The following is a 56,853-nucleotide window of genomic DNA, read 5'->3' as shown; positions in this document are numbered from 1 at the left end:
AACTGCCGAGCGGCGCGTTCGCCGCGCACTTCGTCGACGGCCACACGCTCGCGTGGCGTCGCGGCGACGCAGGCGACACCGACTGGTACGAGGCGATCGAAGTCGCGCCCGATACGTTCTTCGTCGACGTCACGTTCATAAGCCGGCCGGCCGAAGCGCTGACGCTCGTGTTCAATACCGCGACGCGGCGCGTGCTCGGCATCCTGTCGCGGATTCGCAGCCGCGAAGAGGCGGGCGCCGCGCCGCGCGTCGCGCAGGAATTTCTGGTCGGCACGCTCGCGAGCGGCGATGCCGGCGAGGGCGCTTCGGGGGCCGTGCCGGCGGAAACGCGCGACCTGATCGGCACACGCACGCTGAACGTCTACAGCCCGAACCACACGTACGAGCACACATACCTGAGCTCGACGCGCTACTGCTGGCAATGCCTCGTCGGCGAGCAGCGCGGCCACGGCGACGTCGATCTCGCGACGACCTACAAGTTCGCCGACGATCTCTACGTGTTCACGTTCCGCGAATTCCTGATTCCGGTTGCGTCGGTGTTCGTGTTCAACTTCGCGGCCGGCCGCTCGACGGGCAAGTTCCTCGGCGAAACGGGCGACGGCGCGATCGCGAACCGTCCGGCCGGCTCCTTCATCCGCAAACTGTCGCAGGCCGTCTATCCGGCCGATGCGCAACCCGTCTGAGGATCACATGATGCGCACCCCTTATCAAATCGTCGCCGATCACTACGCGGCATCCGACAGGCATGACCCCGCCGCGATGATGGCCGATATCGCGCCCGCGATCGAATGGACCGAGATGGCGGGCTTTCCGTGCGCGGGCACGTACCGCAGCGCGGACGAGATCGTTCGCAACGTGTTCCGGCGTCTCGGCGAAGAGTGGGACGGCTACACGTTCAAGCTCGACGCGCTGCACGACGCGGGCGACACGGTGATCGGCGTCGGCCGCTACTCGGGCACCTACAGGCGAACCGGCAAGTCGTTCGAGTGCCGCGTCGCGCACGTATGGCGCGTCGACGCAGGCAAGATCGTGCACTTCGAGCAGTTCACCGACACGCTGCTCGTCGCGCAGGCGATGCAGCCGTAAGCGCGCTCGCGCGTTCGCTCCACCGTTCCGTTTTCCGTTCCGCACGAGATATTCATGAATCTGGCCGCTCTCTCGACCCAGCATCAACGCCAATCCGGCTTTCTCGCCCGCCGCCAGTTCGGCAACTGGATCGACGGCGCCGCCGCCGAGCCGCGCTCGGGCCGCTATCTGCCCGTCGTCGATCCCGCGACCGAGATGACGATCGCCGAAGTCGCCGCGAGCGACGCGCGCGACGTCGATGCGGCCGTCGCCGCCGCGCGCCGCGCCTTCGATTCGGGCGACTGGCCGCGAATGCGGCCCGCGAGCCGCGAGAAGCTGCTGCATCAGCTCGCCGACCGGATCGAGCGCTACGCGGACGAGCTCGCCGCGCTCGAAACGCTCGAAACCGGCAAGCTCGTCGGGCTCGCGCGCGCGATCGACGTGCTGGGCGGCGCCGAATACGTGCGCTACATGGCCGGCTGGGCGACGAAGCTCGAAGGCTCGACACTCGACACGTCGATCGCCGTGCCCGCCGGCACGGAGTATTTCGCGTACACGCGCCGCGAGGCGGTGGGCGTCGTCGGCGCGATCGTGCCGTGGAATTTTCCGCTCGCGATCGCGTTGTGGAAGGTCGCCACCGCGCTCGCGTGCGGCTGCACGGTCGTGCTGAAGCCGTCGGAGGAAACGCCGCTCACCGCATTGCGCCTCGGCGAACTCGCGCAGGAAGCAGGGCTGCCCGACGGCGTGCTGAACGTGGTGACGGGCACGGGCGCGGATACCGGCGCGGCGCTCGTCGCGCATCCGGGCGTCGACAAGATCACGTTCACGGGCTCGGTCGGCGTGGGCAAGGCCATTGGACATGCGGCCGTCGACCGGATGGCGCGCTTCACGCTCGAGCTCGGCGGCAAATCGCCGCTGATCGTCTTCGACGACGCCGATCCCGACGTCGCCGCGCGCGGCGCGGCGCAAGGCATCTTCTTCAATCAGGGGCAGGTTTGCACGGCAGGCTCGCGCGTGTACGTGCACAAGAGCCTGTTCGAGCGGGTCGTCGCCGGCATCGCGGCGGCCGCCGAATCGATGAAGATCGGCTCGGGTTTCGATCCGAACACGCAGATCGGCCCGCTCGTGTCGAAGCGGCACTTCGAGCGCGTGCTCGGCCACATCGACGCCGCGAAGGAAGAGGGCGCGACGCTCGTCACGGGCGGCACGCGCGCGCTCGACGGCGGCTATTTCGTGAAGCCGACGGTATTCGTCGACGCCGCCCCCTCGATGCGGATCGTGCGCGAAGAGGTGTTCGGCCCGGTCGTCACGGTCACGCCGTTCGACACGGTGGACGACGCGGTGCGGCTCGCGAACGACAGCGACTTCGGGCTCGCGGCGAGCGTGTGGTCGCAGAACCTGTCGCGCGTGCATCGCGTCGTGCCGCGGCTGAAGGCGGGCATCGTCTGGGTCAACACGCACAACATGCTCGACAACAATCTGCCGTTTGGCGGCGTCAAGCAATCGGGCTACGGCCGCGAGCTCGGCCGCGCGGCGCTCGAACAGTTCACCGAGCTCAAGTCCGTCTGCATCGCGCATTGAGCGGCGAGCCGGCGTGCGTCGGCGCGCGCCGCGCGCCGGCCGCGCATCGATGGAACGGCGAAGCGCAGAAATTTCGAAGTACTGAATCACCGGGACGCGCGAGAACCGGCGAACCGCAGCGACACCGAAGCATCCACGCAGCACCCGAGGGCGCGGCCCGCAAGCGCCGCGCCCCACGAAAACACCAGGAGACACGATGAAGCCGCTTTCCCCCAACATGAAGCGCACGCTCGCCGGCGCGTGCATCGGCGCCGCGGGATTTCTCGCACAGCATGCGGCGTTCGCGCAGAGCTGCGGGCTCGCGAACGGCAAGCCCGCGACCGGCGCGCCGATTCCGATCGGCGCGATCGTCGGCAAGACCGGCCCCGACGATTTCAGCTCGTCGACGCGCGCGGCCGCCGCGTACTTCAAATGCGTGAACGCGAACGGCGGCATCAACGGCCGGCCGGTCCAGTATCTCGTCGAAGACGATCAATGGAATCCGGAAACGGCGTCGCAGGTCGCCTCGAAGCTCGTGCGCGACCGCAAGGTGCTCGCGCTCGCGGGCAACGCGAGCTTCGTCGAATGCGGCGCGAACGCGAAGTTCTACGAGCAGGAGAACGTGATCGCGATAGCGGGCGTCGGCGTGCCGCGCGAATGCTATTTCGCGCGCAACTACGTGCCGCTCAACATGGGGCCGCGTCTGTCGATGACGCAAGCCGCGCTGTACGCGAAGCAGCAGTACAAGGCGACGCGAATGGTCTGCATCGCGCCGAACATCCCGAGCCTCGGCGCGTGGTCGTGCGAGGGGCCGGTGCTGTGGGGCAAGCGCAACGGCGTGAGCGTCGATACGATCGTGATGGACCCCGATTCCGCCGATCCGACGTCGGTCGTGCTGCAGGCGGCGTCGAAAAATCCTCAGGCGATCCTGCTCGGGCTGCCGAAGGGGCTGATGGTGCCGATCCTGTCGGCCGCCGAGCAGCAGAACCTCGGCCGGCGGATTCACTTCGTCTCGGCGGCGTCCGGCTACGACCTCGGCGTACCGAAGGCGATCGGCCCGTACTGGAAGGGCAACTTCGACGTGAATCTCGAATTCCAGCCGCTCGACGCGCCGACGCCGGACAACCAGAACTGGCTCGCGGTCATGAACAAATACGGCGAGAAGAAAGACCCCCGCGACACGTTCTCGCAGGCCGGCTATCTCGCCGCGCGGCTCGTGACCGATACGCTGCTGAAACTGCCCGCGAACCAGCTCGACCGCGCGCACGTGACGGCCGCGCTGCGCGAGGTGAAGGACTTCCGCAGCGACATCCTGTGCGGTCCGTTCTACGTCGGCGCGGGCGAGCGGCACAACGCGAACAACGCGGGCCGGATGGCGCAATCGACGGGCGCGGGCTGGAAAACCGTGTCGACGTGCCAGGCGGTCGACGATCCGCAACTCGTCGACATCCGCGCGGCCGAAAAGAAGATGCACTGACGCCATGAACGCGATCGACTTCGTTCCTTACCTGATCTCCGGGCTCGGCGTCGGCGCGGTCTACGCGCTGTCGGGCGTCGGCCTCGTCGTGCTGTATCGCGCGTCCGGCGTGCTGAACTTCGCGTTCGGCGCGACGGGCGCGCTCGGCGCATACGTCGCGGCCGCATGCCTCGACGCCGGCTATCCGCAGGCGCTCGCGTGGGGCGCGGCGATCGCCGCGTCCACCGCGGCGTCGCTCGTCTACGGCCTCGCGCTCGCGCCGCGGCTCGCCGCGCGCGACCGCGTGGTGCGCAGCATCGCGACGCTCGGCTTCGCGCTCGTGCTGCTCGGCTTCTGCGAATGGTACTGGGGCGACACGCCGCGCCGCCTCGTGCTGCCGACCGACAGCGAAGCGCTCGACTTCGGCGACGTGCGCTTCACGTACACGCGAATCGTCGGCCTCGCGCTCGCGTTCGCGATGATGGCGGCGATCGGCGTCGTGCTCGCGCGCACGCGGCTGGGACTGCAAATGCGCGCGCTGTCGAACGACCGGCACTTGAGCGGCCTGCTCGGCATTCGCGTGCTGCGCGTCGACGTCGCCGCATGGGCGATCTCCGGCGTGTTCGCGGGCATCACCGGGCTGCTGCTCGGGAACCTCGTGCGCCTGCAGGCGGCCGTGCTCACGTTCCTCGTGATCCCGGCGTTCGCCGCGGCGATCGTCGGCCGGCTCGCGTCGTTGCCCGCGACGGTCGCGGCCGGCGTCGCGATCGGCCTTGCCGAGGCGCTCGCGATCACCGTGCCCGGCTTCGCGCCGTACCGCAGCGCGACGCCGTTCCTGATCGCGCTCGTCGCGATGCTCTTCATCGGCTCCCAATCGAGCGGCCACGCCGCGAACGAATCATGAAAACGCCTCTCGCCTTCGCCGCGCCGCCGCGCGATGCGGCCGCACGCGCCACGCCGTCCGGCGCGCGCCTGCCACTCGTCGCGACGCTCGGCACGCTCGCCGCGATCGCGCTCGTCGTGCCCGCCGTCGCCGACGCATACTGGATCAAGACGCTGACGTCCGCGCTGACGGTCAGCATCGCCGCCGCCGGCGTCGCGCTGCTATACCGGCAGCTCGGGCTCGTGTGCCTGTCGCAGCACGCGCTGCTCGGCGTCGGCGGCTGGATCGCGCTCAGGCTCGCGCATCTCGGCGCGCCGTTCGAGCTCTGCGTGATCGCGGGCGCGGCGGGCGGTAGCGCGGTCGGGATGATCGCGGGGCTTCCCGCGCTGCGCCTGCGCGGCCTCTATCTCGCGCTCGTCACGCTGATGATGGCGGGCGGGTTTCAGGTCGTCGTGTCCGCGATCGGTTTTCCGGACGGCGGCGGCGGCTTCACCGGCCATCTGTCGTTCGGCGCGCGGCAGATGATGGCGCGGCCGCTCGCCGGCCAGAGCGACGCCGCGTATTTCCGCTATGTCGCCGCGTGGGCCGCGCTCGCGTTCGCGCTGATCGAGCTGCATCGCCGCTCCAAAGCGGGGCGCTCGTGGGCGCTGATCCGGCGCGGCGAGATGCCGGCGCTTGCGGCGGGCGTCAACGTCGTCTTCTACCAGACCTGGGCGTTCGGCCTCGCGGGCTTGCTTGCCGGGCTGTCGGGCGGCCTGCTGGCGGGCTCCGTCGGCCAGCTCGACGGGCGCGCGTTCGCCGCGTCCGAATCGGTGCTGCTGTTCGCGCTGTCGGTCGTCGGCGGCGTCTATCACTGGTTCGGCGCGCTGATCACCGGGCTGCTGCTGCGCGCGGTGCCCGCGCTGCTGACCGACTTCGGCGTGAACGGCTATCTCGCGATGATCTTCTTCGGCGCGGCGCTGCTGCATGCGCTGATCACGGCGCCCGCCGGCATCGCCGGGCAGCTTGCGGCGCTCGCGTCGCGGATCGCGCGCGCGTTTCGCGCCCGCGACGGAGGCGCACGATGATCGAGATCTCGAACCTGACCGTGCAGTTCGGCGGCACGCGCGTGCTCGATGCGCTCGACGCGAAGCTCGCCGCGCCGATATGCGGGCTGATCGGCCCGAACGGCGCGGGCAAGACGACGCTCCTGAACGTGCTGAGCGGCTTTCTGCGGCCGCGCGCGGGCAGCGTCGCGCTCGACGGCCGCGCGCTGCTCGCGCTCTCCGTCGCCGAGCGCGTGCGCGCCGGCGTGCGGCGCACGTTCCAGACCGAACAGATCGTCGAGGATCTGAGCGTTCACGACAACGTGCTCGCGCTTGCCGAGCACGTGATGCCGGCCTTCGCCGCGCGCGAGGACACGCGGCGCGCGCTCGAGCTTGTCGGCCTCGCGGATGTCGCGCACATGCGCGGCGCGGCCCTCAACCTGTATCAGCGCCGGATGCTGGAGCTCGGCAAGGCGCTCGTCGGCGCGCCGCGCCTGCTGCTGCTCGACGAGCCGGGCGCCGGCCTGAACGAGACGGAAGCCGCGCGGCTCGCCGACGTGATCGTTCGCATTCCGGAATGTGTCGGCGCGCAGGTGCTGCTGATCGATCACGACGTCGACCTGATCGACGCCGTGTGCGAGGCGACGCTCGTGCTCGATTTCGGCAAGCGGCTCGCGCTCGGTCCGACACGCGCGGTGCTCGACGATCCGCTCGTGCGCAGCGCGTATCTCGGCCAGGCGTTCGACGAGCATGCGGCCTGACGCACGCGGCGCGGCATGCGCGCCGCATTCCATTCGACAAGGAGTCCGACGATCATGCGGCTCGAAGTGAAAGACCTCGTCGTTCATCGCGCGAACAAGCCCGTGCTGCACGGCGTGTCGCTCGCGGTCGCGCCCGGCCGGGTGACGGCGCTCGTCGGCGCGAACGGCGCCGGCAAATCGACGCTCGTGATGAGCATTGCCGGCACGCTGCCCGCGACGTCGGGCGCCGTGCTGCTCGACGGCGCGCCGCTCGGCGCGCTGCGCCCCGAGGCGGTGCGCCGCCGCGGCATCGCGGTCGTGCCGGAAGGGCATCGCGTGCTCGGCGACCTGTCGGTGCGCGACAACCTGCGCGCCGCGGGCGCGTTCCTGTCGGCGCGGCGGCTCAATGACGCGATCGACCGCGCGCTCGCGATTTTCCCGGAACTCGAGGCGAAGCTCGATGCGCGCGGCAACGATCTGTCGGGCGGGCAGAAGCAGATGGTATGCGTGTCGCAGGCGCTGATCGGCGAGCCGCACACGCTGCTCATCGACGAGCTGTCGCTCGGCCTGGCGCCCGCGGTGACGAAGCGTCTCGCGCAGACCGTCGCGCGGATCGCGAACGACGGCGTCGCGGTGCTGCTGATCGAGCAGTTCACGACGATCGCGCTCGCGCTCGCGACGAACGCGTATGTGCTCGAACGCGGGCGCGTAGCGTTCGCGGGCACCGCGCAGATGCTGCGCGAGCGGCCGGAGATCTTGCACGGCAGTTATCTCGCGTCGAAGGGCGGCGGCGCAAACGCGGCGTGACGCCGGCGAACGACGGGGCGAGCGGCGCGACGCAGGCAAGCCGGCCGCCGCTCGCGCACGCGCGCCGTTCAGGCCAGGCCCCGGAACCCGTCAGGCCCCGGGACTCGCGCCCCGGAACTCAGGCCGAGGTGCGCCGCCGCACGAACTCGCGCGGCGTCATGCCGTAGCGCTGCTTGAAGCTGCGGCAGAAATGCGCGCTGCTGCTGAATCCCCAACTGAACGCGATCTCGGAAATCGCGGGCTTCGCCGCGCGCGCGTTGTCGAGCGCATCCTTGCAGCGCTCGAGCCGGCTCGACCAGATGTAGCGGTCGATCGTCACGCCTTCCTCCTCGAAGATCCGGTGCAGATAGCGCTTCGAGCAGCGCAGCTCGCGCGCGATCCGGTCGATCGACAGGTCGGCGTCGGCGAGATGGCCGCGGATGTATTGCTTCACGCGCATCCGCAGCACGGCGGGCAGCGCGACGTGCGCGCCTTGCGCGTCGCGCTGCGCGGTCAGCGTCGATACGATGAGGCCCAGAATCGTCTCAGACAGCGCGGCGCCCGTCGTGCCGGGCAGCGACGGCAATTGTTCGGATAACGACATGAGAAACGACGACAGCAGCGAGAACAGCCCCTTGAGCTCGAACTCGCGGACGTCGGACGTGTGCAGGTCCGGCACCGCGAAGCCGCCGAGCTGCCTGCGCGGAATCTGGATCGCCAGTTGCTCGACGCGCGTCAGGTTCGCGATGCTGTACGGCACGCGCGGGTCGTACAGGCTCCAGTCGCCGGTGCGCAGCCGGAACACCTTGCCGCGCTGCTCGATCTCGCTCACGCCGCTCAGTTGCAGGATCAGCTTGAAGAAATCGGAGCCGTGATCGTGCAGCGCCGCGACGGGCCGCACGATCCGGTGTGCGGGCGCGGCGATCGTGAACACGCGCATCGGGCCGATCTCGTACTGGCTGAGCTGCGCGTCGAACACGTCGTCGCTGTCGCAGCACGCGTCGAGTCCGCCGAAGTATTGCGTGACGACGCGGCCCCATGCGTGGCCGCGAAACGCGGGCGATTCGCCCGCCGTCGTGAAGAATCTGCCGTTCACCATGCGCTCCTTGCGAGTACACGCCCAGCCGGACCATGCCGAGGCATTCGGCCCGCCGGATATAGTTAGCATATTAAATATTTGGCGCGAACTGAATCCGGTTTACTCCGGAACGCAAAAATGGGTTGCCCGGGCAGCGATTTGGACGCAATCGCATCCGAGTTGCGTGCGCTATCGCACATAAGAGTCCGCGCGGCCCGCGATGCCGGCGTGCGCGGCCATCGCGCGAAGGGCGCGCACGCATGCGGCGGCGCCGTTCGCGCCGGATCGGCCGCATGGACCGGATGGGCCGAATGAACGGCGCGGCGCCCGGCACTCGCGCCGGGCGCCGCGCCGCCGCGCCGACGCGAGACAGCCGCCGGGCGGGGCGGAAGACGATCAGAAGCGGGTCAGCATTCCGATGCGCGCGAGAAACTGCGAGCGCGAGCTAGATTGCGCATCGGGCCCCATCACGCCGTTGATCCAGGCGTGCGCGCCGGCGCTGCCGCCCGCGTACTGATACACGGTCTCGACGTACGCGGACGTGCGCTTGGACAGCGCATACTGCACGGCCGCCGTGACCTGATGCGCGTAGTTCCGATCGAGCTGCGCGTTGCCCTTCATGTACTCGTAATTCGCGCCGATCGTCCATGGCGCGCCGACGTAGCGCGCGCCCGCCTGAATCACGTCGATCGCCGCGCCCGTCAGCGTATTGCGCGTGTTCGTGTACAGCAGGTTCAGGTCGAACGCGGAAAGCGCATAGCGCGCGCCGAGCCCCCAGTTGCGCAGCCCATCGTGCCCGTTGTTCATTTGCGGATACTTGACCTCGACGTATGCGGCGCCGAGCGCGAAGCTGCCCGCCTCGTACTTGAGGCCGGCGCTGACCGTGCTGTTCGCCGAGAGCCCGCCGCCCGCCTGATTGCCGAAGCCGTACATCAGGCCGAACACGAGCCCGTTCAGGTTCGCGCTCGTGTACTTGACCGCGTTCGGCACGCGGCTCGAGCCCGCCATCCGGTCGAAGTCGAACGAACCGGTGGGATTGTCGGGAATCCCGAGCTTCGAGAACGGCCCCTGTCGGAAGTTGTACAGGCCGCCGTAGCGGAACGCGCCGTCGAACGAGCCGAACGTCAGCGAATCGGTCATGAAGTCGTATTGCTGGCCAAGCGTCACGCTGCCGAGCCGCTCGCTCCAGAGGCCGACGAGCGCGGTGCGCGAGAACATCGAGCCTGGCGTCGGCAGCGCGGCGCCGTTGCCGAGCGCGTATTGCGACGTCAGCTCGAAGATCGCCTTCGCGCCGCCGCCGAGATCCTCGGTGCCCCTGAGCCCCCATAGATTCGGCACCGCGATGCCGTCGTCGAAATACACATTGTGCCTGCCGCCTTCGTTCGACACGTACGACACGCCTGCATCGACCAGGCCGAACAGCGTGACGCTGCCGTCGGACGCATGCGCGCCCGTCGCGACGGCGAGGCCCGCCGCCGCTACCGCAAACTTCTTCATCGTCGTCTCCGTTGGGGTTGTCGTTATGCGCGGCGACGCTCGGGGCGCCGCCGTCGATCTCCGGCTCGGAGTGTGGAGCAGCGTGCGTCGCGCATCTTTCCCGACGGCGCACAAACACTAGCTCGACGATGCACTCGGCGATCGTCAGACGTTACGGAGGTCGAAATGAAATGCGCGGGGTTGCGCGATGCAGCGCGCGCGCCGCCGGATTTGCCGAGCGCGGCGAAACGAAGCGGGGAAAGGGCGTGAGACGGAACGCCGTGAGAAGCCGCTGCGCGCCGCTCGCCGGAAACGCATGGCGATGTGGCGACGCAGCGGAACATGCCGAAACGCCGCGCAGCGGCGAAGCGACGAAGCGGCGACGGCGCTCAGGCCGCGTCGCGCGCGTTGGCGGGGGCCGTCGGCAGATCGTCGGCGCAACGCGCGCGCACATAGCGCGCAGGATTGACCGAGGCCGCCTCGAGCGCGCGGAAATGCGCCGCGCCGCACTGAATCCTGCGCCGCTCGTGAGCGTGCAGATCGCTGTCGGCGATGCCGCTCTTCGATTCGACGACGAAATAGAGGCGCGGCCCGTCGCCCTCGGCGATCAGCACCGCCCAGTCGGGGCTGTAGCTGCCGAGCGGCGTCGGGATCTTGAACCAGCCGGGCAGCTTCGCGTACAGCCTGACCGCGTCGTCCCGTTCGAGCGATTCGACGAACACGCGCTCGGCAGGCGTTTCGCACGGCACGTCCTCATGGATCGATTTCGCCGCGCCGCGCCGCATGCTCGACAGATAGCCGGTAAGCGGCTCGTCCTCGAACAGCGACAGCGCATGCACGTGCTCCTTGCCGAGCAACTTGTATTCGATCCCGTCGACGAGCGCGTCGCGCTTGCAGCGCTCGAGCGCCGCAGCGACGAGCGCGATGAAGCGCTGCGGATTGCGCGGGAACTCGTCGAGCCTGCCGCTTTCGATCAGCACGGTCGCGATCGTGCGCCGCGTGAGCTGCGTGCGGTCCTGCAGCTCGGTCAGCAGATCCGGCAGGTCGATTTCGCCTTCGTCGATCGCGATCGCGCCCGCCGCCTCGGTTTCGATCGCCTCGACGCCCGCCGCGTCGATCGCGATTTCGGCCTTGCGCCACTGCAGCCGCGCGCGCGCGACGGCGGGCGCGGCCTTCAGCGCGGCGACGCAGCGCTCGATCAGGCGTGCGTTGTCGAAGTTCACGCGGTAGGTCGTCCGGTACTGGATGCGCTCCCACAGCGCGCGGAATTCGTCGCCCAGGTACACCGCCTTGCCATGCGCGTCGGGCCGCAGCGCGATGTGGCGGCGCTCGTCCGCGTTGCGCACGTCGAGCCGCCCCGCGAGCTTGCGCAGCATGTCGACGATCAGCGCGCGCTGCGAGCCGAATTCATCGGGCACCGGCAGCGCGCGCAGCTTGAGCGCCGCGCGCAGCGTGTCCTGCACGCGGCCGCGCGCATCGAGATAGCCGGCGTCGCGCAGATACGTCCATAGCGCGGTGGACCGTTCGACGCCGAGCGGCTGCACGCTGCCGTCGCCCGCCGGCACGGGCAGCGCGGCGAACTGATGCGTTTCGACGATGCCGAAGCGGATGCCCGTATCGGCTTCGATTTCCTTCTGCAGGTTCTCGGCGAACTGCTCGTAGCTCTCGCCCGCGATCACCGTCAGCGTGTTGACGTCGAAGCCGCGCACGCGCTCGCCGCGCTGGTTGACGGCGAGACGCAGCCCGCGGCCGATCGTCTGGCGCCGCTCGCGCTCGCTGCGGATGTCGCGCAGCGTGCAGATCTGGAACACGTTCGGATTGTCCCAGCCTTCCTTCAGCGCCGAATGCGAGAAGATGAACTTGAGCGGCGTGTCGAACGACAACAGCCGCTCCTTGTCCTTCATGATGAGGCCGTACGCGCGCTCCGCGTTCTCTCGGCTGCCCGCGCTCTTGTCGCTCGTGTCGGTCCAGCCGCCTTTCCTGTCGATCGAGAAATAGCCGTCGTGCACGGCCTCGGCCGCGATCGCGCAATCGACGCCGGCAAACAGCGCGCGATATTCCGGCAGCTTCGCCGCGCGCCGGTATTCTTCTTCGAACAGCCGCGCGTAATCGCCCTTGAACGGCTGGCCGTGGCGGTCGTACTTGCGATACTTGTCGACCGCATCGACGAAGAAGAGCGACAGCACCTTCACGCCGAGCGGCGTGAGCCGCAGTTCCTTGTCGAGATGCTCGCGGATCGTGCGGCGGATCATCTCGCGCTGGATCGCGAGCGTATCGACGTCGCCATATGTGTCGCCGATCGACAGGAACGCATCGCCGCCCGGATAGCGCAGCACCAGATACTCGGCGCCGCGCGCCGCGTGAATCTCGCCGATCCTGAAGTTCGCGTAGACGGCGCGGCGCGCGATGCGCTCGAGATCGTCGCCGTCGGAGACGGAAACCGTCTGCCGCTCGACGTCGCCCGCGGCCGTCGCGACGTCGAGCTCGACGCGCGCGGCGATCGCCCCGCGCCGGCTGCCGATCGACATCACGCGCATGAACGGCTTGTTGTGCGCATCCTCGACCGTCGCCGACGCGATCTCGACCTGCTTGACGAGCTTGCGCTCGTACGCGTCGATCGCGTCGAGCCGGTACAGCATCTGATACTTGTCCGCGTGCGTCGCCGAATAGCGCAGCGTGCAGAGCGGGTGCATCGCGTCGAGCGCTTCCTTGCCGCGCCCGTCGAGCCCGCCGTCCACGCTCTGCGGCTCGTCGACGATCACGATCGGATGCGCCGCGCGAATCAGGTCGATCGGCTTTTCGCCGCCCGTCTGTTCGCTGTCCTTGTAGAGCGTGTTGACGTCCTTCTTGTTGATCGCCGCGACCGTGACGATCATGATCTGCACGGTCGATTTCGACGCGAAGCTGCGCACCTCGCCGAGCTTCGCCGAATCGTAGACGAAATAGTCGAACGGCACGCCCGCGTACAGGCGCCGGAAATGCCGCTCGGTGATCTGCAGCGTCTTGTACACGCCTTCCTTGATCGCGACCGACGGCACGACGATCACGAACTTCGTGAAGTCGAAGCGGCGGTGCAGCTCGAAGATCGTGCGCAGGTATACGTAAGTCTTGCCCGTGCCCGTTTCCATCTCGACGGTGAAATCGTTCGAGCGCGGCGCGCCGGACGGCGGCAGCCCGTTGCGCACCTGCACGCGCGCGAGATTCTCGGCGAACGTGTGCGCGTCGAGCGTCAGGCGATTGCCGACGCCGAGCCCCGATTCGGCCATCCCGAGCGAAATCTGCGGGCTCGCGCGCCGCCGCGCGGCCTGCGCGGTCACGCTGAATTCGGCGCGGCACGCCTCCTGGCCGCGAAACAGACCGCATACCGCCTCGATCGCTTCGAGCTGATAGTCGAGATCCGACTCGAAATGCAACTGCATGCTCAATCTTCCTTGTCTGCGTGTGGCTCGCGTGCGCGCATCAGAGGCTCCGGATGCGCTTCACGCCGTGCTGCTCGAGGATCGCCGACAGGTTCACCTTCGCGACGTCATCCGCGAAGCCGCTGTCGCGAAACACGCAGGTCACGTCGCGCGCGTGGGCCGCGCCCGCCGCGGCCGCTTCGGCGATCAGCTCGACGATGCCCTCGCCGAGCGCATCGGTCGACGCGCGGTCGATGTGCGCGTCGAAGCACGCGACGATCGCGCCGTCGATCACGTAGACGGCCTTGCCGGCGATCGTGCGCGCGTCGATCGGCGCGCACAGATCGAGGCCGAGCTTGAGCATTAGTTCGTACAACAGATCTTCCTCGGAGCGGTTCGGCTTGATGTGCTCGACGGCCGCGAACAGCGATTGCTGGATGTCGTCGCCGCGCGGGTCCCACTCGGAGACGTTCGTCGAGTCGAGCCTGAACACGCGAAAACCGAGGTCGGCGCGCGTGCCCGGATGCTCGGCCGCGACCCGCGCCGCCGCGCGCCGCAGCCGCTCCTTCGTCAGCTCGGCGAGATTGAGCGGCACGCGCTGCGCCGCGCAGAAGTCGGCGGCGGCTTTCTGATCCTTGCTGCCCGCGTCGAGCGGCTCGGGCAACTGCACGAGCACATAGCGGCGATTGCCGCCGTCGGCGGCGTTGAGCGCCATCACCGCATGCCCGGTCGTGCCCGAGCCGCCGAAGAAGTCGACGATCAGATCGTCGCCGTCCGTGCACCAGCCGATGATCGACGCGGCGAATTCCACCGGCTTCGGCTGATCGAACGGAATGCCGAGCGACTTCATCAGCGCGTCGTCCGAGCCGCCGAACGGCAGCACCGACGGCACGTTCTCGTACATGTTCTCGTCGAGGAAGTAGATCCGCTGCGGCTGCGTGGTCTCGTCCGCGCCGAACTCGACGAGCCCCTTGTCGATGAGCGCCTGCATCGTCGCGGGCGGATTGCGCCAGCCGCGCTCGGGCACCGGGCACGGCTTGCCCGTCACCGGATGCACGAGCGGCACGAAGTAATCGTCGGGCGCCTTCTTCTTGTTCGGCCACGCCATCGACACGAGACGGTACACGCGGCCGTCGGCCGAAATCCGGTCGTACATCGCCTCGCCGCCCGACAGCGTCGTCTGCGACTTCACCCAGGCGCGGTACGCGGCGTTCGCGTCCGCGATCGTCGCCGCGCCCGCGATCGCGCCGCGCGCCGCGTCGAGCATGCGTTGGGCGTTGCGTTTCGGGCGCTTGAGCGGCGCGCGCTCGAACAGCAACTGCGCGTCGCGCGCGAACAGCACGATCGATTCGTGCTGGTATGCGATCCCGCGCGCGTCGCCCTTCGGATTGCGCTTGTCCCACACCGCGACGCCGAGCTCGTTGTCCTCGCCGAAGATCTCGCGCATCACGAGCACGAGCGCGTGCTGCTCGTGCTCGTCGATGTGCACGGCGATCACGCCGTCGTCGGCGAGCAGATCGCGCGCGAGCTTCAGGCGCGGATAGATCATGTTCAGCCAGTCCGTGTGGAAGCGGCCGCTCGCGTCCGTGTGGCTGCTGATTCGCTTGCCGTCCGTCGTCTGGCCGGTCAGCTCGAGGTAGTGGCGCAGGCTGTCGGTGAAATTGTCCGAATAGACGAAATCCTTGCCGGTGTTGTACGGCGGATCGATGTAGACGAGCTTCGCGCGCCCCGCGTAGCTCTTTTGCAGCAGCTTCAGCACCTCGAGGTTCTCGCCCTCGATCATCAGATTGCGCGTCGACGCCCAGCCGACGCTCTCGCGCGGGCACGGGCGCAGCGTGCCCGTCGAAGGCGTGAGCGCGAGCCGGCGCGCGCGGCGCTTGCCATGCCAGTTCAGGCCGTATTTCTCATCGGCGTCGGCAACGGCGGCGGCGCTCGCGCCGACCATCGCCGCGAGCGCGTCGAGATTCACCGACGCGCCGTCCGGTCCTTCGGTCACCACGTCCGGAAAGAGCGCCCTCAGGCGCTCGACGTTCGCGGACACGAGATCCGCGGATTGCGCTTCCGGGCTCGCCGCATCGAGTTTTTGCATCATCCTTCCCATCAATTGCATGTCATCGCGCCGGCATGCGGACCCGATTTCCGGGCCGCGCGGCGCGGCAAAGGCGAAACGCTAGCGATCCGTCACGCGCAGGTCAAGGACTTGCGGCGGCCGGCGGGCGCGCCGGCCGGTCCGCAGGCGGCGAAGACGGCATCGGCGCCGGGCATCGGCATGCGTTCGGCGACGCAGATGTTTACCACAGGTTCGGCGGTCGTCCGCCGGCGCGGGCTTTCACGACGCGCGCATGGCCGCCGCGCGGCGATGTTCGATGGCGCCCGGCGAGGTCCGTCGACCAAAGGACGCGGCAGACAAAAGGCCCGGCATGAGCCGGGCCGTGGAATGCCGCAGCGGCGCACGGGAGATCGGGCGGGCGCGGCGCAAAGGCGGGAAAGACGGAAAGACGGGCGGGGCGGGGAGCGCGAGGGGCGGCACGGCACGGCGCGTCGGCCGGCCGCCCCGCGCGGCGGATCAGAACCGCGTGCGGATGCCGGTCGTCAGCTCGAGCTGGTTGGTCGCGCCGTGCGTGGACGCGACCGTGTAGCCGCCGTGCAGGCGCATGTAGTCGCCGGCGAGGTACAGCTCGGTGCGCTTCGACAGGTGGTAGAACACCGAGCCGTACAGCGTTTCCTTGAAGCCGTTGCCGACACCCGACGTGAGGCTGAAGTCGCCGATGTTCGCGTTCGGCACGTTGCCGTCGCTGTTGTACGCGGCGTTGTGCACGCGCATCTGCTGATAGCCGAGCTCGTAGTCGAGCGCGCCCTTCGGGGCGACCTTGAACGACACCGTCCACGCGTTGTCCTGGCGCTGGCCGAGCGCGCCCTGATCGCCCAGGTAGCGGAAGTAGCCGGCGTTCACGCGGAAGATGTCGAACGTGTAGTTGCCGCCGACCGAGAACGACTTGTTCGCGTAGCCCGCGTGGTTCACGTGGCTGAAGAAGCCCGACACGTTGAACGGGCCGCCGTTGTAGCCGAGCGCGACCTGATAGGTCGAGTTCTGCCCGAAGCTCGTCGAATTGCTGAACGCGTAGCCCGCGCTCGCGAAGATGCCGTTGCCGAACAGCTTCTTCCACGCAAGGCCGTTGTTGTAGCGCGTACCCGTCGCGCCCGCCGCGTAGAAGATCATCTGCTTGAAGTTGTTCGCGTTCGTCCAGCCGCCTTCCTCGGTCGTGAGCTTCGCCGAGCCGTACGGGTCGCCGTAGATCGCCCCCGCGTCGCGCGCGATCGTGTTCTGGAAGCCCGCGGTGAGCTTGCCGAACGTGTCGTTTTCGACGCCGACCCACGCATCGCGGTCGAAGATCTGGCCCGGGTCCTCCATGTTGCCATCGGCAACCGTGTATTCGCTTTCGAGCCGGAAGATCACCTTCGTGCCGCCGCCGATGTCCTCCGCGCCCTTCAGCCCCCAGCGGCTGCCGCTGAACCACGGCTCGCCGCCGAGCCCCATGCCGATCACGTGATCGCCCTTCGCGTTCGCGTGCGACTGATAGGTCGGAAAGCTCAGGTCGATGAGCCCGTAGAGCTGGACGCTCGACTGCGCGTGCGCTTGCGGCGCCGCGCAGGCGGCCGTCGCGATGGAAAGTGCCAGGTATTGTCGTTTCAAGATCGTCCCCTCCGATATCGTGTTGATCGCCATTCTTTCGCAGTACGAATCGCATGCCGCGCAGACGCTGCGCGATGCGCGTCGAACGGCCACGCCATCGTAGTGGGCGCAATCCTTCGCGGCGCTTTCGTGCCGGCCACGCAAGTCTCGGGATAAGTCCGGGGTGGTGCTCGTTTTTAGGCTGGATCAGGCGCGCGCGCGGCGCGCCGCAGCACGGCTTCGCGAAACATCAGGACAATTGCAAAGCATGCCGAAATAAACGGATGCGCGCGGGCGACGCTTGCGTCGCATGCGCCGGGGCCGCGTGCGTTGCGCGCGGCTTATTCGGCCGCGTCCTTCGTTCGAAGAATGTAGCCGAGCCCGCGCAGCGTGATGATCTGCGCGAGCGAGCCGGACAGGTGCTTGCGCAGGCGGTGGATGTAGATGTCGATCGCATCGGCGCTCGGCTCGTCGTCGAGGCCGTACACGCTGTCCATGAGGCGCGCCTTCGATACCGTCTTGCCCTGCTGGAGCATCAGCGTTTCGAGAATCGCGTGCTCGCGGCGGCGCAGCGCGAGCGGCACGCTGCCGCACTGGAATTCGCGCGTCGCGAACAGATAGACGAGATCGCCGCATGCGAGCTGCGTCGCGCCGACGCCGCACTGCCGCCGGATCAATGCGCGAATCCGCGCGACGAGCTCGCGCGATTCGAACGGCTTCACGACGTAGTCGTCGGCGCCCGCGCTGAAGCAGTCGACCTTGTCATCGACCGAGCCGTGCGCGGTCAGCATCAGCACGGGCACGTTGTCGCCTCGGCGGCGCAGCCGCGCGAGCAGCTCCTTGCCGCTCATGCCGGGCAGCCGCATGTCGAGCAGCAGCGCGTCGTAGCGCTGCGCCTTCAGCACGGTGTCCGCGCTCTCGCCGTCGGGCGCCGAATCGACGCCGAAGCCTTCCCCGCGCAGCAGATCGACGATCCAGTGCGCGAGTTCCGCGTTGTCTTCCACGAGCAGCAGTTTCATCGGGGCTCTCTCAATTGCGATAGGCGGGCAGCCGCACGGTCATCCTCACGCCCCGGTTGCCGGGGCCTGTCCCGAGCGTGACCGTGCCGCCGTGCGACTGCGCGATCTCCTCGACGATCGCGAGCCCGAGGCCCGTGCCTTCCTCGTCCTTCGCGACGCGATAAAAGCGCTTGAACACGTGCGGCCGCGCTTCGGCCGGAATGCCGGGGCCGTCGTCGACGACGTCGAGCACGACCGCTTCGCCGTCGCGCCGCGCGCTCACCGTCACGCAGCCGCCTTCGTGCGTATAGCGTACCGCGTTGTCGACGAGGTTCATCAGGAGCGCCGAGAGCAGGCTTTCGCTGCCCGCCACCTGCAGATCGTCGTCGAGCTCCGCGCCGAGATCGATGCGCCGCCGCTCGGCAAGCACGATCGCCTCCTCGAGCACGCCCGACACGACGGCCGCGACGTCGACGCGCGCGGCGAGCCGCGCGGGCGACGCCGCTTCCGCATGCGCGAGCAGCAGCAGCTTGTCGGTGACGTCCGCCATCCTGCGGCTGCTGCGCTGCATCGACGCGAGCAGCGCGGCGAGCGCCGCGTCGCCGTCCTCGCGCTGCCGCGCGCACTGGATCTGCGTGTCGATCACCGCGATCGGCGTGCGCAACTGATGCGCGGCGTCGGCGATGAAGCGGCGCTGCGTCGCCGCGTGCAGGTTCAGCCGCGCGATGCACTGGTTGATCGCGTCGACGATCGGCCGCAGCTCGAAATGCAGCCGCTCGGTGCGGATCGGCTCGAGCTCCATCGGCCCGCGGTCCGCGACATCGTCCTTCAGCTTCATCAGCGGCCGCAATTCGAACGTGAGCCCGAGATAGACGAGCGCCATCGCGAGCGCGAGCATCAGCGCGAGCCGCCAGAGCTGAGGATGCCAGATCGCCGCGATCATCATCTGCCGCGAGGTCTGCGTCTTGCCGACGACGACCGTCACCGTTTCGGTGTCGCCCGCGTTGTAGAGCTCGCGCGTGTAAGCGACCGCGCGAATCGCCAGCCCATTGAGCGCCGTGTCGAACAGCACCGGTTGCGCGCCGGGCGCGGCCGGTGCGCCCGGGCCGCCGAGATCGGGGTTGCCGGCCAGCAGCCGGCCGCCGCCCGTGCGAACCATGTAGTACACCTGATCCCGCGCGGGCGATTCGAACAGTTCGAGCGCCGCGGGCGGCACGTTCGCGACGAGCGCGCCGTTTTCCCAGTTGACATCCTCCGCGATCGCGCGCGCGGACGCGACGAGCGCGCCGTCCTGCACGAGGTCGGCCGTCTTGCGCGCGGTGTCGTACGACATCGCGCCCGCGATCGCGACGAACACGGCAAGCGGCAGCAGCAGCCACCAAAGCAATCGGCCGCGCAGGCTGTGCGACATGCCGTTATCCCTCCAAACTCCGGCCCGAAAACGAAACGGCGCACCGAAGATGCGCCGTTTCGTTGATGCATCGTCTTCAGAACGCGGCGGGCCGCCACTTCAGCAGCCGCTTCTCGAGCCGGGTCAGCAGGAAGTCGGCGGCGAGCGCCACGACGGCGAGCACGATCATCGCGGCGAACACGCCGCTCGCGTTGAACGCGCCCTGTGCGGTCGAGATTAGCAGGCCGATGCCCTGCTTGGAACCCAGAAATTCCCCGACGACCGCGCCGACGAGCGCGAAGCCGAAGCTCACGTGCAGGCTCGCGAGAATCCAGCTGAGCGCGGACGGAATCACGACGGAGGTCGTGATCTGCCGGCGCGACGCGCCGAGGATCTGCGCATTCGCGATCAGGTAGCGGTCCGCTTCGCGCACGCCCTGAAACGCGTTGCCGAACACGACGAAGAACACCATCACGACGGCGAGCGCGATCTTCGACGCCATCCCGAGGCCGAGCGCGATCACGAATATCGAGCCGAGCACGACGCGCGGAATCGAGTTCGCGATCTGGATGTAGAGCCCGAACACGTCGGCGAGCAGCTTGTTGCGCCCGAGCACGATCCCGCAGAAGATGCCCGCGACCGAGCCGATCAGAAAGCCCGCGATCGTCTCCTCGAGCGTCACCCACACCTGCAGCAGCAGCGGGCCCTGCGACGTGCCGTTGACGAACCAGTCCTGGATCTGCGCGGCGATCAGCGACGGCATCGAGAAGAAGAACGGGTCGATCCACTTGAAGCGCGCGGCGATCTCCCAGCCGCCCAGCGCGACGACGAGCACCGCGATGCGCAACCCGACGATCAGTTGCCGGCGCCGCCGCAAACGGCTCTGCGCGGCGCGCTCGTCGTCTTCGAGCGAGGGGGTGGTGCCAAGCGGCGTCGGAAGCGTCATGTCAGTCATGCTCCAATCCTTCTTTTCTGTTTATCCGATCTGCACTTCTTCGCGCAGGTCGTGCCAAATGTCCTTCGAGATTTCGATGAAGCGGTGCTCATAGCGCACTTCGGACGTGACGCGCGGGCGCGGCAGGTCGATCTCGTACACGCGCTTGAGCGTCGCCGGGCGCGACGTCAGCACGAACACGCGGTCCGCGAGCGCGATCGCCTCCTCGAGATCGTGCGTGACGAACACGACGGAGCCCTTGTTCGCCGACCAGAGCTGCAGCAGCTCGTCCTGCATCAGCGTGCGCGTCTGCATGTCGAGCGCGGAAAACGGCTCGTCCATCAGCAGGATCTCGGGCTGGTTGATGAACGTCTGCGCGAGCGCGACGCGCTTTCGCATCCCGCCCGACAACTGATGCGGGTAATGCTTCGCGAATTTCGCGAGCCCGACGCGGCGAATCCATTCCTCCGCCTGCGCGTACGCGGACTCCTTCGAGCGGCCGCGAAAGAGCGGCCCCGCCGCGACGTTGTCGATCACCGTGCGCCACGGAAACACCGCGTCGGCCTGGAACACGAAGCCGATCCGCGGATCGATGCCGTCGACGGGCTTGCCCATCACGCGCACCTCGCCCGACACGGGCTTGAGCAGCCCCGTGATCAGATTGAGCGTCGTCGATTTGCCGCAGCCCGTCGGGCCGACGACCGCGACGAACTCGCCGCGCGCAACCGACATCGTGAAGTCGTGCAGCGCGACGGTTGCACGGCCGTCCGGCGAGATGAAGCGGCACGACACGTTGCGAAACTCGATCGCGGGCGCATGGGCCGGAACATGTTGATTCATCGCTAGAAGTCCTGCATCGGAACCGGCGCCGCCCGTGCGGCGCCGGCGGCCCTCGAGAGCCTGGTTCAAAACTGGCCGCGCGGCGTTCGCGGGGCTCAATTCGCGTTCATTTCGCGTTCACGAAATCGTTCGTATAGGTCTTCGACAGATCGATGTGCTTGCCCTTCACCGACGGATTGAACGCGGACAGCACCTTGAGCACCGTCGCCGGGCCGTCGGCGGGCATCTTGCCGTCGGGCGTATACATCGGCAGGGACGCCTTCAGCGCCCTCACGTAGAGCGCCTTGTCCTTCTGGTAATCGGCCGGCATCTTCGCGGCGATCTCTTCCGCGCTGTGCGTGTGGATGAACTGCATCGTGCGGGCGAACGCATGCGCGAGCTTCGTCGCCTGCGCCTTGTGCGTGTCGGCCCATGCGGATTGCACGTACAGGCTCGCCGCCGGATACGTGCCGCCGAGCGCGGCGCGCGTGCCGTCGAGCGTGCGCAGATCGACGAGCGCCTTCGCGTCGCCGTTCTTCTCGAGCACCGACACGGTGGGCTCGGTCGTCATCCCCGCATCGATGCGGCCTTGCTTGACGGCCGCGATGAAGCTCGCATCGGCGCCGACGGGCAGCATCGTGTACTGGCTCGCCGAGATCCCGTGCTGCTGCGCGAGGTACTGCGTGAGGAAGCTCGTCGACGAACCGAGGCCCGTCACGCCGAGCGTCTTGCCCTTCACGTCGGCCATCGACTTGATCGCGCCCGCGGCCTTCGTCGACACCATCTCGACCTCGCCCGGCACCTGGCCGAGCACGGCGATCGCCTTCACGTCCTTGCCCTTGCTCTGCAGGTCGATCGTATGATCATAGAAGCCGACTACGCCCTGCACCGCGCCCGCGAGCAGTTCGTTTTCCGCGTCGACGCCCGCCGGCTGCGATTGCAGCTCGACATCGAGGCCTTCGGCCTTGAAGTAGCCGAGCTCCTGCGTGAGGCGTGCGGGCAGGTAGATGAGCTTCGTGATGCCGCCCACCATGATCGTGATCTTGCCGCCGTCGTCGGCGAAAGCGGGCTGCGCAGCGAAGCCGAAGGACAGGCCGGCCGCGACCGCAGCCAGGCTGAGCGCGCGAAGAGTGGTACGCATCGGGAGTCTCCAATATTGTCTGTATGAAGCGATGCTAGATGCATCGTCGAGACGAGTATAGGGAGACGAAACCTTCCGCAACCTTTCGCGGGCGCGGCATTCTATTAGGGGTTTTCCAGCAACGCGAAAGCCCCGCGGCAGATGCGCCGCTTCGCGCCCGTGCCGATCACGGGCGCTCAGGCGGCAGCCGCGAGCGCGTCAGACGCCGACGGCCTCCTTGCGCGCCGACCACTTCACCGGCGATCGCGCGTTGACGAGCCAGCACGCGGCCGTGAAGCGCACGTCGTCGCCGCGCACGTACGGATCGAACGCGGCGCGCACCGTATCGACGAGCCGCGCGCGGGTCGGCTCGTCGAGGTCCGCGAACATCTGCCCGACCGGGCCGAGCCGGCTGAAATGGCCGATCAGCTCGCGCTCGGGCAGCGTGCATTCGACATCGATCGGCCGCACGTCGACGCCGCACCAGCCGCTCTGGGCGAGGACGGTTTCGATTCGCCGCCTGTCGCCGAAGAAGAATTGCCCGGGTGCGTCCGGCTGCCGGGCGGGCAAATTCGGCAGCAGCGGCGCGGCCGCGCGCTCGGCCGTCGTCATGAACGGGTTTTCCGCCGCGCCGCGCCAGGCGACGAACGCGAGCGACGCATCGGACGTCGCGGCGCGCAGCAGGTTCGCGAACGCGTCGACGGCGTTTTCGAAGAACATCACGCCGAAGCGCGAGATGATGGTATCGAAGCTCGCCGGCACGAACGCGTGCGTCTGCGCATCGGCGCGCACGAAGCGCGCCGGCACGCGTTCGCGCTCGGCGCGGCCGCGCGCGGCGGCGATCAGCGGCCGCGACACATCGACGCCGACGCAGCGGCCGCGCTCGCCCAGCATGCGCGCGGCGGCGAGCGTCGTCGCGCCCGCGCCGCAGCCGACGTCGAGCACGTGCCGCCCGCCGCCCGCGCGGGCCGCCTCCACGAGCCGTTGCGCGAACGGCTCGAACATCCGGTCGAGCACCTGCTGCGCGTCGACCCACGCGCGCCCCGCTCGGCCGTTCCAGTGCGCCGCTTGTCCGCTGTCTGTGTTGTCCACGTCGTCGTTGCGATCCGTGACGTTCATCGCCATTCTCCAGTGCATGCCTTCGAGAGGCCGGAGCTACACTGTGCCAATTCAAGTCCACTTGAGGTCAAGCGCGTGGGAAACCTGGATATTGCCGAGGTCGCGCGGCGCTCCGGCGTGCCCGCGTCGGCGCTGCGGTACTACGAGGAGAAGGGGCTGATCGCGTCGACGGGCAGGCGCGGGCTGCGCCGCACGTTCGATGCGCGCGTGCTCGAGCGGCTCGCGCTGATCGCGCTCGGGCGCGCGGCGGGCTTTTCGCTCGACGAGATCACGTCGATGTTCGACGCGCAAGGGCGGCCAAGCATCGACCGTGCGACGCTCGCCGCGAAGGCGGACGAGCTCGACGGAACGATCCGCAAGCTGATCTCGATGCGCGACGGCTTGCGGCACGCGGCCGCGTGCACCGCGCCGAGCCACATGGAATGCCCGAAGTTCCAGCGGATTTTGCGTGCCGCATCGGACGCGCGCCGGGCGAAGAAGGCCCCGCCGTCGCTACCGCGCGGTTAGGCCGACGGGCATCGCCGGCGGGCCACGGCCGGGTGGCCGCGACCCGCGCCGGACGGCAAACGCCGGCGGGCGTTGCAGCGCGATCGGCCGATACCGGAGCCGGCGCGCATGCCGGCCGCCTGCATGCCGCCGCTCAACGCATGCCGGCCGCAACGCGCCCGACGAAATCGACGCCGGTATCGAACAGCCGCCCGACGAACGGAATCAGGTTCGGCGCCATCAACTGGACGAGCAGCAGGCCGACGAGCATCGTCACCGGAAAGCCGACCTGGAAGATCCCGATCTGCGGCGCCGCGCGGTTCAGGATGCCGAGCGCGAGGTTCGCGATCAGCAGCGCCGCGACGACGGGCAGCGCGAGCAACAGCCCCATCTCGAAAATCGCCGAGCCGAATGCCACGAGCGTCTGCCAGCCGGCCGCGCGCAGCAGGTCGGCCGAGATCGGCACGAGCCTGAACGAGTCGACGAGCACGGCGAACACCTGCAGATGCCCGTCGAACGCGAGAAACGCGAGGATCGCGACCGCATTCAGGAAGCGCCCCATCACGGGCGTCGCGCCGCTCGAATGCGGATCGAAGAAGGTCGCGAAGCCGAGCCCCATCGACAGGCCGATGATGTCGCCCGCCGCCTCGACCGCCGCGAACACGATCTGCATCGTGAAGCCGAGCGCCGCGCCGATCAGGAACTGGTTGACGATGATCCACACGCCCTGCGCGGAGAACACGGTGGCTGCGGGCATCGGCGGCAGCGTCGGCGCGACGACGAGCGCCATGAAGCCCGCGAGCCCGATCTTCACGCGCACGGGCGTCGCGCGGTGGCCTGTCACCGGCGCGAGCGCGACGAGCGCGAGCATCCGCACGAACGGCCACAGGAAGGCCGTGAGCCATCCGTTCAGTTGCGCGTAGGTGACGGAGAACATCGATCGGAGATGGAGACGAGGGCGGGGGCGGAGCAGGCCGACGGATCGGATGGATCGAACGAATCGAGCGGAGCGGGCGAGACGGACGAGCGCGCCGCGCGAAGAAGCGGCGTCAGCCCGCGCCGAGCGTCGCGACGCGCAGCAGGATCTCGCGCAGGTAGTCGAGCATCGTCGACAGCATCCACGGCCCGGCGATCACCATCGTCGCCGCGACCGCGAGCAGCTTCGGGATGAACGACAGCGTCGCCTCGTTGATCTGCGTCGCCGCCTGGAACAGGCTGACGACGAGCCCGACCGCGAGCGCGACGAGCAACAGCGGCGCGGCGAGCAGCAGGCCGATGTACATCGCCTGATGCGCGAGCGTCATGACGTTTTCGGGGGTCATCTCGACTCTCCTCGATCAACCGGGTCTAGGTGAAGCTCTGCGCGAGCGAGCCGATCAGCAGTTGCCAGCCGTCGACGAGCACGAACAGCATCAGCTTGAACGGCAGCGACACCGTCGCGGGCGACACCATCATCATCCCCATCGACATCAGCACGCTCGCGACGACCATGTCGATGATGAGGAACGGGATGAAGATCGTGAAGCCGATCTGGAAGCCCGTCTTCAGCTCGCTCGTGACGAACGCGGGCACGAGCAGCGACAGCGGCACGTCCTCCGGCCCCTGCATCGGCGCGGCCTTCGAGATCTTCGCGAACAGCGCGAGATCGGTCTCGCGCGTCTGCTTGAGCATGAACGTCTTGAAGGGCGCGGTGCCGCGCTGCACCGCCTGGTCCATCTGCAGCGTGCCTTCGGAAAACGGCTTGTACGCGTCGGTGTAAGCCTTATCGAGCACGGGCGACATCACGAACAACGTGAGGAAGAGCGCGAGGCCGACGAGCACCTGGTTCGGCGGCGTCGACGCGGTGCCGATCGCCTGCCGCAGCAGCGACAGCACGATGATGATCCGCGTGAAGCTCGTCATCATCAGCAGCATCGCGGGCAGGAACGACAGCATCGTGAGCAGCAGCATCGTCTGCACGCTCAGCGAGTAGGTCGTGCCGCCGTTCGGGCCCGGCGCGGAGTTGAACGCCGGCAGGCCGGCCGCCTGCGCGCACGCGAGCGCGGGCGCGAGGCCGATCAGGATGGCGGGCAGCCAGCGTGCGGCGCCGCGCAGGAAAGCGGTTTTCATCGAACGGCTGTCGGAGTGGGCGCGTGCGGCGGCATCCGCGCGCGGCGCGACGAAACGAAGGCGCGGCATGTCAGCGATCCTTGCCGCCGTCGCGCTTGAAACGCTTCGCGGCCTCGCCGAGCATCGCGTCGCGAAAGCGCGCCCCGAAGGAAGCGCCCTCGGGGAACGGGCCGGACCTCGCCGTGCCGCCCGGCGCGCCTGGCGCACGAGGCAGGCCGCCGCCCGCGGGCGCGACGCCGGGTGCGACGGGTGCGCCGATCACGCCCGCCGAGCCGGCGGGCAGCGTGTGCAGCAGGCGCACGTTGCCGGGCGCGACGCCGAGCACGAGCCAGGTGTCGCCGATCTCGACGACGGTCGCGCTCTCCTTGCCGCCCACCGCGACGCTCGCGACGACCTTCAGCGCGCCGCCGCGGCGTTGCGGCTGGAAGCCGAAGCGCCGCGCGAGCCACGCGCAGCCGAACACGAGGCCGATCACGACCGCGAGCCCGACGAGCGTCTGCACCACCGCGCCGACGCCGAGCGACGGCGCGGCCGAGCCGACGACGACGCCCGATGCGAGCGACGCCGCGTGATTCACCGCGTCCATGTCGGCGGCCGATGCGGGCAGCGCCGCCGCGCCGATTGCGAGCGCGGCAAGCGAAGCGGGCGCGCGACGCATGCGGCGCGGCGCCGCCGCGAGCGCGCGCGCGGCCGACCGGCGCAATGAAACGGACGGCGAGACGGACGGCGCGATGCGCGGTGTCATCGGTTCAGCTTCCGGATGCGTTCGGACGGCGTGATGATGTCGGTGAGCCGGATGCCGAACTTGTCGTTGACGACGACCACCTCGCCCTGCGCGATCAGGCAGCCGTTGACGAGCACGTCCATCGGCTCGCCGGCGAGCCCGTCGAGCTCGACCACCGAGCCCTGCGCGAGCTGCAGCAGGTTGCGAATCGCGATCTTCGTGCGGCCGAGCTCGACCGTCATCTTGACCGGGATGTCGAGGATCATGTCGATGTCGTTGTGCGTCGAGCTCGCCGCGGCCTTCGACAGCGGCCGGAACACGCCGGCGCCCGTCGCGCCCGTCTCGATCGGCTGCTGGTTCTGCTCGGCGAGCGCGGCCGCCCAGTCGTCCATCGCCATCTCCTCCTGCGGCGCGGCGGGTGCCGCGCCGTCGGCCGCGGCGGCGCTCATCGCGGCGTCCGCAAACGCCTGTTCATCGATGCCGTCGGCCTCGGGGGTCGCGTTCAACTCAGTCATATCCACCTTCCTTCATCGTGTCGCTTGCGCTGATCATTTTCTGCACGCGCAACGCGTACTGGCCATTGAAAATGCCGTAACCGCACTCCATCACCGGCACGCCGTCGACCTTCGCGGTGATCGAATCCGCGATGTCGAGCGGCAGCACGTCGCCCGCGCGCAGGTTGAGAATCTTCTCGAACGTCGTCGGGACCTCGGCGAGATCCGCGACCAGTTCCACTTCCGCCGATTGCACCTGCTGCGACAGCACGCGCACCCAGCGGCGGTCCACCTCGAGCGCCTCGCCCTGGATCGGCGAGGAAAGCACATCGCGGATCGGCTCGATCATCGAGTACGGCATGCAGATGTGCAGCGTGCCGCCCGTCGGCCCGAACTCGATCGAGAACTGCGTGACGATCACGATCTCGTTGGGCGTCGCGACGTTCGCGAACTGCGTGTGCATCTCCGAGCGCACGAACTCGAACTGCAGCGGCCGCACGCTTTTCCATGCAACCGCGTAGTGCTCGAACACGAGATTGAGCAGCTTGCCGATGATCCGCTGCTCGGTCGCCGTGAAGTCGCGGCCCTCGACGCGCGTGTGGAAACGCCCGTCGCCGCCGAACAGGTTGTCGACGACGAAGAACACGAGGTTCGGATCGAACACGAACAGCGACGTGCCGCGCAGCGGCTTCACGTGCACGAGGTTCAGATTGGTCGGAATCGGCAGGTTGCGGGTGAACTCGCTGTACTTCTGCACCTTCACCTGGCTCACGGAGATCTCCGCCGTGCGCCGCATGAAGTTGAAGATGCCGATCCGCAGCAGGCGCGCGAAACGATCGTTGATGATCTCGAGGCCGGGCATCCGGCCGCGGACGATCCGCTCCTGCGTCGCGATGTTGTAGGGGCGGATGCCGGACGACTCGGCCGGTTCGTCGGCAGAGTCGTCTTCGCCCGTGACGCCCTTGAGGAGTGCATCCACCTCCTCCTGGGACATGAATTCTTCGTGGCCCATGCGCGCTCCTTTGCCGGCGGCGTTATTGGACGACGAACTCGGTGAACAGCACGTCGTCGACGCGTGCGCTCTGATTGCCCGGCTGGGTCGGCTGCTCGATCAGCGTCTTCAGTTCGTCGGCGAGCGCGCGCTTGCCTTCGAGCGTCGCGAGCTGCTCGGGATGCTTGTTCGACAGCGCGAGCAGGATCCGGCTGCGCAGCTCCGGCATGTGCTGGGTCAGGTACTCCTGCGCCTTCGGGTCGGTCAGCTTCAGCGACAGCCCGACGCGCAGGTAGTGCTGAACGCCGTCGTCGGACTGGAGATTCACGGTGAGCGGCTCGAGCGGGAAGAACGCGGGCACCGCGAGCGGCGGGGGCGCGCTCGGCGCCGAGCCGCGCGCGCCTTCCTTCAACAGCACGAAATACGTGCCGCCCGCGGCGGCGGCGGCGGCGACGATCCCGATCAGCAGGAAAAGGACGATGCGCTTGAGCTTGCCGGACGAGGCCGGTTTGTCGACGGTCGGGTTTGCGGTGGTAGCCATGGCGTGCCTGCGGGAAGACTCTAAGTAGCCTGCATTGTTCGGCATCCGGGCCGCACACGATGGGTGGAATAGAGGGGGGATTTGCGGCTATCTCAGCCGTTTGTCCGTCGGGCGGGCGAGGGCGGCGAAGGGCAACCGGGCACGGCGGCCGCGGCCCGCGGCGCGCGATGCGGCTGGCGGGAGCGGCGGCCGGGACGGGCCGCGCGGGCGAACAAGGAGGCAGGCGTGAGAACGGACCGGCCGGGGCCGACCGGAAACTCCGGACGAACGGTCGCGGCCGGCCGAGGACGGGGAGGGGGCGATGCGATCGGGCGAAAGCCGTACCGGGCAGCGCCGCGCAGGCGACAAGCCGGAGGGCACGAGCCGATGCGGAACCCCAAAGCGCGTGAAAGCCGAGGCCGATGCGCCGTACGCCGCCGGGAGCGACGATTGCGAAAGAAGGGGGGAAGCAACGCCCGCGGGGCAGCGCCGGCAACCGGGAAGAGCCGGCCCGGCGCCCGTCACGGGGCGGCTTGCGATCGCCGGCGGGCAGCCGCCGCATGCCGGCGATCGCGTGCCGCCGCACGCGCGACGCGGCGCGACCGGCCGGAGCGAAGAATCAGATCGGCAGCAGCGTCAGCAGCGGCGCGATCAGCACCATCGCGACGCCCGCGATCATCATCGTGAGGCTCGACACGACGCCTTCCTCGCTGCCGATCTCGCGCGCCTTCGCGGTGCCCACCGCATGCGCGGCCGCGCCGAACAACGCGCCGCGCGCGAGCCGCGAGCGCAGCGGCACGAGCGCGAGCACGAATTCGCCGACGAGCATCCCGCAGATCCCGGTCGCGATCACGAAGAGCGCGGTGAGATCGCGCGGCGCGTGGATCCGGTCGGACACGGCGAGCGCGAACGGCGTCGACACCGAGCGCGTGACGAGGCTGCGCTGCAGCTCGGGCGACAGATGCAGCAGCTTCGACAGCAGCAGCGATCCGCAGATCGCAACCGCGATCCCGACGACGACGCCCACCGCGAGTGAGAACCAGTGGCGCTTCATCAGCTCGCGGTACTCGTAGATCGGCACGGCGAACGCGATCGTCGCCGGGCCGAGCAGCCACATCAGCCAGCGCGTATCGCGGAAGTAGACCGCGTACGGAATGCCCGTCAGCGCGACGAACGCGACGAGCACGGCCGGCACGAGCACGAGCGGCGAGAAGAACAGCGTCTTGCGGTACGCATAGAGCCGCTTCGACGCGAAATAGAGCGCGATCGTGAGCGCGAAGCAGCCGGCGGAAATCGCGGCGCTCGAAGGCGCGGTGAGGAACGAGAGATCGGGCGTCGTCATGATGCAGCCTGCGGAACCGTTGCCATCAACGAATGGCGTGAATTGGGGAGAAGGGGAACCGGACGGCGTCAGGCCCGCGCGCGGCGGCGGCCGGCGCGCACGCGCGTCACCGCGAGCCGCCGTTCGAAGCCCGCCGCGATGTCCACCGCGATCGCCACCGACAGCATCACGAACGTGGTTCCCGCGACCACGACGAGCGCGAGCCGCCAGCCGTCCGCCTTGAAGAGCCCGCCGTACTGAACCGCCGCGACGGTCGCCGGGATGAAGAAGAGCAGCATGTCGGCCAGCAGCCAGTTCGCGCCGTCCTTCACCCAGCCGGGCGCGACGCGGCCGGACAGCAGCAGCGCAAGCAGCACCGCGAGGCCGACCACGCCGGACGGCACCGGCACGCCGAGCGCGCGCACCGTCCAGTCGATCGCCGCCCACAGCGCGCCGAGCGCGGCCGTCTGCAGCGCGATGCGCGCCGTGCGTCCGGCGCGCGCGGTCGCCGCTGTTGCCGTAGCCGAGATCCTGGTCATCGAATGCTCCCGAAATGCCTTGCTTTACAGAATGGAGGCAGTATAGGATTCACGCGACCATAAATAAAATGACTTGGTTCTATAAAAACCATTCCGTTTAGGAATCTTTGCCGATTCGCTCACTGAACAGGAGGCGCTGATGGAGCTGCGCGCGTTGCGTTATTTCGTCGAGGTGGTCAGGCAGCAGAGCTTCACCGTCGCGGCCGAGCAGATGCACGTCACGCAGCCGACGATCAGCAAGATGGTGAAAGCGCTCGAGGACGAAATCGGCTCGCCGCTCCTGTTGCGCGACGGTCGCCAGATGGTGCTGACGGACGCCGGCCGGATCGTCTATCAGCGTGGCCAGGACGTGCTCGCCGCGCAGGCGCAGCTCCAGGCCGAGCTGAACGATCTCGGCACGCTCGGGCGCGGCGAGCTGACGGTCGGGATTCCGCCGCTCGGCGGTTCGCTGTTCACCCCGGCGATCGCCGCGTTCAAGGCGCGCTATCCGCGAATCGAGCTGAAGTTGTTCGAGCAGGGCGCGCGGAAGATCGAGGAAGCGCTTGTCGCGGGCGAGCTGGAGCTGGGCGGCGTGCTCGAGCCCGTCGATCCGGCCGTGTTCGACGTGCTGCCGATGGTGCGTGCGCCGCTGTGGCTCGTCGCGCCGCACGGCTCGCGCTGGGACGCCGACGCGACGGTGCCGCTCGCCGATCTGGCCAACGAACCGTTCGTGTTCTATGCGGAAAGCCTCGCGCTGCACGACGCGGTGCTCGACGCGTGCCGCAAGGTCGGCTTCACGCCGCAGATCGTGAGCCGCAGCGGTCACTGGGATTTCATGGCGGCGCTCGTGCACGCGGGCGTCGGCATCGCGTTGCTGCCCGAACCGTATTGCCGGCGGCTCGACGCCGCGCAGTTCACGTGCCGGCCGATCGTCGAGCCGGAAATCACATGGGCGATCGCGATCGGCTGGCTCAAGAAGGGATACCTGTCGCACGCGGCGCGCGCGTGGCTCGACGTCGCACGCGAGACGGAGCCCATCGATCCGGGCGACGATCTCGCGTTCGGCAGCCTGCGCGCGCGCTGAACGCGGCGCCCCGGCGAACGGGGTGCTCGCCGCGGCGATCCGGGTTATCCGAAGGGTCGGAACGATCCAGGCTGGCGCGCCCATCGCATCGCGCGGCCAGGCCAGCCGAGCCGCCGCTTCCGGCGCGCGGCGTCGCACGGGCGCGCCCTGCCCTCATCCTGCCGCACACGAACCGCCCGAGGCGCGCGGCGCATGACGCACGGCGCGCGCGGGAGCCCGCCGCTCAATGCCCCATCGCGGGCCCGGCTCCCTTCTTCGGCTTCGTCACCCACACGAGCGCCGCGAGCGCGACGAACGCGAGCGCCGAAATGTGAAAGAAGTCGTTGGTCGCCATCATGAAGCCCTGCTGCGTGACGATCTGGTTGATCTGCGCGGTCGACACGTCGCCCACGATGCCGAGCCGCGCGAGCGCGCCTTGAAAGTCGATCGTGCTCTGCGCGTAGACGTCCACGGATTCGGCGAGCCGCGCGTGGTGATAGATCGCATCGTTTTCCCAGAACGTCGAGCTGACCGCGGTGCCGATCGCGCCCGACAGCGTGCGCAGGAAGTTCGACAGCCCCGACGCACTCGCGAGCCGCTCGTCGGAGATGCTGGAGAGCGTGATCGTCGTCATCGGCACGAAGAAGCACGCGACGCCGATCCCCTGCACGAGCCGCGGCAGGATCACGTGGTTGAACGGCACGTCGAGCGTGAAGGTCGAGTTCCAGATCGACACGCCGGCGAACACGACGAACGCGAAGCTCGCGACCATCCGCAGATCGAGCCGGTGCATGTTGCGGCCGATGAGCGGCGACAGCACGAGCGCGAGGAAGCCGACGGGCGCGGTCGCGAGGCCGGCCAGGCCCGCCGTGTAGCCCATCACGGTCTGCAGCCACAGCGGGAAGATCACGACCGAGCCGAAGAACGCCATGAAGCCGAACGAGATGATCATCGCGCCGAGCGCGAAGTTGCGGTCCTTGAAGAGCGACAGATCGACGACCGGCTCCTTCTCGGTCGCCTCCCACACGAGCATGAACGCGAGCGACACGACGGCGATCAGCGCGAGCGACGTGATGAACGTCGAATTGAACCAGTCACGGTCCTTGCCGAGATCGAGCATCATCTGCAGGCACGACACGCCGATCACGAGGAGCGCGAGCCCGATCGCGTCGATCCGCTGCTTCGTCGTCTTCGTCTCGCGGCCGCGCAGCAGGAAGAACGCGCACGCGGCCGAGAACATGCCGATCGGCAGGTTGATATAGAAGATCCACGGCCACGTGTAGTTGTCGGTGATCCAGCCGCCCATCACGGGGCCGAAGATCGGCGCGACGATCACCGTCATCGCCCACAGGCCGAGTGCGAGCCCGCGCTTCGCGGGCGGATAGCTGCGCATCAGGATCGTCTGCGACAGCGGCACCATCGGGCCGGACACGAGGCCCTGCAGCAGCCGGAACGCGATCAGCGATTCGAAATTCTCAGCGAGGCCGCAAAGCGCCGACGCGATCGTAAACGCGAGCACCGACAGCGTGAAGAGCCGCACCTCGCCCACCCGCCGCGCGAGCCAGCCGGTGAGCGGCACCGCGATCGCGGAGGCGACGGAGTACGACGAGATCACCCACGTGCCTTCGCTCGTCGCGACGCCGAGGCTGCCGGAGATCGTTGGCACCGCGACGTTCGCGATCGACGTGTCGAGCACCTCCATGAACGTGCCGAGCGCGAGCCCGACCGTCAGCAGCGCGAGCGTGCCGCCCGACAGCGGCGCCGGCTCGGCGGAAAGGGAAGCGGAAGCGGGGGCCGTCGCAGCCATGCGTCTCTCCTAAGGGGCGAATGTTGCCCCGTCATCCTTTTGTGCATCCACATCGACCGACAGTAAGTGTCTTGTCAGCTTCTGCCCAGACAGATAAATAGGCGGCAAACGGGCCGCAATCCGAGGGTCGTCCATGCTCTTTCCCGGTCAGCGCTTACCCGGCGGCGGCTCGGCGATCGACGCGGCGCATGCGGAATCCGCGGCGCCCGGCGCGTTCGCGATGAAGCGCCGCAGCAGGTCGGTCAGGAGCGCGAGTTCGCCGGCCGAGAAGCCCTCGAGCTGCGCATTCAGCTCGGTCGCGATCAGCGCGGGCAGCGCCTGCGCGGCCTGCGCGCCGCGCTCGGTCAGCGCGAGCTCGATCACGCGGCGGTCCAATTCGCTGCGCGCGCGCGCGACGAAGCCCTTCTTCTCGAGCCGGTCGAGCATGCGCGTCATCGATCCGCTGTCGTACGACAGCTTGCGCGACAGCTCGAACGGCGTGCGCGCATACCCGCGCGCGAGCAACAGGATCACGCTGATTTGCTGCGCGGTCAGCTCGAGCGGGCCGAGCGCACGGTCGAGCCGCTCGACGAGCGCTTGCCGCGCCTTCGTCAGGTAATAGCCGAGGCTCGATTCGAGCTCGATGTGCTCCGGGTCGTATAGGCCGCTCATCGTCAAGCTGTCCGGTCGATTGCGCGAACCGCAACAGTGCATTCCAGGAAAAACGCCGCCAGTATCTTGAATATTTATTGCATAGTCAATATTATTTCAGTCAATGAGTTATGCGCTTAATGCGCCGCCAGAGACAATGTTCTGACCCGCTTTGCACGCGCCGCCGCCTTGCCCGGTGCGCGTCCCGAGGATTTCCCCATGCCGTTCCTGAAACATGCCGCCGGCGCGCTGCGCCGCAACCTGTCCGACACTGCCCGCCACACGCTGTCCGGTCCGCATCGCGGCTGGAAGATCGCGCTGTACGCCGCGCTGCTGATCGTGCCGGGCGGCTCGCTCGCGGCGCTCGGGTTCGCTTGGTTCGATCAGCGGCGGCACCGCGCCGCGCGCGATGGCGGCGGCAGAGCCGCGCCCGCTCGGGAGTCTTCGGCGCCGCAGCTATGCCTCGCCGCCGCGCATGGCGAGTCCGTCCGCTGCTCTTGAGAGCCCTTTCCGCGCGCCGCTGCGGCCGGCGCGCGTAACGCGCGGTAAACCGATGCCGCGCGCCGGTAACACATCCGGCCCCATCCGCGCCTTAACCTAACGTCTGCGCATTCCCGCACCCGTCAGTTACCATTTCGGCCACGCCGTCAGCGTTTCGGCCGCATCGCCCGCTCGTCCGGTCCACCGGCGGCCGCCTCGACAGGAATCCAGAACATGCCGCAAGTCCCACATCCGCGCGCGCGCCGCGCGCTGAGCGCCGCCGTCGCCGCAGCGGCAGCCGTGCTGCTCGCCGGCTGCGCGGTCGGGCCCGACTATCACCGCCCCGACGCGGCGATTCCCGCCGCATACAAGGAAGCGCCGCCCGGCTGGAAGGTCGCGCAGCCGGCGGACCGTGCGGACCGCGGCCCGTGGTGGTCGATCTATGACGATCCGCAACTGAACGCGCTCGTCGACAAGCTCAACGCGTCGAACCAGACCGTCGCGCAATATGCGGCCGCGTACCGGCAGGCGCGTGCGCTCGTCGCCCAGGCGCGCGCGTCGTACTTCCCGACGCTCGGGCTGACCGCGAGCGAATCGCGCGCGTCGAGCGCGCTGTCGTCGGGCACCACGACGCGCACGATCGGCAACACCTACAACGTCGGCCTGGATGCGTCGTGGGAGCCGGACCTGTGGGGCAAGGTGAGCCGCACGGTCGGCGCGCAGAAGGCGGGGGAAGCGGCCGCGGCCGCCGATCTCGCGAACGCGCGGCTGTCCGCGCAGGCAACGCTCGCGCAGACCTATTTCCAATTGCGCGCCGCGGACGCGACGCAAAAACTCCTCGACGACACCGTCGCGTCGTACCAGAAATCGCTGCAGCTCACGCAGAACCAGTACGCACAGGGCGTCGCCGCGCGCTCGGACGTGATCCAGGCGCAAACGCAGTTGCAATCGGCGCAGGCCGCCGCGATCGACAACGGCATCGCGCGCGCGCAGTACGAGCACGCGATCGCGACGCTCGTCGGCGAGCCGGCGTCGACGTTCTCGCTGCCGCCGATGCCGCTCACGGCCGAACCGCCCGCGATGCCGATCGATGTGCCGTCGGCGATTCTCGAGCGGCGGCCCGACGTCGCCGCCGCCGAGCGGCGCGCGGCCGCCGCGAACGAGCAGATCGGCGTCGCGATCGCCGCGTTCTTCCCCACGCTCACGCTGTCCGCGTCGGGCGGCTTCCAGAGCTCGGTGTGGTCGCAGCTCTTCACGCTGCCCGCGCGCTTCTGGTCGGTCGGCCCGCAGCTCGCCGCGACGCTGTTCGACGCCGGTCTGCGCGCCGCGCAGACGGAAGCCGCGCGCGCGACCTACGACCAGGACGTCGCCGCGTACCGGGCCGCCGTGCTGTCCGCGTTTCAGGACGTCGAGGACAACCTCGCGTCGCAGCGCATCCTCGAGCAGGAAATCGCCGTGCAGCGGCAGGCGGTCGAATCCGCGCGGCATGCGCTCGACATCACGCTCAACCAGTACAAGGCGGGCACGGTCGCCTACCTGAACGTGCTGACCGCGCAGACGACCGCATTCAGCGCGCAGCAGAAGCTCTCGACGATTTCCGGGCAGCGGATGGTGTCGTCGGTCGGGCTCGTGAAGGCGCTGGGCGGCGGATGGGACGTGTCGCAGATCGCGCGCGAGACGGGCAGCATGCAGGCGCCCGCCGCGCCGCAGCCTGCGTCTGGGCCGGCTGCGGCGGTTGCGCCGGCGGCCACGCCCGCCGCGGCCGTTGGGCCGGCGGCCCGATCGGCGGCCGTGGTCGCGACGGCCTCGGCCAATGCGTCGGCCGTCCGTCCGGCCGCCACGCCCACGCAATGACGGGGCCGGCCGGGAACTGCCGGTCGTCGCACCGGCGATTCGCCGGCACCGCCGGCATCAACGTCGACGTGCATCCGGCGGCCGGCCCCAAGTCGGCCAAGCCGTGGGCCGCGCCGGCCGCGCGAGCCGGCCTCGGCCGATCGACGCGAGGCTCGCCGCGCCTTCGACGTCAGCGCGCCGCGTCGCCATAAATCAACGACACCGCGCCGCCGCCGATCGGATGGCCGAGCAGGTTCAGCAGGCCCGCCAGGTTGTCGCGCTGCTCGGGCGCGGCGCTCGCGGTGCCGCGAAACGACGTGCCCGTCGCGCCGAAGCTCCCTTGCCCCGACAGCATCAGCGGCCCTTTCGACGTCGACAGGTCGAGCGTCGAATTCGCGCCGCGCGCCTCGAGCACCGCCCGGTACGATCCGAGCGGCTTCACGCGCGACACGCGCGAGCTCATGTCGGTGATCGTCACCGTGAGCTGGCCGAACGCATCCGCGCCGAAGAGCCGCCAGTCGGTCCAGTCGAGCCGCACGTTACCCTGCAGGTCGAGCGTGTTGAACGGCGTGCCGAGGCCCACGAGCAGCGACGCCGGCACCGCCATCGAGCCCGCCGACAACACCGCGCCGCGCAGCGTCGCATCGAGCGCGACGCCGTCGGGCATCGCATCGGTCTGGCGCAACCGCATCCGCACGCGCCCGGCGAAAAGCGGCCAGAACCGCGTGCGCCATTCGACGCGGCCGGGCAGGAGCGTCGACGCGCTGCGGTCCGCGCCGGGCGCGAGCAGCAGCGTCGCCGAGCCGCGCCAGAGCGAGCCTTCCGGATCGACGAGATTGACGCGGCCGCCCGTCGCGCGCGCGAACTGCGGCGTCACCCACGCCGCGGGCAGCAGCGCGACGAGCGTGACGAGGATCGCGAGGCCGCCGACGACGACCCACGGCGCGCCGCGCCGGATGCGCATCGGCCAGGTCATCGGCATTCGCGCGCTCCATCGGCCGTATCGCGCATCGACATCGCTCACTTGACCGACGCCGGCTGCAGCACGGCCGTCAGGTCGACCTGGCCGTCTTCCTTGAGCGCGCTCACGTGCGCTTCGACGACCTGCGCCTTGAACTGGCGGCGCACGTCGTCCAGCCACTGCGTCCACGCGGGAAACGACGCGTTCTTCAACTGGATCTGCACGCCGCCGCCGACAACCTGCGGCGGCGCCGCCGCGAGCCCGTGATCGGACAGCGACGCGGCAAGCGCATCCTTCAACGCGACGCCCGTCGGCGCGACGCCTTGCGCGGCGCCCGCGAGCGAGCGCGCCTCGTTCGCCTGCGCGGTCATCTCGGCAAGCTCGTGGCGCATCGTCGGCAGCTCGCGCTGAATTCGCGCGCGTCCTTCCTGCGCGGGCGACCACAGCACCGAATACGCGATCGCGACCGCGAGCACCGCGCCGCCCCAGCCGAGCAGCAGCTTTTCGCGCGCGGTGCGGGCCTCCCAGAACTGGCTCAGCGCTTCGTTGAACTCCGTCGTTTTCATGACCGGCTCCGAATGATCCACTTGCCCGTGCTGCTGTCGATCTCGCCCGCGAGGCCGTTGCGCGCGAGGCGCTGCGCGAAGTCGGGATCGACCTTGGTCTCGGGCTTGAAACCGACGTCGAGCCGGCGATCGTGATAGTCGAGCGACGCGATGCCGTTCGGCGGCAGCGGGCCGAGCGAGCGCGCGAGGCGGCTCGCGAGCGACAGGAAATCGTTCGGCGACAACTCGCCCGCCGCGATCCGCAGCCGGTCGAGCTGGCGCGTCATCTGCGCGGCCGGATCGAGCACCGTCGTCGTCTTCGGAAACGCCGTCAGCAGCGTCTCGGTGATCTGCGCGGCGAGCGCGTCGCGTTCGCGCGAGAGCTTCCACCAGTGCGCGTTCACGCCGATCACCGCGACGACGAGCGTCGCCGCCGCCAGCGCGAGCGGCACGCGCAGGCGCATGAACGTCGCGTGGTCGAAGCGCCACGGCGCGAACTCGAATTCGAACTGGCACAGGTCGAAGCGCGCGTCGAGCGCGCGGCGCACGAGCGCGTCGAACGGCCAGATCGCCGCGCCCGGCAGCAGGCGCTTGTCGTCGAGCGGCCGCACCGACGCGAGCTGCGGCTCGGCGCCCGGCTCGCCGAGCTCGTAGAGCTCGAGCGGCGTGCCGTTCGCGAGCGCTTCGAGCGTCGGCACCGCGGTCGACACCGGCGCGGCGAAACCTTCGCCGAGCGCGCCGCGCGCGAGCGCGAGTTCGACGCGCGGCGCGGCGGCCGTCTCCGGCAGCAGCGCCGCGGATTCCTCGGCGAGCGACGGCGCGCTCGCCGTGGCGGCAAGACCAAGCGCGACCGCGACGATCGGCTCGGGCAGCGCGACGGTGTCCGCGCTCGCGCCTTCGGCGGCCGCGTGGCCATCGCCCGGCGCGCCGGCCGCCGCTTCGTGCATCGCGACGGCTTCGACGGCGGCCTCGGCCGTATCGCGCCGCGTCGCGGGCGGCAGGCAGCGTGTGACGGGCACCGCGCGCAGATGGCGATGCCCCGCCGCGGCGAACGCGTCGACGATGAACTTGAACCACGCGCGGTCGATCACCGCGAGCACGCGGCGCCCGCCGTCGAGCGCCACCGGGTCGACCGCGATGTGGCAGCCCTGCGGATCCTGGATCAGTTGATCCTCGATGATGTTCGGCAGCGCCTGCTTCAGTTTCGGCCCTTTCAGCGGCGGCAGCGCCTGCTCGAGCATCAGCAGGTCGCGCGCGGCGACGACGAGCACCGTCGTCGCCGCCTGCGGCAGCAGCGCGAGCGCCGCGCGGCCCGCGCGCTGCGTGTGGCCGCTCTTGTCGACGAGCGCGAACGGCAGCTCGGGCCATTGCCATTCCTGCAACGGCACGGCCGGCTCGCGCGGCGGCAATAGGACAATCAACGTGCTCAAGAGCTCCTCTCCCGAATGGCGTTGTTATAGCTGATCGCGAATGCGCACGATGCGCGTCGTGTGCGTGGTCGGATCACGATACACGAGCGACGTGCGATCCACGACTGCCCGGTCGTGCTCGATCCGGCCATGCACGATGAAATAGCTGGAAGTGACGTCGATCTGGCTCGAATCGAGGTTCACGTTCGGCGCGCCGGCGCCGCGCAGCGCGAGCGTCACGTCGCCGACGTTGCGAAAAAACACGGTCTCGCGCCGCGACACGAGCGCCTGCGCGGACGAAACGGACATCCCCGGCACGAGCGCCGCGATCACCTCGGCGGGCGCGGTGTTCAGATTGACGGGCGTCACCGTCGGCAGCACGGTGACGAACGGGCGCAGCCGCTCGACCATCTCCGGCGTGAAACCCTCGACGTCGAGCAGCGAATCGACGCTCGTCATCATCAGCGGCGCGGGCCCACGGCCTTCGCCGCCCGCGATGCCCGGCTCGTCGGTGAAATTGCCGCCGCTCTCGGTGCCGCCGTCCGGCAGCGGAACGGGCACGCCGCTCGCGACGCCCGGCAGCTGGGCCGCCTGGAAACGCGTCGCCGACTGCCTGAGCCCCGCGCGCACGCGTCGCGCGACGATCTTCGCGAGTTGCTGGTCGAGCCCGAGCGTCGCGAGCAGCCGCTGAAACGTCTGCACCTGCGCGGCGTTCAATTGCAGCGCGCCCGGCGCGGGCGACGACACGAGATCGCGCAGATTGAACTTCGCCTGCGCGTCCTCGATCGAGCCGGACAGATAGGTATCCGCGCCTTCGGCCGCGTCGGCCGCACCGATGCGGCCGAGAAAGTCGGACAGCTTCGTCTTCGCGATCGGCACCGCCCAGATCCCGCCGAGATAGGTGATGCCCGGCGCCGTATCGCCTTCGGAGCGCAGCACCATCCGCGTCCAGTCGAGCGCGCCGCGCGCAATCCACTGCGCCTGCGCGAGCAGCCGCTGGTTCTCGATCCGGCGCACCTGCACCTGCTGGCGCCAGAGCATCCCGGCGACGAGGATCGCCGACAGCGCGACGACGAGCAGCGCGCTGATGATCGCGACGCCCCGCTCGCGATGCGCGGGCGCTCGCGGCCGGCGCGCGAGCGGGCCCGCGCGGAAATCGGCGGCGGCGCTGCCGCTGCTGCGCGGCGCGCACGGCAAACGCGCCGACGCCGAACGCGCCGCGCCCGGCGCATGCTGATCGTGCGGCACGCGCCGGCGGCGAAGCGAAGCGAGGCGAACGAGGAGGGCGGAAGCGCGCATATCACTCCCCGACGAGAAATATGCGCGTGATCGGCACGCGCAGCGACGTCGCGCCGATGCTGACCTCGAGCCCGGTCACCGCGCGCGGCGGCGGCGCGTTGCCGAGCATCGGCACCTTGAGCGCATTGTTGTTCTGCTCGAGCGCGTTGTCGGCGTCCGGCATGCTGGTCGTCCAGCCGACCTTCGGCACGTACAGCCGCGCGTTGATCATGCCGACGCCGCGCATCAGCGGCACCTGGCTCCAGCCTTCGGTGTCGCCGCCATGCAGCGCGTCGCGCAACGCGTTGACGTCGGCGATCGGCGGCGACGCGTAACGCACGACGCGCCCGTTCGAGATCCGGTAGCGCACGACCTGCAGCCGCGGCGCCGCGCCCGGCGCGTCGAACTCGCGCACGATCTGCAACGTGTCGCCCGCGACGCGCACCGCGGGCTGGCCCGCTTCGTCGTCGGTCGCGGCGCGCCGCGCGTCGATGCGCATCTGGTCGAACATCTGCTCGAACACGCGCTCGTCCTCCATCGCGGCCGCCACCTTCTCGCGGCCGCGGATGATCTGGTCGAGCCCCCGCCACGACAGGATCGCGATCACCGCGAGAATCGTGATCGCGATCATCATCTCGATCAGCGTGAAGCCGCGCTCGCCGCGGCGCGCGTTTCGCCGGAAGACGCGGCGCGCCTGCCGGGTGCGCTTTCTGCCGGGCGCGCGGCGCTCAGAGCGGACGGCTGGTTTCATTCGCGACCACCGTAACCATCTGCGCGAGCACGCCGGCGCGGCCGTTCATCGACACCGCGATCTCGACGCGCCTGAACACCGGATTCGGCGTCGACCTCACGCGCTGCGTGCAGGTGAGCGCGACGTTGCCCTGCGAGCAGTCGAACGTCTGCGTGCCGATGTCGGGCCACGCGTGCGCAAGCCGCAGTTGCGCGAGCGCGTTGTCCGCGCTCCAGCCGGCGAGCAGGCGCGCATGCAGATCGGATGCGCTCGTCGCCATCGAGCCGACCGCGCGGATCGACGCCGCGAGCGCGATCGCGATGATCGCGAGCGCGACGAGCACCTCGATCATCGTGAAGCCGCGCGAACGCGCGGGCAAGCGGAGCAGGGCGGGCGGGCGCATCGTCACCGCACCTCGTAGCGGCCGTTGCCGGTGCCGACGATCGTCGCGCTGCCGACCGCCGAATACAGCGTGACGCGCACCGGCACGTCGATGCTTTCGGTGCCGAACACGACCGCGTCCGTATGCGTGTCCGAGCCGGGATAGTCGATCGCGGCGCCCGTCACGCCGCCGTCCCAGTCGCGCGCGCGCAGCACGTCGTCGCGCAACGGACGCCAGCCGTCACTCGTGCGGATGTCGAAGCGAAAACCATGATCGGTGGTGCGCCACGCGATCGGCCGCGCGCGCACCTGCGCCTCGTCGCCCGCCGTCTCGAACAGCAGCGCGACGCGCTGCGCCTCCTCGCGCAGGTCGGTGCGCGGGTTGCGCCTGAGCGTAAGCGACGCGACCGACACCAGGATGCCCGCGATCACGAGCACGACGAGCATTTCGAGCAGCGTGAAGCCGCGCGCGCGACGCGCGCGGGCGGTTCCCGTCGGGCGAGCGGACAAAGCGGCTGCGGAAGTCCCGAAGCGGGCCTCCGTGGCCGGGCCGCGGAAAACTCCCGCGTGACGCCGCGTGCCGCAAACGAAATTCATACCGGGTCGTGCGTACATCGAGAAAAGTGCGTGCGTCGCGCGTGAGCGTGGCGTCAGCGGCTCACTGCCACGAGCCGATGTCGGAATCGTTGCTTTCGCCGCCTTCCTTGCCGTCGGCGCCGTAGCTGAACACGTCGATCTCGCCGTGCACGCCCGGGTTCAGGTACTTGTACGAATTGCCCCACGGATCGTTCGGCAGACGCTCCAGATAGCCGCCGTCCTTCCAGTTGTTCGGGATCGGATCGGTGGTCGGCTTCTGGATCAACGCGTTCAGGCCCTGATCCTGGGTCGGATAGCGGCCGTTGTCGAGGCGGTACAGCTTGAGCGCCTGCATGATCGTGCCGATGTCCTGCTTCGCCGCGATCCGGCGTGCCTCATCGGGACGGCTCATGATCTTCGGCACGATGAGCGCCGCGAGAATGCCGAGAATCGCCACCACGACCATGATCTCGATCAGCGTGAAGCCGCGTTGACGGCGTGCTGCCTGAGAGCGTCGAGTGATCCACGTTTGCATGAGTGACTACCTCTTCTTCAAAAAAATGAGCGGTGAGTGAATGACGCGCGCGGCGCAAGCCGCGCGGCGTGCGCTGCGTGAAGCCGCATTGTAAGGCGCGACTTGCTCCGGGCTTCCACTCAACGCAAATTTCACATTCATCCGTACAATAGCGCGCATGAACGCGCTATCGATCCGGCTCCTTTCCCTCGCCCTTTTCGCGGTGCTCTGCGCGACGGCCACCTATTGGGTCGTCACGCTCTCCGCGCATCAGGCTCCGCTACCCGCCGCCGCCGCCCGCACGCCGGTGCGCACGGAGGACGCCGCAGCGCTGTTCGGCGGCCAGCTCACCCGCAATCCGGTGCAGGACATCCATCTGTTCGGCATCCTCGCGCTGCAGCGCGGCGCGGCGGCGATCGTCGGCATCGGCGGCGACGCCCCGCGCGCCGTGTCGCTCGGCAGCGAGATCGCGCAAGGCGCGAAGCTCGCCGAAGTGCGCGACCGCTCGATCGTCGTCGAGCGCAACGGCGCGCGCTCCGAGATCTTCCTGCCCACCAACACGCCGTCGCCCGCGATCTACGTCCGCTGAAGCCGAACGCGCGGCGCGCCGCGCCGCTTCGTTTCGGTGCGGCCCGCCGCCGCAGGCCGCGCACATCTTGCCTTCCGTCACTGCACCATGTTGTTGAGCTCGATGATCGGCAGCATCACCGCGAGCACGATCACGAGCACGATGCCGCCCATCGCGAGAATCAGCAGCGGCTCGAGCAGGCTCGTGAGAAACATCGTGCGCCGCTCGAGCTCGCGCGATTCGCCCTCGGCCGCGCGATCGAGCATCGTCGTCACGTCGCCCGTGGCCTCGCCCGAACGGATCAGGTGCACGAGCACGGGCGGAAACGTCTTCACGTTGTTCAGCGCGCGCGACAGCGCCGAGCCCTCGCGCACGCGCACGATCGCGTCCTCGATGTTGCCGCGCATCGCGCGGTTCGACAGCGTCTCGCCCGCCGCCTGCAGCGCGCGCAGGATCGGCACGCCCGCCGCGCTCAGGATGCCGAGCGTGCTCGCGAAGCGCACCGTGTTGTAGCCGCGCACGAGCTTGCCCGCGAGCGGGGCGGTCAGCAGCCAGCGATCGAACGCGAGGCGCGGGCCGTCGCGCGACAGCGTCGCCTTCACCAGGTAGACGACGGCCGCGATCCCGATCAGGATCGCCCACCACCAGTGCCTGACGAAATCGGACAGCGCCATCATCACGATCGTAAGCAGCGGCAACTGCTGTTTCGTGCTCGCGAACACGTTGACGACCTGCGGCACCACGTAGCTCAGCAGGAACGTGACGATGCCTAGCGCGATCACCGTGACGATCGCCGGATACGTGAACGCGAGCAGGATCTTCTGCTTGAGCGCGTTGCGCTCCTCGATGTAATCGGCGAGCCGCGACAGCACGATGCCGAGCTTACCGGTGTGCTCGCCCGCCGCGACGAGCGCGCGGTAGATCTCCGGGAAGTCGCGCGGATGCTGGGTGAGCGCGTTCGCGAGCGAATGGCCGCCGAGCACTTCGGCGCGGATCGCCGCCATCAGCTCGCGAATGTAGTCGCGCTCCGCCTGCTCGGTCAGCACGGCGAGCGCCTCGTCGAGCGGCAGCCCGGCGACGAGCAGGCTCGCCAGTTGGCGCGTCAGGATCGCCTGCTCGCGCTGCGACAGCTTGCGGCCGAGCGCGAGACGCTGGCTGCGCGCGCCGCGCTGCGCGCTCGCGGCCGGCTCGACGACGAGCGGCGTGAGCCCCTGCGTGCGCAGCTGGCCGCGCGCGTTGCGTGCGCTGTCGGCCTCGATGACGCCCTTTTGCGCGCGCCCCGACGCGTCGATCGCTTCGAAACGGAAGGCCGGCATGACGCTACGCGCCTCCCGTCACGCGCAGCACTTCCTCGAGCGACGTCGCGCCCGCCGCGAGCCAGCGTTCGGCATCGTCGCGCAGCGTGCGCATCCCGTTCGCGCGGCCCGTCGCGAGAATCTCCGCGTCGGCTGCGTTGCGGTGGATCAGCGAGCGGATCGAATCGTCGATGACGAGCAGCTCATAAACGCCGCGGCGCCCCGTGTAACCCGAATGCCCGCACTTGTCGCAGCCGACCGGATGCCAGACCGCGCGGCCGTCCTCGTGCCGCTCCTCCTTGCACACCGGGCAGAGCTGGCGCACGAGCCGCTGCGCGAGCACGCCGAGCAGCGACGACGCGAGCAGGTACGGCTCGACGCCCATGTCCGTCAGACGCGTGACGGCCGACGCCGCATCGTTCGTGTGCAGCGTCGCGAGCACCAGGTGGCCCGTCAGCGACGCCTGCACCGCGATCTGCGCGGTCTCGAGATCGCGGATTTCGCCGATCATGATGATGTCCGGGTCCTGACGCAGGATCGAGCGCAGCGCGCGCGCGAACGTCATCCCGATCCGCTCGTTCACCTGCGTCTGGCCGATGCCGGAGAGGTCGTATTCGATCGGGTCCTCGACCGTCATGATGTTGGTCGTCGCGGTTTCGAGCCGCGACATCGACGCGTACAGCGTCGTCGTCTTGCCCGAGCCGGTCGGCCCCGTGACGAGCACGATGCCGTGCGGGCGCGAGATCAGCTTGTCGAACTGCACGAGCGTGTCGCGGCCCATGCCGAGCGCTTCGAGGTTCAGCCGCTGCGCGTCCTTCTCCAGCAGACGCAGCACCGCGCGCTCGCCGTGCCCGGTCGGCAGCGTCGACACCCGCACGTCGACGGGCCGCCCGCCCACGCGCAGCGTGATCCGGCCGTCCTGCGGCAGGCGCTTCTCCGCGATGTCGAGCTGCGCCATGATCTTGATCCGCGAGATCAGCGCGCCGTGCAGCGCCTTCTTCGGCCGCACGACGTCGCGCAGCGTGCCGTCGACGCGAAAGCGCACGACCGATGCGTTCTCGAACGGCTCGATGTGGATGTCCGACGCCTGCTCGCGCGCCGCTTGCGTCAAGAGCGCGTTGATCATCCGGATGATCGGCGCGTCGTCTTCCGATTCGAGCAAGTCCTCGACTTCGGGAATGTCCTGCATCAGCCGCGACAGGTCGACTTCGCCCTCGACCTCGCCGACGATCTGCGCGGCGCTGCCGTCCTGGCGCGCGTACGCGTGGTTGATCGCCTGCGCGAGTTCGTCGGCCGGCAGGCGCAGCAACGAGATCGCGCCGAAGTTGCGCGCGACTTCGGCAAGCGCGGCCGAGCTCGTGCGCTCGCTGATCCACACTTCGAGCGTGTCCGCGTGCTGATGCGCGATCAGGATCTGGCCGGCCTTCGCGAAGCCGTACGGCAACAGCCGCGCGGCGAGCGGCGACGGCGCGCTCGCGGCAGGCTGATCCTGAGCGCCTTGCGCGAGCGCCTGCGTCACGGACGGGCTCCCGACGATGCGGCGCCGGCGTCGCTCGCCGCCGCGGGCGCGCTGGCGGGCGCGGGCGCAACGAGCTGCTGGCGCCGCATCTTGTCGATGTCGAACAGGTTCATCGCGGGCGAGCCGCCCTGGCTCGGGCCGAGCGGCATCGGCGGGACGACGGGGTCGTCCTTGTCGCGGATGATGTTGTTGTCCGACTTGTACGCGCCCGTCACGCCCTGGATGTAGTCGTAGCGGTTCGAGGTCACCGCCTGCGCGGTCTCGCGATCGGTGATGATCACGGGACGCAGGAACACCATCAGGTTCGTCTTCTGGCGCGTCTTGCCTTCGGAGCGGAACAACTGGCCGATCCACGGAATGTCGCCGAGCAGCGGCACCTTGCTGTTCGAAACCTGATAGTTGTCCTGCATCAGGCCGCCGAGCACGATGATCTCGCCGTTGTCGGCCAGCACGGTCGACTGGATCGAGCGCTTGTTGAACGTCGGGCCGGACTGGTTGTTGACCGTGGTATTCACGACCGAGGAGTCCTCCGTGTACAGCTGCAGCTTCAGAATCCCGCCTTCGGTGATCTGCGGTTTCACGTGCAGCGTCAGGCCGACATCGCGCCGGTCGTATGTGTTGAACGCATTGTTCGTGTTGCCGCTCGTCAGATTCGAATACGAGCCGGTCGGAATCGGCACGTTCTGGCCGACGACGATCTTCGCTTCCTCATTGTCGAGCGTCACGAGGTTCGGCGTCGACAGCACGTTCGCGTCGCTCACGCCGGAAAAATACTGCAGCAACCCGCCGAGCCCCTGGATGCCGAACATGTTGTGCAACCAGCCGATGTTGAGCCCCGGCGTGAGCGTGCTGATCGCACCGACGGCCGACGTCGCGGCCCGGGTTGTCAGGTCGACGATGCTGTTGCCGCCGCCCACGCCTCCCGTCGGCAGGTTCGTGCCTGCATAGAGCGCGTTGTTGGCGACCTGCCACTGAATCCCGAGGTTCGCGTTCGTCGTCGAGTTCAGCTCGACGACAAGCGCCTCGATGTACACCTGCGCGCGCCGCGCATCGAGCTGGTCGATCACCGCACGCAGGTTCCGGTACACCGGGTCCGACGCGGTGATGATGAGCGAATTCGTCGCCGAGTCGGCCTGGATCATGCCGCCCGGCTGATTCTCGTCGCTCTTGTCCTTGTCGCCGCCCAGCAGGCCGGCGGTACCGAGCCCGCCGCCTCCCATCGTGCCGCCCATGCCGCCCGACGAGCCGGACGACAGCCCCGACGGCAGCGGCGGCGTGCCCGAAGTGCCCGTCGAGAAATTCGAGCCGCTCTGCGAGCCGCCCTGATTGAACGCATTCGCGTCGTTCGAGCTCGCCGACGAGCCGCTTTCGCCGCCGCCCTTGCCGAGCATCCCGCGCAGCGTCTTCGCGAGCTTCACCGCATCGGCGTTGCGCAACGGCACGACATGCATGTTGCCCGGCACGCCGCTTGGCGCGTCGAGCTGCTGCGCGATCTTCTTCGCCGCGGCGAGGCGCTGCGTGTTCGATGCGCGCAAAAGCAGCGCGTTGGTACGCGGATCGGCCTGCACGGTGACTTTCAGCGTCGCGTCGGTGTTGCCGATCGCGCCCGGGTCGAGCAGCTTCGTGAGCTGCGCGGCGATGTCGATCGCGTTCGCGTTCTTCAGCGGCACGACGGCAACCTGCGCGCCTGCCGCGTTGTCGACGCCCGCGATGATCCGCGCGATCCGGCGCACGTTGTCCGCGTAATCGGTGACGACGATCGTGTTGTTGGCCGGATACGCGGTGATCGTGTTGTTCGGCGAGATCAGCGGGCGCAGCACCGGAAGCAAGTTGTTCGCCGACTCGTTGCGCAGTTCGAACACTTGCGTGACGACCTGATCGCCATGCGCCTGCGGCGTGTTGCCGATGTAGGTCGGCACGCCCTGCAGCTTCGCGTCGGCTTCCGGCACGACCTTCAGGACGCCGTGATCCTGGACGAGCGCGAAACCTTGCATCCGGAGCGCGGACTGCAGCGTCTTCAATGCCTGATCTTCCGGCACGGCGCGCTCGGCGACGAGATTCAACTGCCCCTTGACGCGCGGATCGACGATGATCGTCTTGCCCGTCGCGGCGCCGATCGCCTTCGCGACCTGGTCGATGTCCGCATTGACGAAATTGAGCGTGACCTGAGCGTGAGCGGCCTGCGCGGCGACAATTCCGGCGACGACGAGCGCCGTTGCGACGCGCCGCAAAGCAAAGCGAGTTCTTGTCATGGATTGATGGATCGATGCCGGCGGCGGCCGTTTCCGATGGTATTACGTAAGGTCAGGATCAAAAAAGCAGACATTAGCAGTTTTTCATGTCCGAAATATCACATTGAACCGAGAACTGTCTCACTTACGCCATAAAAAAAATCGAATGCGTATGCCGCACGTAAGTTTTCGCATGCGAAGTTTCGACAAGCACCGGCACGATAATGCGGTATAAACGTGCTTGACAAACGCCGTAGTCCAAACCAACCGGATAGCCTCCGCTCGTGGCGAACCGTTCGGTTGCAGGTATGATACGGGCGGCCGGAGCGGCATCGCGCGAAAAGCGCGTGCGGGTTTTCCCGGCCTTCTGCGAAGCGTAAAACAATTCACCGGTTCATTTCCAGATGGAGAAGCAGTTCGTCATTGTCGCGATGTTTGCCGCCGGCGCATGGTTCGCCAGCGCACCTGCTCGCGCCGACTGTTACGACGAAGCCGCGAAGTATCAGAACGTGAATCCGCTGATCCTGCGCGCGATTGCGTGGCAGGAATCGCATAATCGCCCGGAAGCGCTCAACAAGAACACGAACGGATCGACCGACTACGGCCTCATGCAGATCAACTCGATCCATCTGCCGACGCTGTCCCGCTACGGAATCACGAAGGACACGCTGATGGAGCCGTGCAAGAGCGTCTATATCGCCGCCTGGCATCTGCGCCGCAAGATGGACAAGTACGGCAACACGTGGCAGGCGGTCGGCGCGTACCATTCGGAGACGCCTTCGCTGCGCGACAAGTATGCGCGGAAGATCGCCGACATTCTCGTTCGATGGAAGCTGATGCCCGCGCCCGCCGCGCAGGGCGCGCAAAGCGCGCAGCGCTAGCTCGCCGCGGCGCCACGCAGGCGCGCGGCCGGGCGGAACGGGCGTGAATCCGCCGCCTGAGCGCACCAGGCGATGCAATGCCGCGCCGGCAGTCCGGCGATCGATCGCACGGCATGCAAGCACCCACGTTCGTTTCGTTATCGAATCACACATCATGAAATCGCGGCCGTTCTGCCGCCGCGCGCGGCCGTCCGTCTATATTTGATGCACAATGCGGCTTTCCCGCCGCCCGTTCGCGCCGGCCGCTCGCCGGTGCCGCCCCGTTTTCGGGGCGCGGCGGCTCGCTTCCCGCTTTTTTCGTTGGTGCGCACCGCAATGAACCAGCCGTTGCCCGTCACCGTGCTGTCCGGCTTCCTCGGCGCCGGCAAGACCACGCTGCTCAATCACATCCTCGCGAATCGCGCGGGCCTGAAGGTCGCCGTGATCGTCAACGATCTCGCCGCGGCCAACGTCGACGCGACGTTCGTGCGCGGCGCGACCGAGTTGTCGCATGTCGAAGAGCACTTCGTCGAGATGTCGAACGGCTGCATCTGCTGCACGCTGCGCGACGATCTGCTCGTCGAGATCCGCCGCCTCGCGGCCGAAAACCGCTTCGATGCGATCGTGATCGAATCGACCGGCATCGCCGAGCCGATGCCCATCGCCGAAACCTTCACGTTCGTCGACGACGACGGCTCGGCGCTCGAGGACGTCGCGCGCCTCGACACGATGGTCACCGTCGTCGACGCGTTCAACTTCCTGCGCGATTATGCGCGCGACGACGCGCTCGCGGAACACGGCCTCGCCGCGACCGAAGAAGACGACCGCACGCTCGTCGAACTGCTGATCGAGCAGATCGAATTCTGCGACGTGCTCGTCATCAACAAGGCGGATCTCGTCGACGCCGATTCGCTCGCGCGCCTGCAGCGTATCCTCGCGAACCTGAACCCGCGCGCGCGGCAAATCGTGAGCCGCTTCGGCGACGTGCCGCTCGCCGAAGTGCTCAACACCGGCCGCTTCGATTTCGACGCGGCCGCGAACGCGCCCGGTTGGCTTGCGTCGCTCGAGCACCGGCATGACGACGATGAAGAAGAATCCGACCGAGGCAACGGCCACGTGCATAGCGAGGCCGATGAATACGGCATCGGCCACTTCGTCTATCGCGCGCGCCGGCCGTTCCATCCGCAGCGGCTCTGGGCGCTGCTGCACGAAGAATGGAAGGGCGTGCTGCGCAGCAAGGGCTTCTTCTGGCTCGCGACGCGCAATGACATCGCGGGCTCGCTGTCGCAGGCGGGCGGCGTGTGCCGGCACGGTCCGGCAGGACACTGGTGGGCCGCGCAGGATCGCGCCGAATGGCCGGAGGCGGGCGACGAGCTATACGACGAGATCGTCGCCGACTGGCGCGGCGATCTCGCCGACACGTCGATCGGCGATCGCCGGCAGGAGTTCGTGCTGATCGGCGTCGGGCTCGACGCGGCGGCGTGGCGCGCGAAGTTCGACGCATGCCTGCTCACCGACGCGGAATACGCGCAAGGCAAAGACGCGTGGGCGAACTACGCGGACCCGTTCCCGGCGTGGGACGTCGACGATCATGACCATGATCATGACGATCACGACCACGGCGACGACGCCGAAATCGTCCATCGCCACTGATCGTCAAAGATTGAAAAAGGCCATGCGGCGCGGCAAAAAAAAACGCGCCGAAAAGAAAAAACCCGCTGAAACCAGCGGGTTTTTTGTTCGCGAACAGCTCGTTTCAGCGCTTGTTCACTGCGTCCTTGAACGCCTTGCCAGCCGTGAACTTGACCGTCTTGGCCGCCGGGATCTTGATGGTCTCGCCCGTCTTGGGGTTACGGCCGGTGCGCGCTGCGCGCTTGCCCGAACCGAAGCTGCCGAAGCCGATCAGTTGAACTGAGTCGCCTTTCGACACAGCCTTCTTGATCACTTCGAGGAGCGTGTCCAGCGTTTCGCCGGTTTGAGCCTTGCTGGCGCCCGTCTGGGCGGCGACGGCGTCGATCAGTTCCTGTTTGTTCATTAAGGTTCCTTTCCAGGTTAGGTTGACACGAACAGCGCGAACGCGCCGATTATACGTGCGCGAACCGTGCCGTCTATAGTGTGTGGCAACGGCACGGCGCAAAGTATTGCGCCGCGCAACGCACCGCCGGGTTTGCCTCCTGGCAGCTCCGCGATACGGCGCTTGCTATGATAGCGCAGCGCAAACCCAATAACGACAAGGGTTTCAAAGATTTTCGAGCGAATTTTGTCGAGTTAGACGCGTTCCGCGCGGCTTTCGAGTCGCGCGAGCCGGCTTGGCCGCGGCTCGGCCAACGCCCGCGCGCGGTTTCGTTGGATTTTGCCAACGCCAGGCTGGACGGGGCTTTCGCGGCGGTTCGCCGCATTTTCGCCGCCTTCTTTTTTGTTTCGCATGACCGATCGAATCGTACCGGCGACGCTCGTCTTCCGCGAAGACGGCACCGTCGTCTCGCCCCTCTACGGCGACATCTACCATAGCGCGGCCGGCGCGCTCGCCCAGGCCGATCACGTGTTCATTCGCGGCAACGACCTGCCCGAACGCTGGCGTCACAAGCGAACTTTCACGATCGTCGAGACGGGTTTCGGCACCGGCTGCAACTTTCTCGCGACATGGGCCGCATGGCGCGCGGATCCGTCGCACTGCGAGCGGCTTCACTTCGTGTCGGTCGAAAAGCACCCGTTCGCGCGCGACGATCTGCGGCGTGCGGCCGCGCATATCGTTGCATATACAACTATTGAGCCGCTCGTCGACGCGCTCGCGAACGCATGGCCCGCGTTGACGCCGGGCGTGCATCGCCTCGAATTCGACGAAGGGCGCGTCACGCTCACGCTCGCGTTCGGCGACGCGCTCGACGTGTTGCCGAATCTCGCGCTGCGCGCCGACGCGTTCTATCTCGACGGCTTCGCTCCGTCGAAGAACGCGGATTTATGGTCGCCCGCGATCTTCAAATCGCTCGCGAAGCTCGCCGACGAGCACGCGACGTTCGCGACTTACACGAGCTCGGGCGCCGTCAAGCGCGCGCTCGACGAAGCGGGTTTCGCGTATCGGAAAGTCGAGGGCTTCGCCGGCAAGCGCGCAATGCTCGTCGGCGAATTCGCGCCGCGCTGGCGAGTGCGGCGCCACGAGCCGCCGCGAGCGCTCGACGTCGGCACGCGCGATGCGATCGTGATCGGCGCGGGGCTCGCCGGATGCGCGGCCGTCGAACGGCTCGCCGCGCGCGGTTGGCACGTGACGCTGATCGAGCGCCGCGAGCGAATCGCGAGCGAGGCGTCGGGCAACCCCGCCGGCGTGTTCCACCCGATGATCGCACGCGACGACAACCTCGCGGCCCGCCTGTCGCGCGCCGGCTTCCTGCATGCGCTGAATCGCTGGCGCGCGCTCGAGCACGCCGGGCACACGTTCGCGCGCAGCGCGCATGGCCTCGTGCAGCTCGCGACATCGGCCGACGAATTCGAGCTGATGCGCGAGAGCGTCGACACGCTCGGCGTGCCGTCCGAGCTCGCACGGACGCTGTCGCGCGATGACGCGCAAGCGCTGTTGCGAACCGATATCGCGCACGGCGGCTGGCTGTTTCCGCAAGGCGGCTCGATCAGCCCCGCCGCACTCGCGGCCGCGCAGTGCGCGGCCGCGGGCGACAGGCTTTCGCGCATCGCCGGCGTCGAAGTCGCGCGGCTCGAGCGCGGCGGCGACGGCCGCTGGCTCGCGCTAGACGCGTCGGGTGCGACGATCGCGCAAGCGAGCGTCGTCATCGTCGCGAACGCGGCCGATGCCGCGCGCGTCGCCGGCCTGCGGCATGCGCCGACGCAGCGCGTGCGCGGCCAGTTGACGCTGCTGCCGCCGGGCAGCGCGCCCGCCGTGCCGCTGCCCGCGATCGGAGACGGCTATGTCGTGCCGCTCGCGAACGGCGTCACGCTGACGGGCGCAACCTACGAGCCGGACGACGCGGACACGACGCTGCGCGAAGCCGGCCATCGCGAAAACCTCGAGCGGCTCGAACGGCTGCTGCCGGCGTTTTCCGCGCACGCGCTCGATGCGCACGCGCTCGCGGGACGCGTCGGCTTTCGCTGCGTTGCGAGCGACCGATTGCCGCTCGTCGGCGAGCTCGGCGACGAGGCGGCGGCCGCCCGCGATGCAGCCGCGCTGACGGGCGCAAGGCTGCGCGACGTGCCGCGCGCGGCAGGCCTGTACGGCGCATTCGGCTACGGCTCGCGCGGGCTCGTGTGGGCGGCGCTCGGCGCCGAGCTGATCGCCGCGCAAATTGAAGGGGAGCCGTGGCCGCTCGAACGCGAACTCGCCGAAGCGATCGACCCGGCCCGCTTCCTCATTCGCGCATTGCGGCGCGGCCGCGTCGCCTGAGCCGTCGCGGCCGGCCCACTCTCACTATCTGAGCAATCGCCCGCCCGGCGGCGAGCAGCTCGCGCGACATTCATCACAGACGCACCGGCCCGTTATCCACCCAAGCCTGTGGATAACCACGCGAACTTCCTGCTCATTCGCTGTGCAGCCGATGTGGACGTAAACGGGGTAACTTCGCCCGGCCGCACAGACCCGAAAAGTTGCTCATCGAAACTCTGTGCGGGCAAACAGGCTGTGCATCCGGTTATGCGCGCGGCAAGTGCATGATCTGCCGACGTAAACACTGGTTATCCACAGAAAATCGGCTGTCTTGTTAACTCTTACTACGTATGTATACAGGTTTACCTCAAGGTAAAGAGGCAGGCCTCTGGCGATCGGCCATCGTCTGCCCGATTTCGGTTCGGACTGGAATACCTGTGGCACAATCGATCTCCTTCACGCAGGTCATGGCGCAGCGCCACGATTGCATCAACGGAACGGTCGGCTCGGATTCGAATCTGAGGATTTGAGATCGCGCTGTCCATTCACACACGCCAGGCCGACCCAGATCGGCCGCAAGCCCGACTGATCGTCGCACCCTTTTCAGCGATGCGGGCTTACCCCATGTCCTAACGGTCGTACAGAACAACGAACGACGGGGCAACCCCTCATCCAGCGCGCATCATTCGCTCGACTCGCTCGATTCGCGTCGCCGGAGGTTGCCTTCCAAAGGAGAAGTCACCACGATGAAGTCAGCGTTCTCGTTTCTACCCAACTGGCCGCTTGCCCCGGATGCGATTTTCTGGGCAGGCTTCGCACTGTTTGCCGCCGGCCTGTGCGGCGAGCTCTGCTATCGCGCATGGCGCCTGCCGCGCGTGACGGGCTACGCGGTGATCGGCCTCATCGCCGGCGCGTTCGGCTTCGGCGTGATCGACGCGAGCACCGACGACACGTTGCGGCTCCTCATCAACGTCGCGCTCGGGCTGCTGCTGTTCGAGCTCGGCAGCCGGCTCGACTTGCGCTGGATTCGCCGCAATCCTTGGCTCATCGCGTCGAGTCTCGCGGAGGCGACGCTCACGTTCGTGCTCGTGCTCGCGGTGCTGCTGCTGCTCAAGGTGCCGGGAATGATCGCGCTCGTGCTCGCGGCGATCGCCATCTCGACGTCGCCCGCGATGGTGATCCAGCTGAAGACGGAGTTGCGCGCGGAAGGGCAGGTGTCGCAGCGGCTCATCACGCTGTCCGCGCTCAACAGCGTCTATGCGGTCGTGCTGACGAAGCTCGTCACGAGCTGGCTGCATCAGGAGGCGTACGGCAACGTGTTCGCGACGATCCTGCAACCGATTTACCTGCTCGCCGGCTCGTTCATCGTCGCGTATCTGTTCGCTCGCGCATGCAATTATCTGTTCAGGCATGTCGCCGCGACGATGCGCGACGAGCATTCGTTCGTCGCGCTGTTCGGCCTCGTCGTGCTGGCGATCGCGGTCGCGCAGGTGCTCAAGCTGTCGACGATGCTCACGCTGTTGCTCGCCGGCATCATCGTGAAGAATCTCGAAGTCCGCCCGCAATTGTGGCCCGAACATTTCGGCACGGCCGGCTGGCTTCTCACCGTGATCCTGTTCGTGCTGACGCTCACGTCGTTCGAATGGCAGGACGTCGTCGCGGGCGGCCTCGTCGCGGGTGCGCTGATTGCGACGCGCTTTTTCGCGAAGCTCGTCGGCGTGCTCGCGTTCGCGAAGCCGAGCGGCCTCGGCGTGAAGCAGGGCGTCGCGCTCGGCTTCTCGCTCGTGCCGATGTCGGCGCTCGCGTATCTGCTCGTCGACGACACCTACCAGCTCTACCCGAATTTCGATCCGCGCCTGCGCGCGGTCATCATGTGCTCGATCGTCGTGCTGCAACTGATCGGGCCGCTTGTCGTCTATCGCAGCCTGTCGGCCGTCGGCGAGCGGCGCGACGCGAGTTGACTCGCGCGCCCGACGCTTTGCACCCCGTTATCCGGAACCACGCCATGGCACTCGAAACCTTCGTCAACTCCGAACCTTTCACGTTCGGCGTCGAACTGGAAATCCAGATCGTCAATACGCACAACTACGATCTGACCAAAGCGGCGTCCGATCTGATGCGGCTCATCAAGGATGCGAAATTTCCCGGCAACATCACGCCGGAGATCACCGAAAGCATGATCGAGCTGTCGACGGGCATATGCAGAACGCACGATCAGGCATTGGGCGAACTGCACGCGATCCGCGACACGCTCGTCAACGCGGCCGACCAGCTCAACGTCGGGCTCTGCGGCGGCGGCACGCACGCGTTCCAGCAATGGAGCGAGCGGCAGATCTTCGACGCGCCGCGCTTCCAGTACATCTCCGAGCTGTACGGCTATCTGGCGAAGCAGTTCACGGTGTTCGGCCAGCACGTGCACATCGGCTGCCCGGACGCCGACAGCGCGCTGTTCCTGCTGCACTCGATGTCGCGCTTCATCCCGCATTTCATCGCGCTTTCGGCGTCGTCGCCGTACGTGCAGAACGTCGACACCGGATTTCATTCGGCACGCCTGAATTCCGTGTTCGCGTTCCCGCTGTCGGGCCGCGCGCCGTTCGTGCTCACCTGGAGCGGCTTCGAGGAGTACTTCACGAAGATGGTGAACACGGGCGTCGTCAACAGCATGAAGGATTTTTATTGGGACATCCGCCCGAAGCCCGGCTACGGAACGATCGAGGTGCGCGTGATGGACACGCCGCTGTCGGTCGATCGCGCGGCCGCGATCGCGTGCTACATCCAGACGCTCGCGCGCTATCTGCTGATCGACCGGCCGCTCAAGCTGTCGGAGGACGACTATCTCGTCTACACGTTCAACCGTTTCGAGGCGTGCCGCTTCGGACTCGAGGGCACCTGCGTGAATCCGCAGACGGGGGAGCGCAGGACGATCGCCGAGGACATCCTCGACACGCTCGATCGCATCGCGCCGCATGCGGCGGCGCTCGGCTCGCGCGCGGCGCTCGACGAGATCGGCGCGCTCGCGAAGGCGCGCGTGAACGACGCATCGTGGCTGAGGACCATCTTCAAGCAGGAAAAATCGCTGAACGAAACGGTTCGCCAGCAGTGCCTGCGGTGGCGCGAGTGA

The 56,853-nt window shown here is 68.4% G+C and carries 52 protein-coding genes (1 of these 52 only partly in view); 18 read left to right on the top strand and 34 right to left on the bottom strand.

What is annotated here, in order from left to right:
- The 8 genes from BTH_RS12450 to BTH_RS12415 all read left to right on the top strand — a co-directional run.
- A protein-coding gene (locus tag BTH_RS12450; protein WP_009908274.1) for a molybdenum cofactor biosynthesis F family protein crosses the window boundary here: on the top strand, positions 1 to 683 show its 3' portion. It extends 109 nt beyond the left edge of the window; the window shows 683 of its 792 coding nt (coding positions 110–792); the start codon falls outside the window, past its left edge; it ends in the stop codon at positions 681 to 683.
- Between the two features lie 10 nt (positions 684 to 693).
- Positions 694 to 1,086: a nuclear transport factor 2 family protein gene (locus BTH_RS12445; RefSeq protein ID WP_009908273.1), complete on the top strand. Its 393-nt coding sequence runs from the start codon at positions 694 to 696 to the stop codon at positions 1,084 to 1,086.
- Positions 1,087 to 1,140: 54 nt separating this feature from the next.
- Entirely contained in the window at positions 1,141 to 2,646 is a 1,506-nt protein-coding gene (locus tag BTH_RS12440) for an aldehyde dehydrogenase family protein (protein WP_009908272.1), read from the top strand.
- A 196-nt stretch (positions 2,647 to 2,842) separates the two neighbouring features.
- Complete coding sequence (locus BTH_RS12435; RefSeq protein WP_009908271.1) at positions 2,843 to 4,102, top strand: ABC transporter substrate-binding protein; 1,260 nt, start codon at positions 2,843 to 2,845, stop codon at positions 4,100 to 4,102.
- Between the two features lie 4 nt (positions 4,103 to 4,106).
- Positions 4,107 to 4,985, top strand: a complete 879-nt coding sequence (locus tag BTH_RS12430) for a branched-chain amino acid ABC transporter permease (protein ID WP_009908270.1) — start codon at positions 4,107 to 4,109, stop codon at positions 4,983 to 4,985.
- On the top strand, positions 4,982 to 6,031 hold the full coding sequence (locus BTH_RS12425) for a branched-chain amino acid ABC transporter permease (RefSeq protein WP_009901975.1): 1,050 nt from the start codon (positions 4,982 to 4,984) through the stop codon (positions 6,029 to 6,031). The genes BTH_RS12430 and BTH_RS12425 overlap by 4 nt, the downstream gene beginning before the upstream one ends.
- Positions 6,028 to 6,750 (top strand): ABC transporter ATP-binding protein, encoded by a 723-nt coding sequence (locus BTH_RS12420; protein WP_009908269.1) that lies wholly within the window; start codon positions 6,028 to 6,030, stop codon positions 6,748 to 6,750. Before BTH_RS12425 ends, BTH_RS12420 begins: the two co-directional genes overlap by 4 nt.
- Positions 6,751 to 6,804: 54 nt before the next feature.
- Complete coding sequence (locus BTH_RS12415) at positions 6,805 to 7,536, top strand: ABC transporter ATP-binding protein (RefSeq protein ID WP_009908268.1); 732 nt, start codon at positions 6,805 to 6,807, stop codon at positions 7,534 to 7,536.
- Between the two features lie 118 nt (positions 7,537 to 7,654).
- On the opposite strand, the gene BTH_RS12410 is transcribed toward BTH_RS12415, so the two are convergent.
- The 11 genes from BTH_RS12410 to BTH_RS12360 form a co-directional block, all read right to left on the bottom strand.
- Positions 7,655 to 8,614: a helix-turn-helix domain-containing protein gene (locus BTH_RS12410; RefSeq protein ID WP_009908267.1), complete on the bottom strand. Its 960-nt coding sequence runs from the start codon at positions 8,612 to 8,614 to the stop codon at positions 7,655 to 7,657.
- 375 nt (positions 8,615 to 8,989) lie between these two features.
- Complete coding sequence (locus BTH_RS12405; protein WP_009908266.1) at positions 8,990 to 10,090, bottom strand: porin; 1,101 nt, start codon at positions 10,088 to 10,090, stop codon at positions 8,990 to 8,992.
- A gap of 368 nt (positions 10,091 to 10,458) precedes the next feature.
- Positions 10,459 to 13,488 carry a type III restriction-modification system endonuclease gene (locus BTH_RS12400; protein ID WP_009908265.1) on the bottom strand — a complete coding sequence of 1,010 codons (3,030 nt, stop codon included), beginning with the start codon at positions 13,486 to 13,488 and terminating at the stop codon, positions 10,459 to 10,461.
- Positions 13,489 to 13,528: 40 nt separating this feature from the next.
- Entirely contained in the window at positions 13,529 to 15,559 is a 2,031-nt protein-coding gene (locus BTH_RS12395; protein WP_009908264.1) for a site-specific DNA-methyltransferase, read from the bottom strand.
- Between the two features lie 474 nt (positions 15,560 to 16,033).
- The gene (locus BTH_RS12390) at positions 16,034 to 17,194 is read right to left on the bottom strand and encodes a porin (protein WP_009908262.1); all 1,161 of its coding nucleotides are present in this window, start codon (positions 17,192 to 17,194) and stop codon (positions 16,034 to 16,036) included.
- 287 nt (positions 17,195 to 17,481) lie between these two features.
- Complete coding sequence (locus tag BTH_RS12385; protein WP_009908260.1) at positions 17,482 to 18,159, bottom strand: response regulator; 678 nt, start codon at positions 18,157 to 18,159, stop codon at positions 17,482 to 17,484.
- A gap of 10 nt (positions 18,160 to 18,169) precedes the next feature.
- Positions 18,170 to 19,549, bottom strand: coding sequence for a sensor histidine kinase (locus BTH_RS12380; RefSeq protein ID WP_009908259.1), 1,380 nt, complete (start codon positions 19,547 to 19,549; stop codon positions 18,170 to 18,172).
- Positions 19,550 to 19,625: 76 nt separating this feature from the next.
- Positions 19,626 to 20,474: an ABC transporter permease gene (locus BTH_RS12375; protein WP_009901947.1), complete on the bottom strand. Its 849-nt coding sequence runs from the start codon at positions 20,472 to 20,474 to the stop codon at positions 19,626 to 19,628.
- 30 nt (positions 20,475 to 20,504) lie between these two features.
- Complete coding sequence (locus BTH_RS12370) at positions 20,505 to 21,302, bottom strand: ABC transporter ATP-binding protein (RefSeq protein WP_009908258.1); 798 nt, start codon at positions 21,300 to 21,302, stop codon at positions 20,505 to 20,507.
- Positions 21,303 to 21,408: 106 nt separating this feature from the next.
- The gene (locus BTH_RS12365) at positions 21,409 to 22,422 is read right to left on the bottom strand and encodes an ABC transporter substrate-binding protein (RefSeq protein ID WP_009901943.1); all 1,014 of its coding nucleotides are present in this window, start codon (positions 22,420 to 22,422) and stop codon (positions 21,409 to 21,411) included.
- Positions 22,423 to 22,620: 198 nt separating this feature from the next.
- Positions 22,621 to 23,520, bottom strand: a complete 900-nt coding sequence (locus tag BTH_RS12360) for a class I SAM-dependent methyltransferase (protein WP_025369680.1) — start codon at positions 23,518 to 23,520, stop codon at positions 22,621 to 22,623.
- A gap of 75 nt (positions 23,521 to 23,595) precedes the next feature.
- On the opposite strand from BTH_RS12360, the gene BTH_RS12355 reads away from it, so the two are divergent.
- A complete protein-coding gene (locus tag BTH_RS12355) occupies positions 23,596 to 24,027 on the top strand; it encodes a helix-turn-helix domain-containing protein (RefSeq protein ID WP_009901932.1) in 432 nt (143 codons plus the stop codon).
- Between the two features lie 133 nt (positions 24,028 to 24,160).
- Here BTH_RS12355 and fliR read toward each other — a convergent pair whose 3' ends face one another.
- From fliR to BTH_RS12310, 9 genes are all read right to left on the bottom strand, one after another.
- Positions 24,161 to 24,943 carry a flagellar biosynthetic protein FliR gene (gene fliR / locus BTH_RS12350; RefSeq protein ID WP_011401628.1) on the bottom strand — a complete coding sequence of 261 codons (783 nt, stop codon included), beginning with the start codon at positions 24,941 to 24,943 and terminating at the stop codon, positions 24,161 to 24,163.
- A 112-nt stretch (positions 24,944 to 25,055) separates the two neighbouring features.
- Positions 25,056 to 25,328, bottom strand: a complete 273-nt coding sequence (gene fliQ, locus BTH_RS12345) for a flagellar biosynthesis protein FliQ (protein WP_009901928.1) — start codon at positions 25,326 to 25,328, stop codon at positions 25,056 to 25,058.
- A gap of 25 nt (positions 25,329 to 25,353) precedes the next feature.
- Positions 25,354 to 26,115: a flagellar type III secretion system pore protein FliP gene (gene fliP / locus BTH_RS12340; protein ID WP_009901926.1), complete on the bottom strand. Its 762-nt coding sequence runs from the start codon at positions 26,113 to 26,115 to the stop codon at positions 25,354 to 25,356.
- Positions 26,116 to 26,185: 70 nt separating this feature from the next.
- Positions 26,186 to 26,860 carry a flagellar biosynthetic protein FliO gene (fliO, locus tag BTH_RS12335; protein ID WP_009908255.1) on the bottom strand — a complete coding sequence of 225 codons (675 nt, stop codon included), beginning with the start codon at positions 26,858 to 26,860 and terminating at the stop codon, positions 26,186 to 26,188.
- Entirely contained in the window at positions 26,857 to 27,354 is a 498-nt protein-coding gene (gene fliN, locus BTH_RS12330; RefSeq protein ID WP_009901922.1) for a flagellar motor switch protein FliN, read from the bottom strand. The genes fliO and fliN overlap by 4 nt, the downstream gene beginning before the upstream one ends.
- Positions 27,347 to 28,345, bottom strand: a complete 999-nt coding sequence (gene fliM, locus BTH_RS12325) for a flagellar motor switch protein FliM (protein ID WP_009901920.1) — start codon at positions 28,343 to 28,345, stop codon at positions 27,347 to 27,349. Before fliM ends, fliN begins: the two co-directional genes overlap by 8 nt.
- 22 nt (positions 28,346 to 28,367) lie before the next feature.
- A complete protein-coding gene (gene fliL, locus BTH_RS12320) occupies positions 28,368 to 28,865 on the bottom strand; it encodes a flagellar basal body-associated protein FliL (protein WP_009908254.1) in 498 nt (165 codons plus the stop codon).
- Positions 28,866 to 29,463: 598 nt separating this feature from the next.
- The gene (locus tag BTH_RS12315) at positions 29,464 to 30,186 is read right to left on the bottom strand and encodes an LrgB family protein (RefSeq protein ID WP_009901916.1); all 723 of its coding nucleotides are present in this window, start codon (positions 30,184 to 30,186) and stop codon (positions 29,464 to 29,466) included.
- 68 nt (positions 30,187 to 30,254) lie between these two features.
- Positions 30,255 to 30,704 carry a CidA/LrgA family protein gene (locus BTH_RS12310; protein WP_009908253.1) on the bottom strand — a complete coding sequence of 150 codons (450 nt, stop codon included), beginning with the start codon at positions 30,702 to 30,704 and terminating at the stop codon, positions 30,255 to 30,257.
- 139 nt (positions 30,705 to 30,843) lie between these two features.
- Between BTH_RS12310 and BTH_RS12305 the strand changes: the two genes are divergently transcribed.
- Positions 30,844 to 31,767 carry a LysR family transcriptional regulator gene (locus BTH_RS12305; RefSeq protein WP_009908252.1) on the top strand — a complete coding sequence of 308 codons (924 nt, stop codon included), beginning with the start codon at positions 30,844 to 30,846 and terminating at the stop codon, positions 31,765 to 31,767.
- A 223-nt stretch (positions 31,768 to 31,990) separates the two neighbouring features.
- Here BTH_RS12305 and BTH_RS12300 read toward each other — a convergent pair whose 3' ends face one another.
- Positions 31,991 to 33,553, bottom strand: coding sequence for a DHA2 family efflux MFS transporter permease subunit (locus tag BTH_RS12300; RefSeq protein WP_009908251.1), 1,563 nt, complete (start codon positions 33,551 to 33,553; stop codon positions 31,991 to 31,993).
- 147 nt (positions 33,554 to 33,700) lie between these two features.
- A complete protein-coding gene (locus BTH_RS12295; protein WP_009908250.1) occupies positions 33,701 to 34,210 on the bottom strand; it encodes a MarR family winged helix-turn-helix transcriptional regulator in 510 nt (169 codons plus the stop codon).
- A 192-nt stretch (positions 34,211 to 34,402) separates the two neighbouring features.
- Here BTH_RS12295 and BTH_RS12290 point away from each other — a divergent pair, with 192 nt between their 5' ends.
- Positions 34,403 to 34,684, top strand: a complete 282-nt coding sequence (locus BTH_RS12290) for a hypothetical protein (protein ID WP_009908249.1) — start codon at positions 34,403 to 34,405, stop codon at positions 34,682 to 34,684.
- 213 nt (positions 34,685 to 34,897) lie between these two features.
- Positions 34,898 to 36,517: an efflux transporter outer membrane subunit gene (locus tag BTH_RS12285; protein ID WP_011401622.1), complete on the top strand. Its 1,620-nt coding sequence runs from the start codon at positions 34,898 to 34,900 to the stop codon at positions 36,515 to 36,517.
- A 169-nt stretch (positions 36,518 to 36,686) separates the two neighbouring features.
- Here the strand turns inward: BTH_RS12285 and BTH_RS12280 are convergent, their stop codons facing one another.
- From BTH_RS12280 to gspG, 8 genes are read right to left on the bottom strand one after another with little or no spacing between them, the layout of a single operon-like run.
- Positions 36,687 to 37,478, bottom strand: coding sequence for a type II secretion system protein N (locus BTH_RS12280; protein WP_009908246.1), 792 nt, complete (start codon positions 37,476 to 37,478; stop codon positions 36,687 to 36,689).
- A gap of 38 nt (positions 37,479 to 37,516) precedes the next feature.
- Positions 37,517 to 38,023 (bottom strand): type II secretion system protein GspM, encoded by a 507-nt coding sequence (gene gspM / locus BTH_RS12275; protein WP_009908245.1) that lies wholly within the window; start codon positions 38,021 to 38,023, stop codon positions 37,517 to 37,519.
- Positions 38,020 to 39,432 carry a type II secretion system protein GspL gene (gene gspL / locus BTH_RS12270; RefSeq protein WP_025369681.1) on the bottom strand — a complete coding sequence of 471 codons (1,413 nt, stop codon included), beginning with the start codon at positions 39,430 to 39,432 and terminating at the stop codon, positions 38,020 to 38,022. Before gspL ends, gspM begins: the two co-directional genes overlap by 4 nt.
- A 24-nt stretch (positions 39,433 to 39,456) precedes the next feature.
- Positions 39,457 to 40,710 carry a type II secretion system minor pseudopilin GspK gene (gene gspK / locus BTH_RS12265; protein WP_011401620.1) on the bottom strand — a complete coding sequence of 418 codons (1,254 nt, stop codon included), beginning with the start codon at positions 40,708 to 40,710 and terminating at the stop codon, positions 39,457 to 39,459.
- Position 40,711: 1 nt separating this feature from the next.
- Entirely contained in the window at positions 40,712 to 41,440 is a 729-nt protein-coding gene (locus BTH_RS12260; protein WP_009910332.1) for a PulJ/GspJ family protein, read from the bottom strand.
- Positions 41,418 to 41,828 (bottom strand): type II secretion system minor pseudopilin GspI, encoded by a 411-nt coding sequence (gene gspI / locus BTH_RS12255; RefSeq protein WP_009910330.1) that lies wholly within the window; start codon positions 41,826 to 41,828, stop codon positions 41,418 to 41,420. Before gspI ends, BTH_RS12260 begins: the two co-directional genes overlap by 23 nt.
- Entirely contained in the window at positions 41,825 to 42,415 is a 591-nt protein-coding gene (locus tag BTH_RS12250) for a GspH/FimT family pseudopilin (RefSeq protein ID WP_011401618.1), read from the bottom strand. Before BTH_RS12250 ends, gspI begins: the two co-directional genes overlap by 4 nt.
- Before the next feature lie 43 nt (positions 42,416 to 42,458).
- On the bottom strand, positions 42,459 to 42,911 hold the full coding sequence (gspG, locus tag BTH_RS12245) for a type II secretion system major pseudopilin GspG (protein WP_004196811.1): 453 nt from the start codon (positions 42,909 to 42,911) through the stop codon (positions 42,459 to 42,461).
- 157 nt (positions 42,912 to 43,068) lie between these two features.
- Between gspG and BTH_RS12240 the strand changes: the two genes are divergently transcribed.
- The gene (locus BTH_RS12240) at positions 43,069 to 43,479 is read left to right on the top strand and encodes a general secretion pathway protein GspC (protein ID WP_009906749.1); all 411 of its coding nucleotides are present in this window, start codon (positions 43,069 to 43,071) and stop codon (positions 43,477 to 43,479) included.
- Positions 43,480 to 43,556: 77 nt separating this feature from the next.
- Here BTH_RS12240 and gspF read toward each other — a convergent pair whose 3' ends face one another.
- The 3 genes from gspF to gspD are packed head-to-tail and all read right to left on the bottom strand — an operon-like array spanning position 43,557 to position 48,524.
- Positions 43,557 to 44,774, bottom strand: coding sequence for a type II secretion system inner membrane protein GspF (gene gspF, locus BTH_RS12235; RefSeq protein WP_009906748.1), 1,218 nt, complete (start codon positions 44,772 to 44,774; stop codon positions 43,557 to 43,559).
- Between the two features lie 4 nt (positions 44,775 to 44,778).
- Positions 44,779 to 46,272, bottom strand: a complete 1,494-nt coding sequence (gene gspE, locus BTH_RS12230) for a type II secretion system ATPase GspE (RefSeq protein WP_009906747.1) — start codon at positions 46,270 to 46,272, stop codon at positions 44,779 to 44,781.
- Complete coding sequence (gene gspD / locus BTH_RS12225; RefSeq protein WP_025369682.1) at positions 46,269 to 48,524, bottom strand: type II secretion system secretin GspD; 2,256 nt, start codon at positions 48,522 to 48,524, stop codon at positions 46,269 to 46,271. Before gspD ends, gspE begins: the two co-directional genes overlap by 4 nt.
- Before the next feature lie 383 nt (positions 48,525 to 48,907).
- Between gspD and BTH_RS12220 the strand changes: the two genes are divergently transcribed.
- Positions 48,908 to 49,384 carry a lytic transglycosylase domain-containing protein gene (locus BTH_RS12220; RefSeq protein ID WP_025404046.1) on the top strand — a complete coding sequence of 159 codons (477 nt, stop codon included), beginning with the start codon at positions 48,908 to 48,910 and terminating at the stop codon, positions 49,382 to 49,384.
- A gap of 315 nt (positions 49,385 to 49,699) precedes the next feature.
- Complete coding sequence (locus BTH_RS12215) at positions 49,700 to 51,016, top strand: GTP-binding protein (protein WP_009910325.1); 1,317 nt, start codon at positions 49,700 to 49,702, stop codon at positions 51,014 to 51,016.
- A 103-nt stretch (positions 51,017 to 51,119) separates the two neighbouring features.
- Here BTH_RS12215 and BTH_RS12210 read toward each other — a convergent pair whose 3' ends face one another.
- The gene (locus tag BTH_RS12210) at positions 51,120 to 51,398 is read right to left on the bottom strand and encodes an HU family DNA-binding protein (protein ID WP_004195781.1); all 279 of its coding nucleotides are present in this window, start codon (positions 51,396 to 51,398) and stop codon (positions 51,120 to 51,122) included.
- A gap of 390 nt (positions 51,399 to 51,788) precedes the next feature.
- Here BTH_RS12210 and mnmC point away from each other — a divergent pair, with 390 nt between their 5' ends.
- The 3 genes from mnmC (at position 51,789) to BTH_RS12195 (ending at position 56,853) form a co-directional block, all read left to right on the top strand.
- Complete coding sequence (gene mnmC / locus BTH_RS12205; RefSeq protein WP_025404045.1) at positions 51,789 to 53,753, top strand: bifunctional tRNA (5-methylaminomethyl-2-thiouridine)(34)-methyltransferase MnmD/FAD-dependent 5-carboxymethylaminomethyl-2-thiouridine(34) oxidoreductase MnmC; 1,965 nt, start codon at positions 51,789 to 51,791, stop codon at positions 53,751 to 53,753.
- Between the two features lie 725 nt (positions 53,754 to 54,478).
- Positions 54,479 to 55,693, top strand: coding sequence for a cation:proton antiporter (locus BTH_RS12200; protein WP_009910322.1), 1,215 nt, complete (start codon positions 54,479 to 54,481; stop codon positions 55,691 to 55,693).
- Between the two features lie 44 nt (positions 55,694 to 55,737).
- Complete coding sequence (locus tag BTH_RS12195; protein ID WP_009906739.1) at positions 55,738 to 56,853, top strand: YbdK family carboxylate-amine ligase; 1,116 nt, start codon at positions 55,738 to 55,740, stop codon at positions 56,851 to 56,853.

It is taken from the genome of Burkholderia thailandensis E264 (genome assembly GCF_000012365.1).
In the GTDB taxonomy this organism is placed as follows: domain Bacteria; phylum Pseudomonadota; class Gammaproteobacteria; order Burkholderiales; family Burkholderiaceae; genus Burkholderia; species Burkholderia thailandensis.
Note: the sequence above shows the minus strand (reverse complement) of the source record. Positions and strands in the feature narration are given on the sequence as shown.

Coding starts and splice junctions, on each gene's coding strand:
- BTH_RS12420 (WP_009908269.1), top strand. CDS start 6,028: ATGATCGAGATCTCGAACCTGACCGTGCAGTTCGGCGGCACGCGCGTG.
- BTH_RS12405 (WP_009908266.1), bottom strand. CDS start 10,090: ATGAAGAAGTTTGCGGTAGCGGCGGCGGGCCTCGCCGTCGCGACGGGC.
- BTH_RS12400 (WP_009908265.1), bottom strand. CDS start 13,488: ATGCAGTTGCATTTCGAGTCGGATCTCGACTATCAGCTCGAAGCGATC.
- fliM (WP_009901920.1), bottom strand. CDS start 28,345: ATGGGCCACGAAGAATTCATGTCCCAGGAGGAGGTGGATGCACTCCTC.
- BTH_RS12210 (WP_004195781.1), bottom strand. CDS start 51,398: ATGAACAAACAGGAACTGATCGACGCCGTCGCCGCCCAGACGGGCGCC.
- BTH_RS12380 (WP_009908259.1), bottom strand. CDS start 19,549: ATGTCGCACAGCCTGCGCGGCCGATTGCTTTGGTGGCTGCTGCTGCCG.
- fliQ (WP_009901928.1), bottom strand. CDS start 25,328: ATGACCCCCGAAAACGTCATGACGCTCGCGCATCAGGCGATGTACATC.
- BTH_RS12365 (WP_009901943.1), bottom strand. CDS start 22,422: ATGCGTACCACTCTTCGCGCGCTCAGCCTGGCTGCGGTCGCGGCCGGC.
- BTH_RS12370 (WP_009908258.1), bottom strand. CDS start 21,302: ATGAATCAACATGTTCCGGCCCATGCGCCCGCGATCGAGTTTCGCAAC.
- BTH_RS12200 (WP_009910322.1), top strand. CDS start 54,479: ATGAAGTCAGCGTTCTCGTTTCTACCCAACTGGCCGCTTGCCCCGGAT.
- BTH_RS12415 (WP_009908268.1), top strand. CDS start 6,805: ATGCGGCTCGAAGTGAAAGACCTCGTCGTTCATCGCGCGAACAAGCCC.
- BTH_RS12240 (WP_009906749.1), top strand. CDS start 43,069: ATGAACGCGCTATCGATCCGGCTCCTTTCCCTCGCCCTTTTCGCGGTG.
- BTH_RS12435 (WP_009908271.1), top strand. CDS start 2,843: ATGAAGCCGCTTTCCCCCAACATGAAGCGCACGCTCGCCGGCGCGTGC.
- gspK (WP_011401620.1), bottom strand. CDS start 40,710: ATGCGCGCTTCCGCCCTCCTCGTTCGCCTCGCTTCGCTTCGCCGCCGG.
- BTH_RS12410 (WP_009908267.1), bottom strand. CDS start 8,614: ATGGTGAACGGCAGATTCTTCACGACGGCGGGCGAATCGCCCGCGTTT.
- BTH_RS12445 (WP_009908273.1), top strand. CDS start 694: ATGCGCACCCCTTATCAAATCGTCGCCGATCACTACGCGGCATCCGAC.
- BTH_RS12220 (WP_025404046.1), top strand. CDS start 48,908: ATGGAGAAGCAGTTCGTCATTGTCGCGATGTTTGCCGCCGGCGCATGG.
- BTH_RS12395 (WP_009908264.1), bottom strand. CDS start 15,559: ATGATGCAAAAACTCGATGCGGCGAGCCCGGAAGCGCAATCCGCGGAT.
- BTH_RS12310 (WP_009908253.1), bottom strand. CDS start 30,704: ATGACCAGGATCTCGGCTACGGCAACAGCGGCGACCGCGCGCGCCGGA.
- fliP (WP_009901926.1), bottom strand. CDS start 26,115: ATGAAAACCGCTTTCCTGCGCGGCGCCGCACGCTGGCTGCCCGCCATC.
- BTH_RS12250 (WP_011401618.1), bottom strand. CDS start 42,415: ATGTACGCACGACCCGGTATGAATTTCGTTTGCGGCACGCGGCGTCAC.
- BTH_RS12430 (WP_009908270.1), top strand. CDS start 4,107: ATGAACGCGATCGACTTCGTTCCTTACCTGATCTCCGGGCTCGGCGTC.
- BTH_RS12195 (WP_009906739.1), top strand. CDS start 55,738: ATGGCACTCGAAACCTTCGTCAACTCCGAACCTTTCACGTTCGGCGTC.
- BTH_RS12385 (WP_009908260.1), bottom strand. CDS start 18,159: ATGAAACTGCTGCTCGTGGAAGACAACGCGGAACTCGCGCACTGGATC.
- BTH_RS12440 (WP_009908272.1), top strand. CDS start 1,141: ATGAATCTGGCCGCTCTCTCGACCCAGCATCAACGCCAATCCGGCTTT.
- fliR (WP_011401628.1), bottom strand. CDS start 24,943: ATGTTCTCCGTCACCTACGCGCAACTGAACGGATGGCTCACGGCCTTC.
- gspG (WP_004196811.1), bottom strand. CDS start 42,911: ATGCAAACGTGGATCACTCGACGCTCTCAGGCAGCACGCCGTCAACGC.
- BTH_RS12280 (WP_009908246.1), bottom strand. CDS start 37,478: ATGCCGATGACCTGGCCGATGCGCATCCGGCGCGGCGCGCCGTGGGTC.
- gspF (WP_009906748.1), bottom strand. CDS start 44,774: ATGCCGGCCTTCCGTTTCGAAGCGATCGACGCGTCGGGGCGCGCGCAA.
- BTH_RS12215 (WP_009910325.1), top strand. CDS start 49,700: ATGAACCAGCCGTTGCCCGTCACCGTGCTGTCCGGCTTCCTCGGCGCC.
- gspD (WP_025369682.1), bottom strand. CDS start 48,524: ATGACAAGAACTCGCTTTGCTTTGCGGCGCGTCGCAACGGCGCTCGTC.
- fliO (WP_009908255.1), bottom strand. CDS start 26,860: ATGACACCGCGCATCGCGCCGTCCGTCTCGCCGTCCGTTTCATTGCGC.
- fliN (WP_009901922.1), bottom strand. CDS start 27,354: ATGACTGAGTTGAACGCGACCCCCGAGGCCGACGGCATCGATGAACAG.
- fliL (WP_009908254.1), bottom strand. CDS start 28,865: ATGGCTACCACCGCAAACCCGACCGTCGACAAACCGGCCTCGTCCGGC.
- mnmC (WP_025404045.1), top strand. CDS start 51,789: ATGACCGATCGAATCGTACCGGCGACGCTCGTCTTCCGCGAAGACGGC.
- BTH_RS12300 (WP_009908251.1), bottom strand. CDS start 33,553: ATGGCTGCGACGGCCCCCGCTTCCGCTTCCCTTTCCGCCGAGCCGGCG.
- BTH_RS12360 (WP_025369680.1), bottom strand. CDS start 23,520: ATGAACGTCACGGATCGCAACGACGACGTGGACAACACAGACAGCGGA.
- BTH_RS12315 (WP_009901916.1), bottom strand. CDS start 30,186: ATGACGACGCCCGATCTCTCGTTCCTCACCGCGCCTTCGAGCGCCGCG.
- BTH_RS12375 (WP_009901947.1), bottom strand. CDS start 20,474: ATGACGCTTCCGACGCCGCTTGGCACCACCCCCTCGCTCGAAGACGAC.
- BTH_RS12290 (WP_009908249.1), top strand. CDS start 34,403: ATGCCGTTCCTGAAACATGCCGCCGGCGCGCTGCGCCGCAACCTGTCC.
- BTH_RS12305 (WP_009908252.1), top strand. CDS start 30,844: ATGGAGCTGCGCGCGTTGCGTTATTTCGTCGAGGTGGTCAGGCAGCAG.
- gspM (WP_009908245.1), bottom strand. CDS start 38,023: ATGAAAACGACGGAGTTCAACGAAGCGCTGAGCCAGTTCTGGGAGGCC.
- BTH_RS12425 (WP_009901975.1), top strand. CDS start 4,982: ATGAAAACGCCTCTCGCCTTCGCCGCGCCGCCGCGCGATGCGGCCGCA.
- BTH_RS12390 (WP_009908262.1), bottom strand. CDS start 17,194: ATGGCGATCAACACGATATCGGAGGGGACGATCTTGAAACGACAATAC.
- BTH_RS12285 (WP_011401622.1), top strand. CDS start 34,898: ATGCCGCAAGTCCCACATCCGCGCGCGCGCCGCGCGCTGAGCGCCGCC.
- BTH_RS12260 (WP_009910332.1), bottom strand. CDS start 41,440: ATGAAACCAGCCGTCCGCTCTGAGCGCCGCGCGCCCGGCAGAAAGCGC.